Source organism: Kitasatospora sp. NPDC054939 (assembly GCF_053610105.1).
This window is the reverse complement of record NZ_JBSGXP010000052.1, coordinates 1-50,154: the sequence shown is the minus strand read 5'-3', so window position 1 is coordinate 50,154 and position 50,154 is coordinate 1. Positions and strand designations below refer to the sequence as shown.

The following is a 50,154-nucleotide window of genomic DNA, read 5'->3' as shown; positions in this document are numbered from 1 at the left end:
GGGGGCGTGTGGGGGGGGGGCGCGCGGCGGCGAGGCGATGCAGGCGGGGGGGGCGGGCCGGGGTGCCCTCTGGGGGGGGGGGGGGTGGGGGCGCGGGGGCCCGGCGGAGCCCGGGGGGGCGCTGGGCGGGGGCGACGGCGGGTGCGGAGGCGCGCGGGGCGCAGGTGGCGGCGGTCAGGGCGGCGACCGCGGCGGCGGGCGCCGCGGCGAGCGGGCTGTCGGCGGTCGCGGCGGCGGGTACGGCGATGCCGAGCAGCAGCAGTCCGGCGGCCGGGGCCCGGTGCGGCCGGGGCCGTCCGGAGCGGCGGTGGGCGAGGGCGGCGGCGAGGGCCGCCACCGCGCCGAGCGCCACGGCGGTGCACCAGGACCAGTCGGGCGCGGCGCCGTCCGCGGGGGTGAGGCCGGCCCCGAGCACGGCGCCGGCCGCCGCCGCGGCCAGCGCCGTGACCGCCGTGGGGTGCTCCCCCGCGGATGCGCCGGCCCGCTGCCGCGGGTGCCCGCTCACGGCCGGACGGTGGCGCCGGCGGTGGCCGCCTCGGCGAGTTCGGCGAGGCCGGCGAACTCGTCGGTCCGGTCCGGCTCGTCCGCGCCGAGGAACATGTCGGCCTCCTCGGCGAGCACCTCCAGCACGCGGTCCAGGTGGGCGTCGGTGTGGGTGGCCATGAAGCTGAGCCGCAGCCGCGGGGAGGCGGCGGGCGGGACGACCGGGTTGGTGTACACCCCGCGCTCGATCAGCCGGCGCCAGAGCAGCAGGGTCTCCACGACACCGCGGGTGCGCAGCGGGATGACCGGGGTGGCGCTGAGGCCGGGGTCGATGCCGAGGGCGGCGAGGCCGGCCCGGATCCGGTCGGCGTTCTGCTGGGCGCGTTCGGCGCGCCAGGGCTCCTCGCGCAGGATCCGCAGCGCGGCGAGCGCGGAGGCCGCGCTCGCCGGGGTCGCGGAGGCGCTGAAGATCAGGCTGCGGGCGTGGTGCTTGAGGTAGTGGATGACGTCCTCGTCGCCGAGGACGGCGCCGCCGAGGGAGGCGAGCGACTTGCTGAAGGTGACGGTGATCAGGTCGACCTGCCCGGTGAGCCCGAAGTGGGCGCAGGTGCCGCGGCCCTGGGCGAGCACGCCGAGGCCGTGGGCGTCGTCGACGACCAGGCGGGCCTCGTGGCGGCGGCAGACCTCGACGATCTCGGGCAGGGCGCAGAGGTCGCCCTCCATGGAGTAGACGCCGTCGACCACGACCAGCCGGCCGGCCTGGTCGGGGACGGCCGCGAGGGCCCGGTCGAGGGCGCCGGCGTCGTTGTGCCGGAAGCGGCGGAGCCGGGCGGCGCTGAGCCGGCCGCCGTCGACGATGGAGGCGTGCGCGTCGCGGTCGGCGAGGACCACGTCGCCGCGGCCGGCCAGGGCGTCGATCGCGCCGAGGTTGGCCTGGTAGCCGGTGGAGATGACGAGGGCGGCGGGCTTGCCGTAGTAGTCGGCGAGTTCGCGCTCCAGCTCCTCGTGCAGGGCCAGGTTGCCGTTGAGGAAGCGGGAGCCGGTGCAGGAGGTGCCGTACCGGTCGAGGGCGTCGGCCGCGGCCTTCTTGACGCGGGGGTCGGAGGTGAGTCCGAGGTAGTTGTTGGAGCCGCACATGACCAGCTCGCGGTCGCCGAGGGTGACCGTGGTGCCCTCGTTGCCGGTCAGCGGCAGGAAGTACGGGTAGAGCCCGGCCGCCATGGCGTCGCGGGCCGCTCGGTAGGCCGAGATTCTGGAGAATATGTCCACCGGGAATTCCCTCGAATTCAATGGGGCGGTTTCTTCGGCGTACGGCTCCCGGGGTGCCGGGCCGCGCGATTCCGGACGCGGGCACGACAGAATTGCCGAGGAATGCCGGACCGTGGACGGACGGCCGGTTTCGGCGGTGCGACAGGGAGCCCTAGGGCCGGCGGAGCAGCGCGCCGTCGCGCGGCCCGGCCGGACGGCCATGTCTGCGATGCCGGGTGGCGCCGACGGCCGGAGGCTCCGGTCGTGACGGGCACATGCCCGGTGAAAGTCGTGAGTTGACGATGTGTCAGTAGGAGGGACGGGGCTTCCGGCACCCGTCCTGACATCGCCGAATCCGCAGGTCCTGCATGATCCCCCGTAGATGTCGAACAGCGTTCCCCCCGGCCCGGGCAATTCCCGGAGCCGCTCTTTCGATCATCGTGCACTTGAATCTTGCGGCGGTCGTCCGGGGGCTTCCGCGATGCCGTCACCGAATTCGACCGAGGAAACGTAAGCACGGTGGATTCCGAACTGTCAACTGTCTTCAGTTTCCGGCGCGTTGCGATTTCCGGAGCCCTCCGGTGCCTTCCCGGTGGTCTGCTAGGCTGAGTCCGACCGTCTGGACGGTCTGTGACATGGAGAGATGGGGCATGACCGGTGCGTGATCGTCTGCTCGACGCCGTCGAGCGCCTGTTGGTCCGGGACGGCATCGAGGCGGTGCGGCTGGACGCCGTCGCCGTCGAGGCCGGCGTCAGCAAGGGCGGGCTGCTGCATCACTTCCCGAACAAGCAGGCGCTGGTGCGGGGCGTGGTGGAGCGGCTGGCCGACCGGTTCGAGGCGGTCCTGCCCGGGCCCGGCTCGGCGCCCGGGTCGTACGCCCTGGCGTGGCTGGAGGCGAGCATCCCGGAGCAGTCGCCGACCGGTGACACCAGCGGGGCCGACCAGGTGCCGCTGGCGCTGCTCGCCGCCGCCGGCGGGCCCGAGGTGCTGGACGTCCTGCGCAGCCGGTACGACCGCTGGCAGGCGCGGCTGGTCGACGACGGGCTGGACCCGGCCGTCGCCACGCTGGTCCGGATGGCCGTCGACGGCTGGTGGTCGGCCCGGCTGATGGACCTCAGCCCGCCGCACGACGGGCTGCACCGCTCGCTGCGCGCCCTGCTCGTCCAGCTGGTCGAGGACAGAACGTAGTCGGACATCGGTGCGCGGGGGACCGCGCCGTGAACCGGGGGGACCCACGGCATGAGCGCATATCTGCTGGTCGGAGCGGCCATCGTGGCCGAGGTGACGGCGACCCTGGCCCTGCGGGCCTCGCACGGGCTGACCAGGCTCGGGCCCGGCATCGTCGTGGCCGTCGGCTACGCGGCGGCCTTCGTCCTGCTCGCGCAGGCCCTCAAATCGCTGAACGTGGGGCCGGTGTACGCGGTCTGGTCCGGCCTCGGCACGGTCGGGGCGCTGGTCGGCGGGGTGGTCGCGTTCGGCGAGCCGCTCAAGCCGGCCTCGGTGGCCGGGGCGGCCCTGGTGGTGGCGGGGGTCGCCGTGCTCTACCTCGGCGGGGGGATGAACCACGAGTGACCGGGTGCCGCGACGCCCGCGCGCCCGGAGGACGGAGGAGCGAGATGCACACCGTACCCGCCGGGAGCCGGGTCCTGCGGTTCACCAAGGCGTCGATGGTCGTCACCGACATCGGCTTCCTGGTCTACTGGGCCGTCACCCTGCTCGCGCTGGTCCCGGCCCAGTACGCGTACAAGGACTACGACAACCCGGTGCTCAGCGACTGGAACTACTCGTTCGTCCTGCTGGACGTCCTGGCGAGCGTCACCGGGCTGACCGCGCTGCGGCTGCACCGCCGCGGCGGGATCGGCCGGGCCCGCCCGCTGATGCTGGTCTCGCTCGCGCTGACCAGCACCGCGGGGCTGCAGGCGGTGGCGTTCTGGGCGCTGCGCGGGGACTTCTCGCCGAGCTGGTGGCTGCCGAACCTGTTCCTGCTGCTCTTCCCACTGCCCGGGATGGTGCACCTCGCCCGCCGGATGGCCGCCGAGGAGCGGCCCGGCCCGCGGTAGCGGGGGCGCGGGCAGCCGGCCTGGGGATCGGGCGTGGGCAGGCGGCGTGGGGAGCCGGCTACTCCCACTCCCAGCGGATGCCGACGTGCCCAGGCTGCTGGTCCGGCGCGAGGACGTGCGCGCTCGCCGAGGCGCCGATCCACAGCTGCTCGCGGTGGCGGTCGACGTCCTCGCCCGGCGCGCGGTCGTAGCGCTCGCAGTGGACCGGGATCGCCGCCGGGTCGAAGTGCACCTGGAGCACGTACTCGCGCACCGGGATGGCGAAGCGGCGGCTGTACTCCATCGTCTCGGCGCCGCCCGAGGGGATCTCCACCTCGTACTCGAAGACCGTGCTGTCGCCGAGCCCGAGCGGGCGGTCCAGCATGATCTCGCCGACGATCAGCCCGGCCTCCGGGCGGCGGCGGACCCGGGCGAGCCGGCCGTGCCGCACCGAGGTGATCTCGGGGCAGCCGGTGGCCTCCTCGTCGGCCTTGTGCACGACCAGGCAGCGGGTGACGCCGTTCACGGTGGCGCGCACCACCTGGCGCATCCGCAGCAGGTTGCCGCGGCGGTCGGCGTCCACGTAGTAGGCGTCGTGGATGCTGAGCCGCTCCAGCTCGCCGGCGGGCGGGGCGTCGAGTTCGGCGAAGACCTCGGCGATCTCCTGCTCGCCCGGCCAGACGTCCTCCAGCCGCAGGTGGCAGGTGGTGGCGTTGGCGGCCCAGCGGCCCCGCGGGCGGGGCGGGCCCAGCAGCGAGGAGAGCGTGCTGTGGGGCAGGGCGAGGATCTCCTCCAGCAGGTGGACGGCGCGCAGCGAACTGGCCCGCTCCGGCTGGCTGCGGCCCCGGCGCCAGTAACTCAGCGTCGTGACACTGACCCTGACGCCCCGTTGGGCGAGCGCGGCACGGATCCGGTCCAGGCTGAGGCCGCTGGCCTCGATCGCCAGGTGCAGGGTGTCGGCGAAGCCGCCGGTCGGGGAGGGACGGCCGGCGGAGGGGCTGAGCGAGGGTACGGGCATGGGCGGACTCGGGCGCTGATCGGCGGACTGCGCCGTCAGCGGCCTGATCGAGTTGTGGGGAACCCTGTGCACGGTCGAGAGGCTACGTCATCGGTCCTGCGTACGACAGTGGTCACGCGAGGTGATCCTGCGCGTGCGAGATCATGAAACGGTTCGGAAACATATCGTCCGAACCGGGAGGGAAGGGACGGGGGTAAGCTCGGCGGCAGTCGATGGGAGAGCGATGAGCAGCCAGGCAGACCCCCGGGACCCGCGCCCGCTGATCGGCGAACCGCTCGCCCTCGACCTGCTGAACACCCGCTGGGCCGGCACCCCGCTCAACGACCTGCTCGCCGACCCCGGGGGCTACGCCGTCTGGCTGTCCTCGGCCGGCCTCGCGGACCGCTGCCCGGCGGACGCGGCCGGGCTGGCCGCCGTCCGGCAGGCCCGCGAGGCGGTGGCCGCGGCGGTGCGGGAGCTCGCCGAGCAGCCCGGGCCCGGGGAGGCCGTCCGGGCCGGGCTCGACGAGGTGCTGCGGCACGGGCGCATCCGGCGCGAGGCCGGGCCGGCCGGACCGGTGGACCGCGTCGAGGTGGACGGGCCGCCGTGGCTGGCCGCCTGGCTGGCGGTCGACGACTACCTGGACCTGCTCCGGCAGGGCGCGCACCGGATCAAGAAGTGCGCCAACCACGCCTGCATCCTGCACTTCTTCGACACCTCGCAGAACGGCCGCCGCCGCTGGTGCTCGATGGCCACCTGCGGCAACCGGGCCAAGGCGGCCCGGCACTACGCGCGGGCCAGGGCGTAGCCGGGAGCCGTACGGGCCGAACCGCAGGCTCCCGGTCGCACTCACTCCGCGGGGGCGCCCAGCCACTCGGTGAGCGCCGCCCGCAGCTCGCCGCGCCCCGGGTCGACCGCGGCCCAGGCGGCGTGGCCGTCCGGGCGGACCAGCAGCACGGTGTCCCGCAGCTTGCCGTGCGGGTCGGCGGGGGCCGCGGTGACCAGCCGGTCGGCCCAGGGCTCGGCGGCGGCCGGCTCGTCATTGCTGACCAGGACGAACCGCCCGCTGCGCAGCGCCTCGTAGAGCCGCTCGGGGGCGGCCGGCTCGCCCGCGCGGGGCCGCTCCAGGCCGGTGAGCCGCAGGTCGGGCACCCGGCGGCCGACCAGCGGGTGGGCGTCCTTGGGGGCGGGGTAGCGGATGCCGATGCCGGAGAGCGTGCGGGCGCCCCGGGCGGCGACCGGGTCGAGGTGGTCGGCGAGGGCGGTGAGCCCGGAGCGCAGCACCCGGGCCGGCGCGGACTGCGCGAGTGCGAGCCGCACGAGTGCGCCGGAGCTGCGCAGCACGGCCCGGCCGACCGGGTGGCGCTCGGTCTGGTAGGTGTCGAGCAGGGCGTCGCCGGCCCGGCCGCGGAGGGTCGCGGCGAGCTTCCAGGAGAGGTTGGCGGCGTCCTGCAGGCCGGTGTTCATGCCCTGGCCGCCGGCCGGGGAGTGGCAGTGGGCCGCGTCGCCGGCCAGGAAGACCCGGCCGGAGCGGTAGTTGGGGGCCTGGCGCTCGTCGCTGTGGAAGGTGGAGGTCCAGCGGGCGTCGTGCAGGCCGTAGTCCTCGCCGAGGGCGCGGCGGGCGATGTCGGCGATCCGCTCGACGGACGGCGTGCTGCCGTCGGGGGTGCGGCTGTGGCGGTCCCAGGCGATGACCCGGTACCAGTCGTCGCCGAACGGGGCCAGGAAGGCGAAGCCGTCCTCGCCGGCGCCGACGGTGACCGCCTCGTCGGGCGCCCGGGTGAGCCGGACGTCCGCCAGCAGCACCGAGTTGACGACGGACTCGCCGGGGAACGGGATGCCCAGCAGGTCGCGGACGGTGGAGTGGACGCCGTCGGTGCCGACCGCGTACCGGGCGCGGTGGACGGCGGTGCCGCCCTCGCCGCGGGTCTCCACGGTGACGCCCTCGGCGTCCTGGCGCAGCCCGGTCACCTCGGTGCCGCGCAGCAGGGTCGCCCCCGCCTTCAGCGCGCGCTCCTGGAGCAGCCGTTCGGTGTGGTACTGCGGGGTGATCAGGACGAACGGGAAGCGGGTCGGGAGGTGGCCGAGGTCCACCCGCAGGCGGTTGAACAGCCGCAGCGAGGAGAGCGTGCGGCCGGTGGCGATGAGGTCGTCGGCGAGGCCCCGGGCGTCCAGCAGCTCCAGGGTGCGGGCGTGCACGGCGAAGGCCCGGGTGAGGTTCGACTCGCCGCCGCGCTTCTCCAGGACCGTGACCCGGACCCCGGCGGCGGCCAGGTCGCCGGCCAGCAGCAGCCCGGTCGGTCCGGCGCCGACGATCAGGACGTCGGTGCCGTTCTGCTTCGCGGTCATGTGTCATCTCCCGGTGGTCGGACGTTGGTTGGGCGCTGGTGGGAGCCGCCTTCCGGTCTCCATCATCGCCGGACCGCGGGGAGCTGTGAATCTCCGGGCCCCGGCTCGGTCGCAAGTCGGGGCCCGGAGGGGTGCGGGATCAGCTGTGGCGGCGGATCTCCACGGTGCGGAACCGGTTGGCGACGAACGCGCCGTCGCAGTACGCCGCGTTGGCGGCCGGGTTGGCGCCGGTGCCGTGCAGGTCGGAGAAGGCGGCGGTCTGGTTGGCGTACACCCCGCCGGTGAGGTTGAAGGAGAGCGAGACGCCGCTGTCCAGGGCGGCCTGCACCAGCGCCTCCTCGACCTCGGCCGAGGTGGTGTAGGCGGCGGCGGTCATCGCGCCCTGCGCCCGGGTGGTGCTGCGCAGCAGTTCGACGGCGGCCGGGGTGGACTCGACGGCGACCGCGAAGGAGACCGGGCCGAAGCACTCGCTGTTGAAGACCGCCCGGTCGTCCGGCTTGTCGGCGTCCAGCTTGACCAGCGCGGGGGTGCGGATGACCGCGGCCGGGAACTCCGCCGAGGCCACCACCCGCGGGGCCAGGGCCAGTTCGCCGTACTCGCCGTCGGCGGCCTGGGCGCTGCGCTGCAGCACCCCGGGGTTGACCACGGCGCCGAGGACGGCCGCGGCGCGGGTGTCGTCCGCGAGCAGGCCCTCGACGGCGGCGGCGAGGTCGCCGACCACCTGGTCGTAGGACTTGCCGCCCTGGTCGGTGTCGATACCGGTGCGCGGGATCAGCAGGTTCTGCGGGGTGGTGCACATCTGGCCGCTGTAGAGGGAGAGCGAGAAGGCCAGGTTGTTCAGCATGCCCTTGTAGTCGTCGGTGGAGTCGACGACGACGGTGTTCACGCCGGCCTTCTCGGTGTACACCTCGGCCTGGCGGGCGTTCTCCTCCAGCCAGTCGCCGAAGGCGGTCGAGCCGGTGTAGTCGATCAGCTTGATCTCGGGGCGGACGGCCAGCACCTTGGCGACCGCGCCGCCCTCGTGCTCGGCGGCCAGGCAGACGGTGTTCGGGTCGAAGCCGGACTCGGCGAGCACCTCGCGGGCGATCCGGACGGTCAGCGCGAGCGGCAGGACGGCGCGCGGGTGCGGCTTGACGAGCACCGGGTTGCCGGTGGCCAGCGAGGCGAACAGGCCCGGGTAGCCGTTCCAGGTCGGGAAGGTGTTGCAGCCGATGAGCAGGGCCAGGCCGCGCGGGACGACGGTGAACTCCTTGGTCATCACCAGCGGGTCGCGCTTGCCCTGCGGCTTGGTCCAGCCCGCCGACTGCGGCAGCCGGGTCTGCTCGGCGTACGCGTAGGCGACGGCCTCCAGCCCGCGGTCCTGGGCGTGCGGGCCGCCGGCCTGGAAGGCCATGCCGTACGCCTGGCCGGTGGTGTGCATGACGGCGTGCGCGAACTCGTGCGAGCGGGCGTTGATCCGGGCGAGGATCTCCAGGCAGACCGCGGCGCGGACCTGCGGGCCGGCCGCGGCCCAGGCCGGGCGGGCCGCGGCCAGGGCGGCGATCAGGGCGTCCGGCCCGGCGTGCGGGTAGCCGATGCCCAGTTCGAGGCCGTACGGGGAGGTCTCGCCGCCGACCAGGTCGCCGTCGGCGGGGTGGCCGTCGAGGGCGAACGGCTCGTTCAGCAGCGCCTCGAAGGCGGCCTTGCCGTCCGCGGCGCCGCTCTCCCCGTACGCCTTGGGGAACTCGGGGTAGGGCGACCAGTAGTCGCGCTTGGCGGCGGCGTCGAGCGCGGCGTCGAGGGTGGCCTGGTGGCGTTCGACCAGCTCGGCGACGAGGGGGTGGGTGACCGCTGCGGACATGTGTGCGCTCCTCAGAGGGGAGGACGGGACACGTCACAGAGTAACCGAACGATCGGTCGGCTCAAGGGGGCGGCGGCAAACGAATCGGGGCGCGTCCGGATCGGACACGCCCCGTTCGGTCGGCCGGCCCGCCGGCCGCGGGGTCTACGGGATGCCCAGCTCGAAGATCACGTACCCGGCGTACCAGCCGGAGGCGACCGCCCCGAAGCCCAGCACCGCGGCCAGCACCGGCAGGGACAGCTTGCGCATCGCCACCGCGAGTGCGATGAGCAGCGGGAAGGCCGGCAGCAGGTAGCGCGAGGTGTTGCCGAAGATGCCGAGGCTGCCGAGCACCGAGACGATGGTCGCCAGCGTGTACGCGACCAGCACCAGCGGCGGGCGCAGCCGGACCATCAGCACGATCAGCACCGGCAGCGACAGCACGATCAGGGTGGAGAACAGGTCGGCGATCGGGTACGCGAAGGGGTAGTCGGTGCGGCCGAGCAGCACGCCCCGGACGGCGTTCCAGGTGCCCTGGCCCCAGTCGAAGTAGTGCAGCCACGCGTCCCGCTGGAGCCGGAAGTAGCCGCCCCACTCGCCCATCCGCCAGCCCACCCAGCCGACGTAGCCGAGCAGGCCGACCGGGGCCAGGGACATCGCGGCCAGCGGCCGGGCGATCCCGCTCTCCCGCCGGTACAGCTCGACGATCGCGGCCAGGCCGACGGCGCCGATCAGGGCGGCCGCGGTGGGCCGGTTGAGCCCGGCGACCAGGGTGATCGCCCCGGCCGCGACCCACTGCTTGGTCATCACGCAGTAGCAGGCCCAGGAGGCGAGCGCGACGAAGGTGGAGTCCGAGTAGATCGCCCACTCGGCGCCGGAGCCGGGCGCGATGGCCCAGAGCCCGGCCGCGATCACGCCCGCGCGCGGCCCGGCCATCCGCTCGACCACGGCGTAGATGCCGGCCGCGGCGAACAGCGAGCCGACCACCGAGACCAGCATCCCGGCGCCGTACAGGCCGAGGCCGGTGACGTCCGAGACCAGCCGCATCAGGCCGGGGTACAGCGGGAAGAACGCGGCCGAGTTCTGCTCGATGGTGAAGCCGGGCACGCCGTTCGGGACGGGCACCAGCGCCGGGTGGTAGCCGAACTGGGCGACCTGCTGGTACCACCAGCCGTCCCAGCTGGCCAGGACGTCCCACGGCTGCGCCCCGCCGCCGAAGCGCGGGTGCTTCTCCAGGTAGTCGCCGGAGAAGGAGAGCAGCTTCATGAAGACCGTGAAGCCGACGAGCTTCAGCACGGCGTAGCACCAGACCGCGGGGCCGAAGCGCAGCGCCAGCGCCCGGGCGGACTCCTTCCAGCCGCCGACGGCGGTGGTGTCCCGCTCCGTGTCGGTGTGCTGTTCGGAGGCGTTGGAGGCCACGGCCGGTGTTGTGCTCATCAGACTGGACCCCACCCTGCTCCTGCGGACGATCGTCCGGTCGAGTCTAGGCCCTGGGTTCTGGTCCGTACCAAGGGTCGGTTCCGGGGTCCGCCCCGGGGTCGGTCCCGGGTCCGTCCCCGGGTCCGGACGCCGCCGGCGCCGTCCGCTGGGCGGACCCGATCGCGTCCGGCCGGGCCGCGCCGGGGATACTCGGGGGATGGCCGATCACACCACGCGCACCGCCTACACCGTGGAGTCACTGCTCGCGGTGACCGTCGACGTCTTCAACGAGCGCGGCTACGACGGCACCTCCATGGAGGACCTGTCGCGGGCGGCCGGCATCTCCAAGTCGTCCATCTACCACCACGTGCGCGGCAAGGAGGAGCTGCTGCGGCTGGCGGTCGGCCGGGCGCTGGACGGCCTGTTCGGCATCCTCGCCGAGCCCGGTGCGGTGGAGGGCCCGGCGGTGGAGCGGCTCGAGCACGTGGTGCGGCGCACCGCCGAGGTGCTGCTCGCCGAGCTTCCGTACGTCACCCTGCTGCTGCGGGTGCGCGGCAACACGGCCACCGAGCAGTGGGCGCTGGAGCGCCGCCGGGAGTTCGACCACCAGGTGGCCGAGCTGCTGCGGGCCGCCGTCGCGGACGGCTCGCTGCGCGCGGACGTCGAGCCGCGGCTGGCCACCCGGCTGCTCTTCGGCATGATCAACTCGATCGTCGAGTGGTACCGGCCCGGCCTCAAGGCCGCCGACGGCGTCGCGGACGCGGTGGTCCACCTGGCCTTCGACGGCCTGCGGGCGCGCCGGGCCTGACACCCGGACCCGACCGCCGGACGGCTCAGTCCGGCGGCACCTGGTCCATCTCCTCGAACACCAGCATCGTCCGGGTGCCCAGCACGTCCGGGATGGACTGGATGCTGCCCAGCACCAGGTCGCGCAGGGCGTGGTTGTCGGCGGTGTGCACCAGCAGCAGGACGTCGTAGTCGCCGCCCACCAGGGCGATGTGGGCCACCCCGGGCAGCGCCAGCAGACGTTCGCGCACACTCCGCCAGGAGTTCTGGACGATCTTCAACGTGATGTACGCCGAGGCGCCCTGCCCGGCCTTCTCGTGGTCCACGCGGGCGGTGAAGCCGCGGATGACGCCGTCCTCGACCATCCTGGATATCCGGGCGTACGCATTGGCCCGGGACACGTGCACCCGCTCGGCCACCGAGCGGATCGAGGCCCGGCCGTCCTGCTGCAGCAGCCGCAGGATCGACCGGTCGACGCGGTCGAGTCTGGACATCTGTTCAGCCGACATGACCCCCCACCCTCGTTGATTGGACGCACTGACTCCAGCAGACCGCCGACCCGGCCGATTGTCCACCACCTTGTCACGCTTCTGGTCAAGATGAACAGACGACCGAACAATCGGTAGGGAGCCCCCGCCACCCCTGGAGGTGCCCCGAGATGACCGTTCTCGACCACAGACACTCGGCAGCGGTACCGGGCTGGCTGCCCGGCGCCACCGCGCCGCGCAGCGACCCCGCTCCGCTGCTGCCCGACGCCTCCCCCGTGCGCGTCCTCGGCACCCCCGCCCTGGAGAAGTACGACCCCGCGCTGCTGCGCGAGCTGTACCGGCGCCTGGTCGTCGGACGCCGCTACAACCAGCAGGCCACCACCCTCACCAAGCAGGGCCGGCTCGCCGTCTACCCCGCCTCCACCGGCCAGGAGGCCTGCCAGGTCGCCGCCGCGCTGGCGCTCGGCGAGCACGACTGGCTGTTCCCCAGCTACCGCGACACCCTCGCCGTGGTCTCCCGGGGCGTCGACCCCCTGGAGGCGCTGACCCTGCTGCGCGGCAACGCCCACACCGGCTACGACCCGCAGGCCACCCGGACCGCGCCGCTCTGCACCCCGCTGGCCACCCAGGCCCCGCACGCCGTCGGACTGGCCCACGCCGCGCGGCTGGCCGGCGAGCCCGCCGTCGCGCTGGCCATGCTCGGCGACGGCGGCACCAGCGAGGGCGACTTCCACGAGGCGCTGAACTTCGCCGCCGTCCTGCGGGCCCCCGTGGTCTTCCTGGTGCAGAACAACGGCTACGCCATCTCCGTCCCGCTGACCGCGCAGTCCGCCGCGCCCAGCCTCGCCCACAAGGCCGTCGGCTACGGCATGCCCGGCCGGCTGGTCGACGGCAACGACGCCGCCGCCGTGCACGGCGTGCTGACCGAGGCCGTCGAACGGGCCCGCACCGGCGGCGGCCCCACCCTGGTCGAGGCGCTCACCTACCGGATCGAGGCGCACACCAACGCCGACGACGCCACCCGCTACCGCGACGACGACGAGGTCGCCGCCTGGCGCGAGCACGACCCGATCCTGCAGATGGAGCGGGCCCTGCGCGGACTCGGCGTGCTCGACGACGGGCTGGTCCGGGAGGCCGCCGACGAGGCCGAGGCGCTGGCCGCCCGGATGCGCGCCGAGTTCCACGCCGACCCCGAGCTCGACCCGATGGCGCTGTTCGCGCACGTCTACGCCGAGCCCACCCCGCAACTCCGTGAGCAGGCCGCCCAGCTGGCCGCCGAACTGGCCGCCGAGGCCGAGGTGCAGCACTGATGCCCGACACCGCCACCGCCGCCCCCGCGCGCACCGCCTCCATGGCGCAGGCGCTCAACTCCGCGCTGCGCGACGCCATGCGCGAGGACCCGGCCGTGCACGTCCTCGGCGAGGACGTCGGCGCCCTGGGCGGCGTCTTCCGCATCACCGACGGGCTGACCGCCGAGTTCGGCCCCGACCGCTGCCTGGACACCCCGCTGGCCGAGGCCGGCATCCTCGGCACCGCCATCGGCATGGCCATGTACGGGCTGCGCCCGGTGGTCGAGATGCAGTTCGACGCCTTCGCCTACCCGGCGCTGGAGCAACTCTTCTCGCACGTCGCCAAGATGCGCAACCGCACCGCGGGCCGGATGCCGCTGCCGATCACCGTCCGCATCCCGTACGGCGGCGGCATCGGCGGCGTCGAGCACCACAGCGACGCCTCCGAGGCGTACTACGCGAGCACCCCCGGCCTGCACGTGGTCACCCCCGCGACCGTCGGGGACGCCTACGGGCTGCTGCGGGCCTCGATCGCCTCCGACGACCCGGTGGTCTTCCTGGAGCCCAAGCGGCTGTACTGGGGCAAGGCGGGCTTCGACCCGGCCGCCCCGGTCGAGCCGATCGGCCGGGCGGTGCTGCGGCGCACCGGCCGCTCGGCGGTCCTGATCACCTACGGCCCCTCGCTGCCGGTCTGCCTGGAGGCGGCCGAGGCGGCGCAGGCCGAGGGCTGGGACCTCGCCGTGCTGGACCTGCGCAGCCTGGTCCCGTTCGACGACGAGACGGTCTGCTCGGTCGTCCGCTCGCTGGGCCGGGCCGTGGTGGTGCACGAGGCGAGCGGCTTCGGCGGCACCGGTGCGGAGGTCGCCGCCCGGATCACCGAGCGCTGCTTCCACCACCTGGCGGCGCCCGTGCTGCGGGTCACCGGCTTCGACATCCCGTACCCGCCGCCGATGCTGGAGCACCACCACCTGCCCGGGGTGGACCGGATCCTGGACGCGGTCGCCCGGCTGCAGTGGGAGGACTGAGGATGATGCCCGTCGTGCGCGAGTTCACCCTGCCCGACCTCGGTGAAGGACTCACCGGGGCGGAGGTGGTGCGCTGGATGGTCGAGGTCGGCGAAGTGATCGCCGTCGACCAGCCGGTGGTGGAAGTGGAGACCGCCAAGGCCGTGGTGGAGGTGCCCTGCCCGTACGGCGGGGTGGTGACCGCGAGGTTCGGCGAGCCCGGCGAGGAGATCGCGGTCGGCTCGGCGCTGGTCACCGTCGCGGTGGCGGCGGCCGAGGGGGCGGACGGCGGCGTCCTGCCGCAGGGGCCGGTCGAGGTGGAGCGCCCGCTGGTCGGCTACGGGGTCGCCGAGACGGCCCGTGGCGGCCGGCGGCGCCGGGTCGGCGCGCCCGCGGCTGCATCGGCGGCGGCTGCTCCCGCGGTGGCTGCTCCGGTGGTGGCCCCCGCTCCCGTGGCGGCTCGTTCGGCGGTGGCTGCTCCCGCGGTGGTGGCCCCGGCCGTGCTGCCGGTGATCTCGCCGCTAGTGCGGCGCTCGGCCCGGGAGCACGGGATCGACCTTGCGGCGCTGGCCGGCAGCGGCCCGGACGGGCTGATCATGCGGGCGGACGTCGAACGCGCGATCACCGCGAAGGCGGCCCCCGCCCCCGCCGTCGCCGCCCCGGCCGCCGCGGGCGAGGTCGTGCCGCTGCGCGGGCTGCGGAAGGCGGTGGCCGAGAAGCTGAGCCGCAGCCACCGCGAGATCCCCGCAGCGACCTGCTGGGTGGATGCGGACGCCACCGAACTGATGGCGCTGCGACGGCAGTTGAACACCGCACCAGGACCGAAGGTGAGCGTCCTGGCACTGCTGGCGCGGATCTGCACGGTCGCGCTGGCCCGCTTCCCGGAGCTCAACTCCAGTGTCACCGAGGACGGATCGGGCATCCGCCGGCACTCCGCGGTGCACCTGGGCTTCGCCGCCCAGGGCGAGCGCGGCCTGGTCGTCCCGGTCGTACGGGACGCGCAGGCCCTCACCACCGAGCAACTCGGCGAGGAGCTGGCCCGGTTGACCGGGTCGGCCCGGGACGGCTCGCTCTCGCCGGCCGAGCTGACCGGCGGCACCTTCACCCTGAACAACTACGGGGTGTTCGGGGTGGACGGCTCCACGCCGATCCTCAACCACCCGGAGGCGGCGATGCTCGGCGTCGGCCGGATCGTCGCCAAACCCTGGGTCCACCAGGGCGGGTTGGCGGTGCGCGAGGTGACCCAGCTGTCCTTCACCTTCGACCACCGGGTCTGCGACGGCGGTACGGCGGGCGGGTTCCTGCGGTTCGTCGCGGACTGCGTCGAGCAGCCGGGGATGCTGCTGCGGCAGCTCTGAGCCGTCTCGACGGTCGCCTTGGGTGGTGCCTGCGCCACGCAAGGCGACCGGAGGTCGGGCGAGAGTAGCGCGCGGAGGAGGTGGGTGTCCGGTCTTCGCGTGATTCGTCGGATGAGCAGTTCGGGCGTGCCAGGCTTCCGAGGCGTCACCAGAGACATGCCAGGTGGTGGCCGGGCCGACCGGAGGCGAAACGATTCTCTTGGGTACTCGACACGTTGCGGTGAAGTCACGCAGAACGCTTCTGGTCCGTACCGGGCACGGCTCGCCGGGGGTCTCGGCGGTGCCCGGTCCGTCGGACACCCCCGGGCTCCCGGACACCTCCGGACTCCGGCTGGTCACCCCGGAGCAGGCGATCGACCCGGAACCGGCCGCACTGCCGCCGATGCCCCCGGCGCTGCCCGCGGCCCCTCCGTTCGTACCCCCCGTGCCCACCGAGCCCCCCGCGGTCCCGGCGCCGCCGGCCCTCTTCGCGCCCCCGGCCGCCCCGCCGGCGCTGCCCGCCGCGGCTCCGGTCGCACCCGCCCCCGTCGCCCCGGTACCCGTCGCCCCCGTCGAGCCGCTGTTCGTCCGGGCCCCGGGCCTCAACTGGGCGGGCGAGGGAGACCAGTGGAGCCGGGCCTGGGCCCTGCAGACCCTCGCGGAGCAGCCCGCCGTCCCCGGGCCGGAGCCCGAACCCGGCCTCGGGCCCGGTCCCGCCCCGGTGCCCGGCCCCGCCGCGGAGTACGCGCCCGCCCCCGAGTACGCGTCGGCCCCGGAGTTCACCGGACCGCAGGCGGACGCCGAACTGCCGCCCACCGCCCGGGACATCGAGCTGATCCGGGCCAACCTGGCGGTCGTCGAACCGGTCGCCGACCGGGCCACCGCGCACTTCTACGCGCTGATCTTCCTGCACCACCCGGAGGTCCGGGCGCTGTTCCCCGCCGCCATGGACGTCCAGCGCGACCGCCTGTTCCGCTCCCTGCTGACGGCCGCCCGCAGCGCCCACGACCCGGACGGGCTCCGCCGCCACCTGGGCGCGCTCGGCCGCGGCCACCGCCGGTACGGCACCCTGACCGCCCACTACGGCCCGGTCGGCGCGTGCCTGGTGCAGGCGCTGGCCCGGTACTCCGGGACCCGCTGGGACGGCGAGACCGAACTGGCCTGGCGGCGGGTGTACCGGCTGGTCTCGTCGATCATGATCGAGGCCGCCGAGGAGGCCGCCCGCACCTCGCCGGCCTGGTGGCAGGCCGAGGTGGTGGCGCACCGGCTGCACACCCCGGACATCGCGGAGATCACCGTCCGCCCCGACCAGCCCTATCCGTACCGGGCCGGCCAGTACACCGGCGTGGAGACGCCGTGGTGGCCGCGGGTCTGGCGGCACTACTCCTTCGCCGGCGCGCCCCGCCCGGACGGTCTGCTGAGCTTCCAGGTCAAGGCCGTGCAGGCGGGCTGGGTGAGCAACGCGCTGGTGCACCGGGCCGCCCCCGGGGACGTGCTGCGGCTCGGCCCGGCGGCCGGGGCGATGACGGTCGACCACGCGGCCGGGACGGACCTGCTCTGCGTGGGCGGCGGCACCGGGATCGCCCCGATCGCGGCCCTGGTCGAGGAGGTCGCCGAGTACGGCGCGGCCGGCCGCACGGTGGAGGTGTTCTACGGGGCCCGGCAGGCGGCGGAGCTGTACCGGTTGGAGGCGCTGCGCGAACTCGCCCGGCGGCACCCCTGGCTCTCGGTGCGCCCGGTGCTGTCCGCCGAACGGCCGGGCGCGGGTGTGCTGGGCGGCGAACTGCCGGAGGTGCTGGGCCGGTTCGGTCCGTGGCGGGAGCGCGAGGCGTACCTCGGCGGGCCCGCCGCGATGGTCCGGCGCTCGGTGGGCGTGCTGCTGCGCGCCGGGGTGCCGCAGGAGCGCATCCGGCACGACCCGGTCGGCGACCTCGCCGCGGGTTGACGCGGGCCCGCGGGACACCCCGCCCGACGGCCTAGCCCTGGCCGAGGTCCGGGGCGAGCAGGGCGCGGACGCCCTCGATGTTGGCCGCGAGGTACGCCCGCAGGCTCGGCGGGACGACGTTGACCGAGGTGACGCCCTCCCGGGTGAAGGGCAGCCGGACCACCTCGTACTCGCCGTTGGGGTTCTCGATCTCGGGCCCGTGCCGGAGCGAGAGGTCCATGGAGACCAGCCGGCAGGCGAAGAAGTGCTGCACCTTGACCCCGTGCGGGTGCGCCGGGGTGCCGTCGTCGTGGTGGGTGCGGCTGACGGTGTCGACGAAGGCGGGCACCACGTCGGCCACCTTGCCGCCGAGTTCCTCGTCCACCTCGCGGTGGAGCGCCTCGACCACGGTGCGGTCGCCGGGCTCGACGCCGCCGCCGGGGGTCACCCAGTACGGATGGGTGGAGCCGGGGCGGACCCGGCGGATCAGCACGATGGAGGCGGGCTCGTTCGGGCGGTCCGGGTCGAACTCCAGCAGGATCGCGCGCGCGGTGCGTTTGACGACGGGGCGCGGCGGGGTGTTCATGACCACCTCCGGGACTGGAGCGTTGTGCGGGAGTCTCCCGCAGGCCGTTGCGGGTGAAACGCGGCATCGGCCGGGTGCGTCCGTCCGTGGGCAGGGCGCAGGGGCTGTGGATCTTCGATCGCGGCGATGACAGGGAGGTCGATCTTGCAACGATCCGAAGAGATGGTTGTATGCCTTCAAATCGAAGGATTTCCGGCCGTTGCAGCCGTGGGAGTGATTGCAGCCCCGCGCCGCCTGTGCTGCAATGGGCCGCTACCGGGCGATTCGGAGCTCTCCACTCCGTATGGCCGTTCGTGCGAGGACTCGGAGACGGCGCACCCCTGACAGCGAACCCCTGACAGCCGACCGCACGCCCGGGCGTCCCGCCGCCCCACGGCGCACCGGACCGGCAGAACGAGAGGTACTGGCGCAATGCAGCACAGCACGGTGCAGGGCCACCTGGTCATGAACCTCGTGGTGTCGGACGAGCTCTCCTTCCGCATCACGGTCGACGCGGAGTACGACCCCGCCGACCCGTACGCGGTGCGCTTCACCTTCCACCTGCCCGGCGACGCGCCGGTGACCTGGGTGTTCGCCCGGGAGCTGCTGCTCGACGGGATCGGCCGGCCGTCCGGCGAGGGGGACGTGCACATCCACCCGGTCGGCGCGGACCTCACCGAGGTCGCCATCGTGCTGCACTCCCCGGACGGCGACGCCCGGCTGCTCACCCAGGCCCCGCCGCTGGTGGCCTTCCTGGCGCGCACGGACCGGCTGGTGCCGGTGGGCCAGGAGGCCGCGACCGGAGACCTGGAGGCCGAGCTGGCCGTCATCCTCCGCGGCCGTGAGAACGCCGGCTGACGATCCGCGGCCGTGAGAACGCCGGCTGACGACGAAGAAGGGGCCCGGACCCGGTGGACGTACCGGATGCGGGCCCCCGTTCGCCCGGGGCACCGGGCGCGGGCCTCAGTCGTCGTCGCCGAAGGCCAGGTTGAGGCCCCAGGAGACCAGGCTGATGATCAGCGCGCCGAGCAGGGCGGGCCAGAAGCCGTCCACGTGGAAGTCCAGGCCGAGCCTGTCGGACGCCCAGGAGGTCAGCCAGAGCATCAAGGCGTTGATCACGAAGGTGATCAACCCCAGCGTGAGGACGAACAGCGGCAGCGAGAACAGCTTCACCACCGGCTTGATCAGCCAGTTCACCACCCCGAAGACCAGCGCCACGGCGACCACCGTGAGGGTCTTCTGCTTGACGTCGTCACCCGCGAGCGTGATGCCGGTGACGATCCAGGCGGCGACCCAGATGGCCGCCGCATTGCTCAGTGTCTTGATGACGAAACCCTTCATGGGGCCAGCGTCGCAGGCCGGTGGGGGTGGGGGAAGCTCTCGCGTCCGGCATGTTGGTCACGGTGGTGTTGAATGCCCCTGGACCTGACGCAGGAGGGGCGCACCGATGAAGCTGTTCCGGCTGGACGAACTCGACGCCGAACGGGCGGCCAACGACGGCGCGTACCTGCGCTTCCTGCGCGAGCCCCGGATGTCCGCCGGGCTCTACGCGCTCTCCCCCGGCGACACCGACCCGCAGAACACCCATGCCCAGGACGAGATCTACCAGGTGATCAGCGGCCGAGCCGAGCTGACCGTCGGCAACGAGACCGCCACCGTCGGCCGCGGCACCGTGGCGTACGTGCCCGCAGGGGTGCCGCACCGCTTCCACCACATCACCGAGGAGCTGCGGGTGCTGGTGGTCTTCTCCCCGCCGGAGGACTGACCCGCCGGAGGACCGACCGGCCCGCCGGCGCCCGCCGACCGCGGGTCGGACGGCCGGGCCGGTCCGCGCGGGCCGCCGGTTAGGGTCGGGGGCATGAGCCTGACGGAAGAACTCTGGGCCGGGATCGAGCCGGTCTACGCGGCGATCCTCGACCACCCCTTCATCGGCGGCCTCACCGACGGCACTCTGCCGCGCGAGGCCTTCCGCCACTTCGTCGTCCAGGACTCGCACTACCTGCGCGACTACGCCCGCGCACTCGCCGTCTGCGCCGCCAAGGCGCCCGGCGAGGAGGACGTGCGGGCCTTCGCCGACGACGCGGTCGGCGCGCTGGCCGCCGAGCAGGGCATGCACGCCGAGTTCATGACGGCCTTCGGCTCCGACGCCGAACGCGCCGCCGAGGAGCCGGTGCTGCCGACCACCCGCGCGTACACCAGCTACCTGCTGGCCACCGTGTACGGCGGCTCGTTCGCCGAGGCGGTCGGCGCGGTGCTGCCGTGCTACTGGATCTACGCCCGGGTCGGCGAGCAGCTGCTCGCCAAGTCCTCCCCGGACCCGCTGTACGCCAAGTGGATCGCCACCTACGGCGACGAGCCCTTCCAGGCGGTGGTGCGGCGCGTGCTGGCGCTGACCGACCGTCTCGGCGAGGAGATCTCCCCCGCCGAACGCCGCCGGGTCGTCGAGCACTTCACCACCACCTCGCGCTACGAGTGGATGTTCTGGGACGCCGCCTGGCGCGGCGAGACCTGGCCGGTCTGATCCACCCCGCGGCGGTCCCGGGGGTTCTCCCCGGGGTCGTCCCGGACGTCCGGCTCGGGGGTATCTCCGGGTTCTCTCCGGGCCGTTGCCGCTCCTCGGAGTGCCACCGCCGCCGTACGATCGAAGTGTCGAAATCGGACGGGATGCGGCAGCTGGAAGGCGGCAGACCCGAGGGGAGAGAGAAGGAACGGACATGGCCGACCTCTGGAAGTCGCTGCCCTCCTGGGTGCGCAACATCGTCGTCCCGATCGTGGTGCTGATCCTGGCGTGGAACCTGATCGGATTCGTCTTCGGGGTGGTCGGGGCGCTGCTGAGCCTGCTGATCAAGGTCCTGGTGGTGGTCGGCATCGGCGCTGTCGTGGTGATGCTGGTGAAGAAGGCCGCCAGGAACTGACCCGGCGCACCGACACCGGTGCACCGCACGCCGGACGCCCGTACCCCGCCGGGGGAGGTACGGGCGTCCGGCGTTCGTGCCTCAGGCGGCCGGTCGGCGCCGTTCAGTTCTCCGACCGCACCGGTCGGTTCTCCGACAGCACCCGGTCGAGGTCCCACCGGGGCGTCCAGCCCTGGGCGCGGGCCCGGCCGGTGTCCAGCACCATGCCGCGGCACAACTGGTCGACGGCGTACGGGGTGAGCCCGGGGATCCGGCCGCTGCGCGCGGCCAGCCGGGCCAGCGGGGCCGGCAGCCGGCCGACCCGGACCGGGACGCCGTACGCGGCGAGCACCCGGCGGACGGCGTCGTCCCGCTGGTAGGCGTGCGCGTCGGCGATGTTGTACGCGCCGGGCTCCCACGGCCGGTCCGCGGTCGCGCCCACCGCTGCCAGGCAGGCGTCGGCGAGGTTCTGTACCGCCGTGAGGCTCAGCGCGACGTCCCGGCCGGGCAGCAGCAGCACCCCGCCCCGGACCCGCTCGCGCAGCCGGGGGAGCAGGTGCGGATCGCCCGGTCCGTACACGGCGCGCGGGCGCAGGACGACGGCGCCGGCCGCGAGCGCGAGCCGTTCGCCGGCCGCCTTGGTGCGGCCGTACGCGTTGAGGTGCCCGCCCTCGGTGGGGTGGTCCTCGCGGACCGGTGCGCCGCCGACCCGGCGGGGGTCGTAGACGCTGGCGCTGCTGACCTGAACCACCGGCCGGCCGGCGGCGGCGCGCAGCAGGCGTTCGGTGCCGAGCACGTTGACGGCGTGGTGCCCGGCCTCGGCGGGGGAGCCGGGCCGCGGGTCGCCGACCGCCGCGGCGCAGTGCACCACCAGGTCGGCGCCGACGAGGTCGGGCTCGCCGGTGGTGGCGTCCCAGGGGATGTGCCGGCCGACCGGCCCGGGGCGGCGGCCCACGCAGAGCACGTCGAGGCCGAGGGCGTCGGCGGCGCGGGCGACGTGCGAGCCGCAGAAGCCGGCCGCGCCGGTGACGGCTATCCGCATGCCGGCCCGCCCTTCCGTACGGTGAGTTCGCGGTAGCCGGGCAACGCGGCCCTGCGGTCCACCCGGGCCCGGACGACCACCGGCCGGTACGGGGCCAGCGCCAGCAGGAGGTCGGCGAGTTGGGCGCGGGCCAGGGCGGCCCCGGGGCAACTGTGCGGGCCGGCGCCGAAGACGGCCTGGGCGTCGGCCGGGCCGGCCGGCCCGGTGCGGTGGGCGCCGGCGGCGTGCCGGGCCACCAGGATCAGCCGGTCGCCGGCCGCGACCGGGCAGCCGGCCACGGTGGCGTCCGCGGCGGCGGCCCGGGGGAGCAGCGGCGAGGGCGCGGTCAGCCGCAGGAGTTCGGCGGCCAGGGCGGAGGCGCCGGCCTCGTCGGCGGCGGACCAGAGTCCGGCGTCGGCACACCAGGCGGCGGCCCGGGGGAGGGCGGCCACCGTGGTGTTGACGGCGGCGACGGTGAGCATGGCGTCCAGCGGATCGGGGAGCAGTGCGGTGAGTGCGGTCGCGGCGCGGGTGTCGGTGCGGCCGAGCCGGGGGCCGGGGAGGTGGTCGCGGGCCGCGGCGGAGGCGGCGTCCGCGGCGGCCCGGGCGAGGTCGGCCGGGTCGGCCGGGCAGGTGGTCAGCGCGGCGGCCGTGACGCCCGCCAGCTCCCGTGCCAGCGCGACGAGTTCGAGGGTGCCGGTGGCGAGTCGGGGGATCCGTTCGGCGAGCACGGCCTGCCAGAGCGGGCGGAGCCGGGGCAGTGCGGCGGCTCCGAGGTCGGCGGCCAGGGCCCGGCGGGCGGCCCGGTGCTCGCTGCCGTCCTGGTCGAACAGCAGCCCCCCGGCGGTGAGTTCAGCGGCGGCGCCGCCGGTGGTGCCGGGTGCGGTGCGGTCCAGCGGGACCTTGGTGAGCACCTCGCGGTAGGCGTCCGGATCGTGCACCAGGACGGTCCGGCCGAGCCGCAGCACCGGGCGGCGGCGGGTGGCGCAGAGCAGCGCGAACAGCACCGGGTGGCTGCGCAGGTAGACCCGGCGGTCGCGGCGGCGGGCGGCCCGGGAGGCCGCGGCGGCGCTCACCTGGCCGGCTCCCCGGCCGGGACGGCGGGTTCGACCCCGGGCGGGTGCAGCACGGGTTCGTACGGACCGGGGCCGGGGTCTGGGCGGGGGTCGGTGCCGGTGCTCACGACGCCTCCCAGACCATCGTCATCAGGCTGACGCCGCCGCCCAGGCCGACCATCAGCACCTTGTCGCCCGGCTTCAACTCTGCGTGTATACGGTCGAGTTGGACGCCGATCGTGGCGCTGGCGACATTGCCGATCTCCGGCACGGTGAGCACCAGCTTCCCGCTCGGCACCCCGGTCAGCTCCACGAAGCGCTCCAGGTAGGGGACGGTCACCTGGTGCACCAGCACCCGGGCGTAGGCGTCCCATCCGAACCCGGTGCGGGCCGCCACCCGGGTCAGGATGTCGCCGCCGATCTTCTCGAACACCCCGCGCAACTCCTTGCCGCCGCCCCGGAAGTAGCTGTACTCGTCGCCGCGCGGATGGCGCGAGCCGCCGCCGGGTATGCCGCCGACCTCCCAGTGCTCGGAGGCGGTCTCGGTCTCGACGTCCAGGATCCCGCCGCGTTCGACGGCCTCCACCACGACGGCCGCGCCGGCGTCCCCGAAGGTGTACCCGGCGAAGCCGTCCCGGAAGTCCGCCAGGCCGCCCGGATCGCGCCGCATCGCCCGGCTCGGGGTCTCGCCGGTGACCACCAGGGCGCGCCGGGCCCGGCCGGCCAGGATCATCGCGCGGGCCAGGTCGATGCCGTTGAGGAAGCTGTTGCAGGCGTTGCTGACGTCCAACGCGTGCGCGCGGGAGCCGAGTTCGGCCTGGACGAGGTGGGCGGTGGCCGGTTCGCAGACGTCCCGGGTGGCGGAGGCGTACAGCAGCAGGTCGACGTCGAGGGGGCCGATGCCGCGGGCGTCCAGCGCCTTGCGGGCGGCGCAGACCGCCAGCGTGGAGGCGAACTCGCCGTCCGCCGCGAAGTGCCGGGTGACGATGCCGGTGGCCTTCTCGAACATCCGCTCCGGCAGCCGCAGTCCGCTGCCGGCGGTCACCTCCTCCTGGAGCCGGTCGGAGGTCAGGCGCCGGGCGGGCAGGTGGGAGCCGACGGCGGTGATGCCGATCCGGGCGGTGGCTGCAGGGTGCATGGACCCATGGTCGGGCATGGTCCCGGGGCGGCCGGGCCCGGGGCCGCCCGAGTACGGCTGGTCGGACGGGCGTTTGCGCCGTACCCGGCCGGCGGCCCCGCCCCGGACCGTGCCGTGGACCCCCTCTGGACCTGCGGCGATCGGCTCGCTACGGTGTTGGTCGTCATGCGCAGGCAACACCGCCTGCGGACACGGGAGCTCGGAGCACCGGGCTGAGAGGGCGCTGAACGGTACGTCGGTGTACGTACCGGCCGCTGCGTCGACCGCAGGAACCTGGACCGGGTAATGCCGGCGTAGGGAGTGAAGGTCTGATGACCTCTTTTGATGCACAGGACACGTCTGCCCCGAAGCCGGCCGCGGGCGGCTCGGCCGACGCGGTCACCAGCGCCGGCAGCGGCTACCCGACCCCCGCCTGGCGCAAGGCCTACCGCGAGGGCTCCCGCCCCGACCTGCGCGCCCCGTACCGCGAGGTCGTGCTCACCAACGGCCGGACCGTCCCGCTGTACGACACCTCCGGCCCGTACACCGACCCCGCCTACGAGCCCGACGTCCGCCGCGGGCTGCCGGCGCTGCGCGACGCGTGGATCCGCCAGCGCGGCGACGTCGAGGAGTACGACGGCCGCGAGGCCCGCCCCGAGGACGACGGGATCAAGCACACCTCGCCGCGCGGCGGGAACCTCCGCAACCTCGACGCGGTCTTCCCCGGCCGTCCGCGCCGCCCGCTGCGCGGTCGCGGCGGGGCCGCGGTCACCCAGCTCGGCTACGCCAAGCGCGGCATCGTCACGCCGGAGATGGAGTTCGTGGCCCTGCGCGAGGGCCTGGAGCCGGAGTTCGTGCGCAGCGAGGTGGCCCGCGGCCGGGCGGTCATCCCGGTCAACGTGAACCACCCCGAGGTGGAGCCGTCGATCATCGGCACCAACTTCCTGGTGAAGATCAACGCCAACATCGGCAACAGCGCCGTGACCTCCTCGATCGAGGAGGAGGTGGAGAAGATGACCTGGGCGACCCGCTGGGGCGCCGACACCGTCATGGACCTCTCCACCGGCCGCAACATCCACACCACCCGCGAGTGGATCCTGCGCAACTCCCCCGTGCCGATCGGCACCGTGCCGCTCTACCAGGCGCTGGAGAAGGTCGACGGCCGGGCCGAGGAGCTCAGCTGGGACGTCTACCGCGACACGATCATCGAGCAGTGCGAGCAGGGCGTCGACTACATGACCGTGCACGCCGGCGTGCTGCTGCGGTACGTGCCGATGACGGCCCGCCGCAAGACCGGCATCGTCTCGCGCGGCGGCTCGATCATGGCGGCCTGGTGCCTGGCGCACCACCAGGAGAACTTCCTCTACACCAACTTCGAGGAGCTCTGCGACATCCTCGCCGCCTACGACGTCACCTTCTCGCTCGGTGACGGCCTGCGGCCGGGGTCGATCGCGGACGCCAACGACGAGGCGCAGTTCGCCGAGCTGCAGACGCTGGGCGAGCTGGGCCGGATCGCCCGCGAGCGCGACGTCCAGGTGATGATCGAGGGCCCGGGCCACGTCCCGATGAACAAGATCAGGGAGAACATGGATCTCCAGAAGGAGATCTGCGACGAGGCGCCGTTCTACACCCTCGGCCCGTTGACCACCGACGTGGCGCCGGGCTACGACCACATCACCTCGGGCATCGGCGCCGCGATGATCGCCTGGTGGGGCACCGCGATGCTCTGCTACGTCACGCCCAAGGAGCACCTGGGCCTGCCCAACCGGGACGACGTCAAGACCGGCGTGATCACCTACAAGATCGCCGCCCACGCCGCCGACCTGGCCAAGGGCCACCCCGGTGCCCAGGCCTGGGACGACGCGCTCTCCGACGCGCGGTTCGAGTTCCGCTGGGAGGACCAGTTCAACCTGGCCCTCGACCCGGAGACCGCCCGCGACTTCCACGACGAGACGCTCCCGGCCGAGCCCGCCAAGACGGCGCACTTCTGCTCGATGTGCGGGCCGAAGTTCTGCTCGATGAAGATCTCGCAGAAGATCCGCGACGAGCACGGCGACGGTTCCACCGCGGTGGCCACGGCCTTCGACGCCGACGCCGTGGCGGGCATGGCCGAGAAGTCCGCCGAGTTCGCCGCCCAGGGCAACCGGGTCTACCTGCCGCTGGCGGACTGACGCCGGTTCTCGCAGACGGCGCCGCACCGGGAGGCAGGAGGGGGGTCTCCCGGCGCGGCGCTTCGGCGTAAGGGCCTGGCGTCGTGGGGGTTCCGTCGCCCATGAGTTGCTGCATTGTGCAGAAGATGCAGCTAGACTGCAGGTATGACAGCCCTGACCATCCGGGACGTCCCGGACGACCAGATCCAGACCCTGAAGGTTCGCGCGGCCCAGGCCGGCAAGTCGCTCCAGGCGTTCATGCAGGACCTGATTGCCAGGGAAGCGTCCAAGCCCACGATGGCGGAGATGATGGAGCGGCTGAATCGGGAGACGACCGCGAGCGTCAGCACAGCGGATGTTCTCGCTGCCATCGACGAGGGGCGAGCCGGACGTTGATCGTCATTGACTGCTCCGCTCTCGTCCTGGTCCTCACGGCCCAAGGTGCCGACGGAGAGCTCGTCCGCAGCCGGGTGGCCGAGGCGGGGGACGTGTATGCGCCCACCCTCCTGGATTACGAGATCCAGTCGGCCCTCCTCGGCATGCAGCGTGGCGGCAAGCTGACCGAGAAGGAGGTGGAGAGGGCGGTCGCCGCCTATCGGATGCTTCCCGTCGTCAAACGCGAGACGCTGCCCTTCTGGGATCGCGTGAGAAAGCTGCACGCCAACCTCAGCGCCTACGACTCCCAGTACGTCACTCTGGCGGAAGCCCTCGGAGTGCCGCTGATCACGAGCGACGCGAGGATCAAGCGCAGCGGTGCGACGAAGTGCGAGGTCGAAGTCTTTACCGCGAGCCATCCCTGACTGACGCAACTCTTCGCAGTGGTGCTCCTGTTGATGTTCTGCTCGATGTGCGGGCCGAAGTTCTGCTCGATGAAGATCTCGCAGAAGATCCGCGACGAGCACGGCGGCGGTTCCACCGCGGTGGCCACGGCCTTCGACGCCGACGCCGTGGCGGGCATGGCCGAGAAGTCCGCCGAGTTCGCCGCCCAGGGCAACCGGGTCTACCTGCCGCTGGCGGACTGACGCCGGGCTTGTCGATCGTGCTGCTCCGGGAGGAGGAGGGGGCTTCCCGGAGCAGCGCCGGACGGGTTGTGTGATCCGTCTCCGGAGAACCCCGCTGTCGCAGTCCCTGCGCAGCCGGAGGGCCGCCTGTTCCTGCGGTACGGCCGAGCCGGCCAGGACGAGGGCTGCCTGGTCTCCCCCGGTGGAGCAGGTGGCGGCGGCTCAGCTCCGGGCGCTGTCGTGCGGGTCCCGCTGGGGTGGCACCCGCGGCGTCGCGATGTCCTGCTCCTCGCCGGGCCGACGGGCGGGCGGGACCTCGAACCGGGCGCGCAGCGCCTCGGCTTCGGCCAGGGCCCGCGGGGACGGCGGACGCGGCGTGTTGCGTCGGCAGAACGGGGCGGCGGTGGGCGCCGCTGTCGGGCGCCGCTCCAGGACGGGGACGGCGCTGCTGCGCTCGACGATCGTCAGCCCGGCCCCTGCCGGGGCGAGCGGGTAGCGGGCGATGACGGCTCCGGCGGGTGTGGCGATGGACAGGTAGGGCTGGTCGAGACGCCGGCGGATCTCCACCTGGGCGCCGACCAGGTGATCCGGCATGGCGTAGAAGTTGCCGCGGAAGGGCGCCAGGCCCTGGGCGGTGATGGTGCGGCGGGCGCAGACGCGGGCCGGGAAGGGCACGGCGGGCAGTCCCCGGAGCGCTGCGGTGCCCGGGCCGCCGGCCGCCGGGTGCGCGTCGTCGGTGCTCCCGCACGAGGTGTCCAGGCGCGCGGCGAGCCGCGCCAGGCCGTCCTGGGCGTCCTGAAGGGTGGTGTCGTCCGTCACCGCGCGCCACCAGCGACGGAGGGCCTCGTCGAGGGTCCGGCGGGTGTACGAGCGGTGGTCGGTCGGCAGGCGGAACTCGACCCGCACGCCGTAGTGCCTGGCCACCTGCTGGAACGCCGGTGTCACCCGGTCGGTCCTCGGGCACCACACGGTCGGCGTCCGGCCGAACCGCCAGCACCCGGCGCTGCCGCCGAGCCGTCTCAGGACGAGGTCGACGGCTTCCACGAAGTGGGGCAGTTCCTGGTCCTCCGCCAACGCAGCGGACCAGCGGCCGATGCCGCTGCCGGCGCCCGTGCCGGTGAGCGAACCCAGTAGCAGGCACGTCCGGCTTCCGTAGCCCCAGCCCGCCGGCGGCTCGGGAAGCCGCAGCCAGTCGAACTCGACGGCCTCCTCGCTCCGTCGGGCGGTGGATCGGCTGATCGCGGCCGTGGTGGCGTCCTGGCACTGCTCGCAGGGCGGCCGCGCCTGGTGTCTTCGCAGGGCCCGGGTGAAGGTCGAGTAGCCGCCCGGGTAGCCCAGGTCGACGACCTCGCCGAAGAGGACGGTCGCGGCAAGGTGCGGGTCCTCCGCAAGGCGCTGGCGGCAGTACGGGAGGAACTGGAGGAAGCCGTCCTGGGAAGAAATTCGGAGGCCCGGGGTCCGCTCGCCGCGAAGGTAGGATCCCACCGTTTTTCGATCACGCCCGAGGTGTCGGGAGATCTTGATTATCGACCATCCTTGGCGATGAAGCCTGACTGCTTCCACATATTCCTTCCCGCTGAGCAAGAAGCCTCCCGACGTTGAATCCGGATCGACCCGTGTCGATGAATATGCCACGAGCAAGTCGGAAACATAGCACGTGGGGCGGCAGTTCAGGGAGAAGAAACGTTTCTCTTGCAATTGTTTTGCTGGGGATTTTTGGCGAGCAACGCCGGCAGTGAATATGGGATTACCCCCGCTCGACGGCTCCGGATACGTTCTGTAGTCGACGGAAAAAGACCCACCCCCCTGCGCCACCCCGGGTAATTTCATGGAGCGTCTACGGTATCGAATATGGAAGGACACCTGGATGTCGTAAATACGGGGCGCGCCGTTCCTCGTTGATGAACCCGTGACCTCACCATGCCTGCCCTACGCCTCGTCACCCCCCGTGCGGGAGCCGGTCGCCCCGCTCGGGAGGTGGCTCTTCGTCCCCGACCGCCACAACGCCGTGGGCGACGTGTCCACCGGCTACCTGTCGCGCAACGGCGAGCGTGTCGTCCTGTCGTACACCTCGCGCCCGTTGGCCGACTTCGCGCGGAAGATCAGTCAGTTGGAGAGCGACTTCGCCGCGCGGATCGACTCCCTGTTCCTCCCGGTCGAATCGTGAGGCCGCCGGTCGTGCCGAGGCCTCCGGCGCGGGCCCGGGCCGGTATCCGGATCGAGCCGCAGCCGGGCGACCGCGGGGGGAGCGTGCCGTGTACGACCGGGTGACCGAGCTGCTCGGTCCGTACGGGGGCGGCGGCTACGGCGAGCCGAACCACGACGTGTGGGTCACGCCCCGTGACCGTATCCACGAGGCGGTCCGTCCGACGGGCGACTGGTCCGACGACGGCTTCGCCTATGACCTCAGCTGCGGGTACGGCGACGCGCAGGTGTTCGGTCCCACCGTCACATCGGCCGGCGGCTGGGAGGACGGGACGGCGTTCGTTCCGCCTCCGCGTACGCCGGTCGACCCGCCCGGGCCGGCCAGGTCCGGCCGGCCGGACGGCCCGGCGGCCTCCCGGCATCGCCGACGGTCTCCCTTCCGCCCGGCCCGGCCCCAGCTGATCAGCTCGGTCTTCGGCGTACTGACGGCGGTGACGGTCGCCGCGGTCTGCGTGCTGGGCTGGGTGTTCTCCTACGACCCCTTGCGGGAAGCGGCGTTCTCGCACGTGCCGCGCGGGCTGTCGCAGGTGTGGCCGGCGGTCGTCTACGGGCCGTGGCTCGCGGGCTGCCTGTCGGTCCTGCGTGCCGTCCAGCACGGGCGCCAGCCGTTCCAGGCCTGGGTCGTGGTCGTACTGTTCTCCGGCCTCGCGGCCTGGCTGTGCATCGCCGACGCCTCCTGGACGCCGTCCGCCGTCATCGTCGCCGGGCTGCCCCCGCTCACCGGTGTCATCTCACTCCACCAACTGGTGCGCCAACTCACCGCCGCCCGGGGTGCGCGCCAGCGTCCGGACCGCCGGGCCGGGCACAAGTCGCCCCGGTGAAGCCGCGGTCACCGGCCGTGGGCCGGCGGCCGGGGCCGCCGGTGCTCCGGCGGGTTCAGCTCCCGGCGTCCTGCGGGTACCAGCGCAGCTCGACGGTGTTGCCGTCCGGGTCCTGGACGTAGAGCGAGGTGGCACGGCCGCGGGCGCCGAAGCGGGGGCCGGGGCCGTCCAGGACGGTGAAGACGCCGGAGTCGACGACCTCCTGCCAGTCCACCGGCTCGACGGTGAGGCAGATGTGGTCGACGTTGGAGCCGTTCCGCGGGCCGCTGGCGAGGTCGATGATGGTCTCCTCGTTGACCCGCACCGAGGGGAACCCGACCGTGCCGGCCCGCCACTCGTCGACCCGCACCGGGGCCAGCCCGAGCAGTCCGAGGTAGAACTCCAGGGAGCGCTCGACGTCCTCGACGTTCAGGACGAGGTGGTCGAAGGCCTTCACGCGCAGGGTGGTCATCTCGGGTTCCTTCCGTTCCGGGGCGTCGGCCGCCCGTTGGGCACCCCTCTACGATCCGTCGGACGGGAACCGCCATCAAGGCAAGATCGCCATAGGATCGTTGAGGGGTTCTCAACGATGAGGGGCGGCGCGGTGCTGGAACGGTTGGAGACCGAGATCTTCCTGACGCTGGCGGAGGAGCTGCACTTCGGCCGGACGGCCGAGCGGCTCGGCCTCACCACCGGCCGGGTGAGCCAGGTGGTCAAGCAGCTGGAGCGGCGGATCGGCGGCCCGCTGTTCGAGCGGACCAGCCGGACGGTGCGGCTCAGCCCGGTCGGCGCCCGGCTCGCCGAGGAGCTCGCCCCGCTGGTCGCCGGGATGGAGGCAGCCCTGCGCCGGGCGGCGGACGCCAGCCGCGGGGTGACCGGTGAGCTGCGGGTGGCCTTCCTCGGGGAGTGGACGGCGCCGGTGCTGCTGCGGGCGGTGGCGCTGTTCGGCGAGCGGCACCCGGACTGCCGGGTGGACGTCCGGGAGGTGCAGCTCTCCAACTCGCGGGCCAGTCTGGTGGACGGCTCGGTGGACGTCCTGGTGGCGTCCTACCCCTTCGACGGCATGGCCCGCGGGCCGGTGCTGCTGACCGAGAACCGGGTGCTGGCCGTGGCCGCCGGGCATCCGCTGGCCCGTGAGGAGTCGGTCTCGCTGGAGGTGCTCGCCGACCACCCGGTGGTGCAGTACCCGGCGGTGACCTCGGCGGCGTTCAAGCGGGACCGCACGCCCGACCGCACCCCGTCCGGGCGCCCGGTGCCCAAGGGGCCGTCCGGCGGGACGTTCTCCGAGATGCTGACGCTGGTCGCGATGGGCCGCGGCGTCCTGCCGGTCGGCGAGCACTCCCGGCAGTACTACCCGCGGCCGGACGTCGCCTACGTGCCGATCCACGACGCCCCGCCGATCGAGCGCGGGCCGGTCTGGCTGGAGGGCAACACCACGGCCCGGGTGCGCGAGTTCGTCCGGGCGGCGGCGGACGCCGCGCGGGGCTGAGCCGGCGCCGGGGCGGTGCGGGTGCTCCCGCCCGCCCCGGACGCGGCCGGTTCGACGCGGCCGACCGGTTCGACGGCAGCGGCTGTCGGCCGCCGGTCAGTTCACCGGCAGCCGCTGGACGAGCAGGCGCCCCTCCATGGTGACGCCGCCGTCCATGGCGACGGCCAGCTCGTCCGCGTAGACGTACGGGCCGGGGATCTGCGGCGGCGCGCCGTCGTCGTTGTGGACCGCGCCGGTGAGGTACGGGATCGGGCTGTGCCCGTGCACCACGCGCGAGCCGCCGTAGGTGTCGAGCAGCTCGTGGACGGCGGTCGGGCCGGCGTCGCCGCGGAAGGCGAAGCGCTTGGTGAAGCTGCGGAAGCAGTCCCACCACGCGTCCACGCCCTCGTCGGCGAGCAGGCTGTGGACGGCGTCGTTGACCTCGGCGATGGACTCGCCGTACTCCAGGTACGCGGTGGTGTCGGAGTGCAGCAGCAGGTGGCCGTCCTCCAGCGCGAGCGCGGGCAGCCGGGAGAGCCAGCTGACGTGGTGCGCCTCCAGCCGGTCCAGGTCGTGCTGCTGGCCGCCGTTGAGCCGCCAGGCGGCCAGGAAGGAGGCGGTGCCGGCGGTGGACTGGACGGGCTCGTCGCCGTACCGGGAGGCGCCGAGGAAGAGCAGTTCGTGATTGCCCATCAGGGCCCGGCAGTAGCCGCCCGCCGCGGCGGCCTCGGCGGCGAGCTGCATGACCAGGTCGATGACGCCGATGCCGTCCGGGCCGCGGTCGGTGAAGTCGCCGAGGAACCAGATCCGGGAGCGGCCGGCCGACCAGTGTCCTTCGGCGTCGATCAGACCCTGGTGGCGCAGTTCGGTGAGCAGCTCGTCCAGGTAGCCGTGGACGTCGCCGACGACGTACAGCGGGCCGGGCGGCTCGCCGGGGCCGGGCGCCGGGTACGGGAAGGCCGGGGCGGGCTCGGCGAAGGGCGGGGCGAGCTCGATGGTCGGCGGGTCGTCCGTGCGGTGCGCGGGCGAGGGGTGGTCGACCAGGGTCGGCTCGTAGCCGGGGTGGGTCTCGTGCTGGGCGTGCGCCGGGTGCGGGGCGTGGCCCGGATGGGCGTCGTGCGGGTGGAGCCCGTCGTGGCCGGGGTGGTGGCCGCCGAGCGCGTGGTCGGCGGCCGCGTGCTCGCCGTGCGCGTGCCCGGCGTGCGGCCAGTGCTGTTCGAGGTACCGGGCGCCGCCGTAGCCGATGTACGTCTCGGATTCGTACGCCGTGCCGGCGTACCCGGTGGGCTCCGGGTCGTAGTAGGTGCCGTACGGCAGCACATCGAGGTCCGGCTGGTGGCGTGGGCCTGAGTCCGGGTGTTCAGGCCCGGGGAAGCGGTCCTCGGGTGTCATTCGCCCATCATAGGAAGACCACTCTCCCGGCGTCGTCACCTGGTGGGTATCCAATCCTCCGGAGCGTCAGCCGGGCGGCCCCTCAGGTCCGTTTTGCCCCGGCTCGGGATGGTTGGTCGGCCGGGCTGGCGGCCCGGGGCCGGTCGGAGGGCCCCTACACCTCGCCCGGCGGGCGGGGCGGGCTGACCGTGGTGCGCGGGCTGCGCCGCTGCGAGGAGGCGCGGACGATCAGCTCGGTGGGCATCAGGGTGCCGGGCGGCGGGCCCGTCCCGGCGGTGCGGAAGCGGGGCGGGAAGAGCCGGGCGATGTCGACGCCGGTGCCCGAGTCGACTCCCTCGATGGCGTCGATCAGCAGGTTGACGACGGTGGTGCCGATCCGGCGGGGCTTGAGCGACAGCGTGGTGATCGGCGGCTCGGTGCAGGCGTAGACGTCGCTCTCGCTGCAGCAGACCAGCAGCAGGTCGTCGGGCACCCGCAGGCCGTACCGGCGGGCGGCGGCGAGCAGGTCGGTGCCGTTGGGGTCGAACAGGCCGTAGACCGCGTCGGGGCGGTCCGGCCGGGCGAGCAGCCGGTCGGCGGCGACCGCCCCGGCGGCCGGGTCGTGCGCCGGGTACGCCTCGTAGACGGGCTCCTGGCCGACTTTGGTGCACCAGCCGAGGTAGGCGTCGGTGGAGAGCCGGGTGTAGGTGTCGGTGCTGGTGCCGGTGAGCAGGCCGATCCGGCGGGCGCCGGCCTCGGAGAGGTGGTCGAGGATGCCGAGGACGGCCGCCTCGTGGTCGTTGTCGACCCAGGCGGTGACCGGGCAGTTGCCCGGCTTCCCGTCGCTGACCACCGGCACGCCGGACCGGTACAGCTCGCTGACCAGCGGGTCCTGGTCGGGCGGGTCGATCACCACGGTGCCGTCCAGGGCGATGTTGCCCCAGACGTCGTGGCGGGAGGAGGCGGGCAGCACGACGAGCGCGTAGCCGCGGCCGAGTGCGGCGCTGGTGGCGGCGCGGGCCATTTCGGCGAAGTACGCGAACTCGGTGAAGGTGAACGGTTCCTCGCCGTAGGTGGTGACGGTCAGCCCGATCAGGCCGGACCGTCCGGTGCGGAGGGTGCGGGCGGCGGCCGAGGGGCGGTAGCCGAGGCGCTCGGCGACCTCGCGGACCCGGCTTCTGGTCTCGTCGGGCAGGCGGCCCTTCCCGTTCAGCGCGTCCGAGACGGTGGTGATCGACACTCCGGCGGCTGCTGCCACATCCCGGATGCCGGCCCGCTCCAGACGCCGTGAGGTCGTGGGTCGCCGACCGCTCTGGTTGGCTGCTGCTGTCATGGCGGACCGATCGTATGGCTCCTGACAGCTCTCTGTGACCGGCGCATCGGGAGCCCTAGAAGATACGTTTCTCCACGAGTGAGCCCGGGCGCGCCCCTTCGATACCCGTCTGAAATCGGCCGTCTTACCTCTGACATGTGCCAAAGGAACCCGGCAGAATGGCTGATCTGCACCCGTAACCCGACCGGGCATCTCACTCCTACGGGTGAGGCCGGTCGGTATCGTTCGTGCCACCCGACCGGGGTGGTCCGGGGTGCGCCGTGTTCTCGGGGGCGGCGGCGATCCCGTACGTACCGGGAATCAGCATTCACAGAAGGAGCAAGGTCGTGACTGGTACGGCAGCGCAGGGCCCCCGGCTGAGGGCGACCCTGGACGGCATCCCCACCTACAAGCCGGGCAAGCCGGCCGGTGCGGACGCCTACAAGCTCTCCTCCAACGAGAACCCGTACGACCCGCTGCCCGGCGTGCTGGACGCCGCGGTCGCCGCGGCCGGCTCGTTCAACCGCTACCCCGACATGGCCGTCGGCGGGCTCACCGCCGAGCTGGCCGAGCGCTTCGGGGTCCCCGCCGAGCACATCGCCACCGGCACCGGCTCGGTCGGCGTCGCCCAGTCGCTGATCCTCGCCACGGCCGGCCCCGGCGACGAGGTCATCTTCGCCTGGCGCTCCTTCGAGGCGTACCCGATCATCACCCAGGTCGCCGGCGCGACCCCCGTCCCGGTGCCGCTCACCGCGACCGAGGACCACGACCTCGACGCGATGCTCGCAGCGATCACCGAGCGGACCCGGCTGATCTTCGTCTGCAACCCCAACAACCCCACCGGCAACGCCATCCACCGGGCCGAGCTGGAGCGCTTCCTGGACGCCGTGCCGAGCGACATCCTGGTCGTCGTCGACGAGGCGTACATCGAGTTCATCCGCGACGCCGAGGTGCCCAACGGCATCGACCTCTACCGCGACCGCCCCAACGTCTGCGTGCTGCGCACCTTCTCCAAGGCGTACGGCCTGGCGGGCCTGCGGGTCGGCTTCGCGATCGCCCACGAGCCGGTCGCCACCGCGCTGCGCAAGACCGCCGTGCCGTTCGGCGTCAGCCAGCTCGCCCAGGACGCCGCGGTCGCCTCGCTGCGCGCCGAGGACGCCCTGCTGGTCCGCGTCGAGTCGCTGGTCGAGGAGCGCACCCGGGTCCTCGACGGCCTGCGCGCCCAGGGCTGGAACCCCACCGACTCGCAGGCCAACTTCGTCTGGCTGCGCCTGGGCGAGCGCACCGCCGACTTCGCCGCCGCCTGCGCGGAGGCCGGCGTCGTGGTCCGCCCGTTCGCCGGCGAGGGCGTCCGCGTCTCCATCGGCGAGACCGCGGGCAACTCGATCTTCCTCGCGGTGGCCGAGGCCTTCCGCAAGGAGCTGGACGCCTGACCCGCTAGGCCCTGTCCGGCAAGATCGGCCGGACAGGGCCTAACCGCCCGACGGGGCGCGCCCGCCGTGGCGCGCCCCGTCGTGCTGTCCGGGCCCGGTGCCGGACCGGGCGGACCGGGGCGGGCCGGCCGCCGTCCCTTCCGCAGCTCTCGCCCCTCCCGCCACGGGCGTCCCGCCGCGGCGCCGGGTACCGGTCGGTAGCGGCCCGGTCGACAGCTCCCGGCGCGGACCCGGGAGAATGTCCGCACACCATCGGACCGCATGAGGTCGGGCGGGACGGGTGAAAATCCCCCCGATAAGGTGTTAATCCAACATTCATCCATGTGGCATAGCCTCCCCGGGCTAGCCTCGCGTTGAATGCCATCGTCCGACCGGGAGGCGACACCCCCGTGCAAGGCACTGTGACCACAGCAGGCACCGCAGCGGTGGCCGGCGGCCCCGGGGAGGCCTTCCTCCTGGTCGTCGACGACGAGCCGAACATCCGCGAACTGCTCTCCGCCTCGCTGCGCTTCTCCGGCTTCCGGGTCGCCTCCGCGGCGACCGGTGCCGAAGCCCTCGAACTCATCGCCGCCGAGCGCCCCGACCTGGTCGTGCTCGACGTCATGCTCCCCGACCTCGACGGCTTCACCGTCGTCGAACGGCTGCGCGAGGAGACCAGCCGCGGCCGGATCCCCGGCCCCGCCGCCGGCCCCGGCCACGGCAGCCCCGGCGACCACCTGCCGGTGCTCTTCCTCACCGCCAAGGACGGCGTCGGCGACAAGGTGCAGGGCCTCGCCGTCGGCGCGGACGACTACGTCACCAAGCCCTTCTCGCTGGAGGAGCTGATCGCCCGGATCCGCGCCATCCTGCGCCGCTCCGGCGGACCCTCCGAGGACGGCCGGCTGGTCGTCGCCGACCTCACCCTCGACCCGGTCGCCCACGAGGTCACCCGGGCCGGCACGCCCGTCGCGCTCTCCCCCACCGAGTTCAAGCTCCTCCACTACCTGATGGCCAACGTCGGCCGGGTCGTCTCCAAGGCGCAGATCCTCGACCACGTCTGGGCGTACGACTTCGGCGGCGACCTCTCCATCGTCGAGTCGTACATCTCCTACCTGCGCCGCAAGCTCGACTCCGGGCCCGCGCACGGCCCCAAGCTCATCCACACCGTCCGCGGCATCGGCTACGCCCTGCGCCGTCCGCCGCAGTGAGACCGGGACGCGGCCAGGCGGCGTCCGTGCTCAGCCGGCTGTCGCTGCGCGCCCGGCTCCTGGTGCTGGCCCTCGCCCTGGTCGCCACCGGACTCGCCGTCAGCGACGCGGTCGTCCTCGGCACCGTCCGGGTCCAGCTGCTGGAGCGCCTCGACCAGCAGTTGGAGCGCTTCGGCGAGGCGCTGTCGCAGCGCGCCCCCGGCAAGGCCGGCTGGACGTGGGCCGACACCCGCCAGCAGAGCCCCGGCGGCAGCGGCGGCGGCACCAGCGGCGGGACCGGCCCGGGCCTCGGCAGCGGCGGCGGCACCGGGGCCGGCTCCGGCACCCCCGGGCCGGGCGGCGCCACCACGCGGCGCCCCGGCCAGTCCATGGCGGCGCTGCCCAGCCAGTACCTCGTCCAGGTCCTCGCCCTCGACGGCCGGGTCCAGCAGGTCGTCCGCCAGCCGATGAGCGAGAGCGAGCCCGCGCCCCGACTCGCGCCGTACCACCCCGGCAGCCCCGATCCCGGCACCCCGTTCGACCTGCACGACGAACACGGCGACAGCACCTGGCGGGTGCTCGTCCTGCCGATCCAGCAGCGGGCCGGGGCGAGCGGCGGGCCGTACGCCGCACCCCCGCCCGGCTACCTGATGGTCGCCGTCTCCCGGGAGGACATCGACACCACCGTCGCCCGGCTGCGTACCGCCTTCCTCGGCATCGGCGGCGCCGTCCTGCTGCTGATCGCGGCCCTCGGCTTCTTCGCCGTCCGCGCTGGGCTCCGGCCGCTCCAGCGGATCGAGGAGGGCGCCGAACGGATCGCCTCCGGCGAGCTCTCCCACCGGATGCCCGGACTGCCGCCGCACACCGAGGTCGGCCGGCTCTCCGCCGCCCTCAACGGGATGCTCACCCAGATCGAGGCCGCCTTCGAGGCCCGCGCCGAGTCCGAGGCCCGGATGCGGCGGTTCGTCGCCGACGCCTCGCACGAGCTGCGCACCCCGCTCGCCGGGATCCGCGGCTTCGCCGAGCTGTACCGGATGGGCGCACTGCCCACCGAGGCGGACGTCAGCCGCACCATGGGCCGGATCGAGAACGAGGCCGTCCGGATGGGCACCCTGGTCGAGGACCTCCTGGTGCTCGCCCGCGCCGACGAGGAGCGCCCGCTCGACCTCGCGCCGATGGACCTGCGCACCCTCGCGGCGGACGCCCTGCACGACCTCACCGCCCTCGACCCCAGCCGCCCGGTCGCGCTCACCGGCCCGGGCGGTACGGGCGCCCCGGCCGCGGCGCCGGTCCTCGGCGACGAGGCCCGGCTGCGCCAGGTGGTCACCAACCTGGTCGGCAACGCGGTCAAGCACACCCCGCCGGGCACCCCGGTCCGGATCGGCGTCGGCCGGGCGGACGGGCTCTGCCTGCTGGAGGTCGCCGACTCCGGCCCGGGGCTGAACCCCGACCAGGCCTCCCGGGTCTTCCACCGCTTCTACCGGGTGGACGGCTCGCGCAGCCGCCAGGACGGCGGCGGCGCCGGCCTCGGCCTCGCCATCGCCGCCGCGCTGACCCACGCCCACCGCGGCACCCTCACCCTCCGCACCGCCCCCGGCCACGGCGCCACCTTCCGCGTCGAACTCCCCACCCAGCGCCCGGCACCCCCGATCGGGTGAACCCGGCTCCCTTCCGGGGCCGGCTCCGAGGATCTGTGCGACCGCACCGCTGCGGCTTGTGGGGGTCCGAGCGAGCCGACCAGACTGGACGGGAAGGAGAGGTGTCTCAATGTTCGCGCTCGTAGCCGAGGAGACCGTCGTGAACGTGGACCAGGCGCTGTGGCAGGCATGGAAGGCCCTGGACGTCCCCGAGGGGATCCGGGCCGAGATCATTGAGGGGGCCATCGCGATGTCGCCCACCGGCGGGCACCGCCACTTCAGCGTCAACAGGCGCGTGAGTCGAGCACTGAGCAGGTACCTGGAAGGCACCGGGTACGGCCCGGGTCAGGACGGCAACGTGATCGCCGGGCTCAAGGTCATGATCCCGGATGTCTTCGTGGCACCCGACGATTCCGACGAGATCGAACACCCCGACGGCCTGGGCGTCCTGGCCTCCGGGGTCGCGCTGGTCGTCGAGACGGTGTCGCCCGGCAGTGAGAGCCGTCGGCGCGACCTGGTCCAGAAGCACCGCGCCTACGCCGTCGCCGGGATCCCGGTGTACGTGATCATCGACGACTTCGACGACGGCGGAGCGGTCACCGTGCTCACCGGGCCGGACCCGGAGCGGGGGGCCTACGCCCGGTCCGCCCGGACTCCGTACGGCGAGGAGGCGATCGTCCCGGAGGGGCCGGCGAAGGGGTTCGCCATCGGGCCGGAGATCACCGGGCCGCGGGAGGAGCGGGCGTAGCCGTCCTCGGGCGGGGGCGGGATCGGCTCCCGTCCGTCCGCCACCCGTCCGTCCACCACTCGAAAGTCGTCGCGGTCCGACCGTGCGCCCCCGGTGTCCGTGCCCGGGAGGCGGGGGTCGGGCCGTTCGCGTGTTGTCAAGCGCCGGATCGTCCAAGATCATCGACGGGTGCGCCCGGTCGCTCGTTGTGACCGCTGCTTCCCGATCCGCAGACTGTCCGCACAGCCCGCGCACGACGTGGCCGGCGACCCCGGCATCCGTCCTCCCGTGTCAAGCCCACCCCGCCTGCAGTTCCTCCGTAAGGGTGATGGATACTGCTCCTTGTGAACGTGTTCACGTTCACAAGCGGACAAGCTTGCGCGGTTACGCAGCGGTCTACGGCCTTAGGTGAAGTTTGTCCCGAGATGCCCTGGCAGCAGGGTCGGTTGGAGAGAGGGCGACGTGGAACTGGCAATCGCTCACGAGACCATCGCGCGGTGGCAATTCGGTGTCACCACCGTCTACCACTTCCTCTTCGTCCCGCTCACCATCAGCCTGGCCGCCATCGTGGCCGGGCTGGAGACCGCCTGGGTGCGGACGGGCAAGGCGAAGTACTTCCACGCGACCAAGTTCTGGGGGAAGCTCTTCCTGATCAACATCGCGATGGGCGTGGTCACCGGCATCGTCCAGGAGTTCCAGTTCGGGATGAACTGGTCCGACTACTCGCGGTTCGTCGGCGACGTCTTCGGCGCCCCGCTCGCGATGGAGGCGCTGATCGCCTTCTTCTTCGAGTCCACCTTCATCGGCCTGTGGATCTTCGGCTGGGACAAGCTGCCCAAGAAGCTGCACTGCGCCTGCATGTGGATGGTCTCGCTGGGCACCGTGCTCTCCTCGTACTTCATCCTCGCGGCCAACTCCTGGATGCAGCACCCGGTCGGCTACGCGATCGACGAGGCCACCGGCAAGGCCCGGCTCACCGACATCGGGCGCGTCCTCTTCCAGGACACCACCGTCACCGTCGTGCTGCACACCCTGACGGCCGCGTTCCTCACCGGCGCCGCCTTCATGGTCGGCATCGCCTCCTTCCACCTGTGGAAGGCCAAGCGCAAGCCGGCGGGCGCCGATCCCGAGAAGGTCGCGGTGATGCGCACCTCGCTGCGCCTCGGCCTGGTGCTCGCGGTGGTGTTCGGCCTGGGCACCGCGATCAGCGGTGATTCGCTGGCCAAGGTCATGTTCCGTCAGCAGCCGATGAAGATGGCCGCCGCGGAGGCGCTCTGGGACAGTCAGGCGCCCGCCCCGTTCTCGGTGTTCGCGGTCGGCGACGTCTCCGAGGGCCACAACTCGGTCGAGCTGGAGATCCCCGGCATCCTCTCCTTCCTCGCCAACAGCGACTTCAGCTCGTCGGTGCCCGGCATCAACGACACCGCCGCCGCCGAGGCCGCCAAGTACGGCGGCGAGCCGACCGACTACATCCCGAGCATCTTCGTGACCTACTGGGGCTTCCGCCTCATGATCGGCTTCGGGATGACCTCCTTCACGGCCGGCCTGGTCGGGCTCTGGACCACCCGGCGCAAGCTCTTCGTGGCACCGGAGTTCCGCACCGGTCCCACCGAGGTGCCCCGGCTGATGCTGACCCGCAGCCGCGAGCTCGGCCCGTTCCTCACCAGGTGGAGCTGGCGGATCGGCATCCTCACCATGGGCTTCCCGCTGATCGCCAACAGCTTCGGATGGATCTTCACCGAGATGGGCCGCCAGCCCTGGGCCGTCTTCGGGCTGATGACCACCGCGAGCGCGGTCTCCCCGAACGTCGGCATCGGCACCCAGATCGGCGCCCTGGCCACCTTCACCACGCTGTACGCGATCCTCGCCGTGATCGAGGTGAAGCTGCTGGTCACGTACGCCAAGGCGGGCCCGGTGACGTCCGAGCAGCCGCCCACCGAGGACCCGACGCTGCGCGGCCCCTCCTCCGACGAGGACGCGGACAAGCCCCTCGCCTTCGCCTACTGAGGCCGACCGGGACGAAAAGGACCGATACCGCATGCATCTCCACGACGTCTGGTTCATCCTCATCGCCGTCCTCTGGACCGGCTACTTCTTCCTCGAAGGCTTCGACTTCGGCATCGGCGTCCTCACCAAGCCGCTGGCCCGCAACACCGCCGAGCGGCGGGTGCTGATCAACACCATCGGCCCGGTCTGGGACGGCAACGAGGTGTGGCTGCTGACCGCCGGCGGGGCGACCTTCGCGGCCTTCCCCGACTGGTACGCCACCCTGTTCAGCGGCTTCTACATCCCGCTGCTGATCATCCTGGTCTGCCTGATCGTCCGCGGGGTGGCCTTCGAGTACCGGGCGAAGCGGCCCGAGGAGCGCTGGCAGCGCAACTGGGAGCACGCCATCTTCTGGACCTCCCTCATCCCGGCGTTCCTCTGGGGCGTGGCCTTCGCCAACATCGTCCACGGCGTGGACATCGACGCCGAGAAGAACTACGTCGGCGGCTTCTGGGACCTCCTCAACCCGTACGCCCTGCTCGGCGGACTGGTGACGCTCTCGCTGTTCACCTTCCACGGCGCGCTGTTCGCCGCGCTCAAGACGGTCGGCGGGATCCGGGAGCGGGCCCGCGCCCTGGCCTTCCGGCTCGGACTGGTGACCGCCGTCCTGGCCCTGGCCTTCCTGGCCTGGACCCAGGCGGACCGCGGCAACGGCTGGAGCCTGGCCGCCGCGACGGTCGCCGTCCTGGCCCTGGCCGGTGCGCTCGGCGCCAACCGACTGGCGCGCGAGGGCTGGGCGTTCCTGCTGTCGGGGGTGACCGTCGCGGCGGCGGTGGCGATGCTCTTCCTGTCGCTCTTCCCGGACGTCATGCCCTCGACGCTCGACCCGGCCTGGAGCCTGACCGTCACCAACGCGGCCTCCTCGCCGTACACGCTGAAGCTGATGACCGTCGTGGCGGCGGTCTTCACCCCGCTGGTGCTGGGCTACCAGGCGTGGACGTACTGGGTGTTCCGCAGGCGCATCGGCGTCCAGCACATCCCCGGGCACGCCCCGGCCGCCGCCGTCGAACACCACTGACCCGGGCAGCCGGGACGAGCACGCAGAGCACGGAGAGCGAACGATGAAGCCGGTCGACCCCCGCCTCCTCGGGTACGCCCGGGCCACCCGCACCTTCCTGGCCGGCTCGGTCGCCCTCGGGGCGGCCGGCGCCGTGCTGGTGGTGGTCCAGGCGGGCCTGATCGCCGAGATCGTCGTCCGCGGCTTCCAGCAGCGCGCGACCGCCGGCGACCTGGCCGTCCCGCTGGTGCTGCTGGCGCTCACCGCGGCCGGACGGGGGCTGGTCGGCTGGCTCACCGAGCTGACCGCCCACCGCTCGGTCGCCCGGGTGAAGTCCACCCTGCGGCTGCGGCTGCTGGACCACGCCACCGCGCTCGGCCCGTCCTACCTGGCGGGCCGGCGCACCGGTGAGCTCGCCGCCCTCGCCACCCGGGGCGTCGACGCCCTGGACGACTACTTCGCCCGCTACCTCCCGCAGTTGGCCCTCGCCGTGGTCGTCCCGGTGGTGGTGCTGCTGCGGATCGCCGGCGCCGACCCCGCCTCGGCCGCGATCATCGCCGGGACGCTCCCGCTGATCCCGCTCTTCATGGTGCTGATCGGCCGGGCCACCCAGGCGCGGATGGACCGCCAGTGGGAGACCCTGGCCCGGCTCTCGCACCACTTCCTGGACGTCGTCGCCGGACTGCCGACGCTCAAGGTCTTCAACCGGGCCCGTGCCCAGGCCGCCACCATCGCCCGGATCACCGCCGAGTACCGCCGGGCGACGCTGCGGACCCTGCGGATCGCCTTCATCTCCTCCTTCGCCCTGGAGCTGCTCTCCACGCTCTCCGTCGCGCTGGTCGCCGTCGCCATCGGCTTCCGGCTGGTGAACGGCACGCTCGACCTGGAGACCGGGCTGCTGGTCCTGGTCCTCGCCCCCGAGGTGTACTTCCCGATCCGCCAGGTCGGCGCGCTCTACCACTCCAGCGCCGAGGGGCTGACCGCCGCCGACGAGATCTTCACCGTGCTGGAGACCCCGCGACCGGACCGCGGCACGGTGCCCGCGCCCGCCCTGGCCGGGGCGACCGTCCGGATCGAGGGCCTGACCGTCCGGCACCCCGGCCGCGCCGAACCCTCGCTCGACGGAGCCTCGCTGACCCTGCGCCCGGGCGCGACGCTCGCGCTCACCGGGCCCAGCGGCACCGGCAAGTCCACCCTGCTCTCCGTCCTGCTCGGCTTCACCGCACCCGACGCGGGCACGGTCCGGGTCACCGGCGCGGACGGCCGCGAGCACGACCTCGCCGAGCTGGACCCGGAGAGCTGGCGGCGGCAGATCGCCTGGGTGCCGCAGCACCCCCACCTCTTCGCCGGCACCGTCGCCGAGAACCTGCGCCTCTACCGCCCCGGCGCGAGCGACGCCGAGCTGGCCGAGGCGCTGCGGGCCGCGCACGCCCGGGAGTTCACCGACCGCCTGCCCGACGGGCTCGCCACCCGGCTCGGCGAGGACGGCGCCGGGCTCTCGGCGGGCCAGCGGCAGCGGCTCGCCCTCGCCCGGGTGCTGCTCGCCGACGACCGCCCGCTCGTCCTGCTCGACGAGCCGACCGCCAACCTCGACGGCGGCTCCGAGGCCGCCGTGGTGCACGCCGTCCGCGCGCTGGCCGCCGACCCCCGCCGCACGGTGCTGCTGGTCGCCCACCGGCCGGCCCTGCTGGCGGCGGCCGACGGGCTGGTCCGGCTGGAGCCGGTGCCCGGCGCCCGCCCCGCCGCCCCGGGGCCGGCCGCCGCGGCCGTCCACGGCGGTGCGCCGCTGCCTGCCGCGGAACCCGCGGCGGAACCGGCCGCCGAGCGCCCGGTGGGGCCCCGGACGGCGCTCTCGGTGCTGCTCGGCGCCCTCTCCCTGGGCTGCGCGGTCGCCCTGATGGCCACCTCCGGCTACCTGATCTCGAAGGCCTCCGAGATGCCGCCGGTGCTGCACCTGATGATGGCGGTCACCGCCGTCCGGGCGTTCGGCATCGGGCGCAGCGTCTTCCGCTACGCCGAGCGGCTGGTCTCGCACGACGCGGTGCTGCGCACCCTCGGCACCCTGCGCGCCGCGGTGTACCGGCGGCTGACCGTGCTCGCCCCGGCCGGGCTGCCGGCCTTCCGGCGGGGCGACCTGCTGTCGCGGCTGGTCGCCGATGTGGACGCGGTGCAGGACCACCAGCTGCGCGGGCGGCTGCCGGCCATGGTGGCGGCGGTGGTGGGGCTGGCCTCGGCCGTGGCGATGGGGCTGTTCCTGCCGTCCGCGGGACTGGTGCTCGGCACCGGCCTGCTGCTGGCGGGGGCCGTGGTGCCGCTGCTGGCGGTCCGGCTGTCGGCCGGGGCGGAGCGGCGGCAGGCCCCGGCGCGGGGCGGGATGGCGTCGTCGGTGGTCGACGCGCTCACCGGCACCGCCGAGCTGACCGTGGCCGGCGCGCTCCCGGGCCGGTTGGCCGCGGCCCGGGCCGCGGACGCCGAGCTGACCGCGCTGGCCGGCCGGGCGGCGGCCGGTGCGGCGCTGGGCACCGGCCTGATCACGCTGCTGACCGGGCTGACGGTGACCGCGGCGGCGGTGGCCGGGCTCGCCGGGGTGGGCAGCGGGGCGCTGGCGCCGGTCTGCCTGGCCGTGGTGGTGCTGACCCCGCTGGCCGCCTTCGAGGCGGTCACCGGGCTGCCGCTCGCGGCCCAGGCCGCCCGGCGCGGGCGGGCGGCCTCGGCGCGGCTGGCGGAGGTGCTGGACACCCCGGCGCCGGTCGCCGAGCCGGACGCCCCGGCCGCACTGCCCGCGCAGCCGCTGCCGATCGCGGTGCGCGGCCTGACCGTGCGCCACCCGGGCCGGGCCGAGGACGCCCTGCACGGCGTCGACCTGGACCTCGCCCCGGGCCGACGGATCGCGGTGGTCGGCCCGTCCGGCTCCGGCAAGACCACGCTGGCCCAGGCACTGCTGCGGTTCGTCGAGCCGGCCGCGGGTGCGGTCACCTTCGCCGCCGGCCGTCCACAGGCTGTGGACAGCCGGGCGCTCGCCGGGGACGACGTCCGGCGGGTGGTCGGGCTCTGCGCGCAGGACGCACACGTGTTCGACAGCTCGCTGCGGGAGAACCTGCGGCTGGCGCGGCCCGGGGCCGACGAGGAGCAGCTGCGCCGGGCGCTGGCCGCGGCCCGGCTGCTGGAGTGGACGCAGTCCCTGCCGCAGGGCCTGGACACCATGGTCGGCGAGCACGGCGCCCGGCTCTCCGGCGGCCAGCGCCGCCGACTGGCGCTGGCCCGGGCGCTGCTCGCGGACTTCCCGGTGCTGGTGCTGGACGAGCCGGCCGAGCACCTGGACCTGCCGACCGCCGACGCGCTGACCGCCGACCTGCTGGCCGCCACGGCCGGTCGGACCACGCTGCTGATCACCCATCGGCTGGCCGGGCTGGACGACTCCACGGTCGACGAGGTGCTGGTGCTGGACGCCGGCCGGGTGGCCGAGCGGGGCCGCTGGTCGGAGCTGGCGGCGCGGGAGGACGGCCGGCTGCGGGCGATGCTGGAGCGCGAGCGGGAGGCGGACGGGGCGGTCGCCCGGCACGGGCGCGAGGCGGCCCCGGTGGACGGGCGCGAGGCGGCCGCCGTGGGGTGAGCGGGCCGGTCGCGTCCTGCCATCGCCCGAAAACCGCACAAACTACGCTCATAGGCATGGACCCCACGCCAGACCGCCCCGCCGGCCTCCCGGTGCCCGGCACCGTCCCGGCCGCCCCGGCGCGGGAGCCCGCCGCCGACCCGGTCCCGCACCGGGTGCCGGAGATCTCCTCGCTCGGCCTGGACACCCTGGTCACCGAGGTGTCCGAGCGGCTGCAGTCGGCGGCGGCCGTCACCGACCGGATGCAGCGGCTGCTGGAGGCCGTCGTCTCGGTCGGCGCCGGGCTCGACCTGCACGCCACCCTGCACCGGATCGCCACCGGCGCCGCGGAGCTGGTCGACGCCCGGTACGCGGCCCTCGGCGTCATCGCCCCCGGCGGGCAAGGGCTGGCGGACTTCGTGCACGTCGGCGTCGACGACGCGAGCGCGGCCCGGATCGGCGGGCTGCCGCAGGGCCGCGGCCTGCTCGGCGCGCTGATCGACCGGCCCGAGCCGCTGCGGCTGAGCGACCTGGGGCTGGACCCGCGCTCCTCCGGCTTCCCGCCGGACCACCCGGCGATGAAGACCTTCCTGGGCGAGCCGATCCGGATCCGCGACGAGGTCTTCGGCAACCTCTACCTCACCGAGAAGAAGGGCGGCGGCGCCTTCACCCCCGAGGACGAGCAGGTGGTGCACGCGCTCGCCGCGGCGGCCGGCGTCGCCATCGAGAACTCCCGGCTGTACGAGGAGGGCCGCCGCCGGGAGCGCTGGATCGCCGGCGCCGCCGCCGTCACCACCGCGCTGCTCTCCACCGACGAGGCGCAGCTCGCACTGACCGTCGCGGCCGAGCAGGTGCGGGAGCTGGCGGACGCCGCGCTCGGCATGATCCTGCTGCCGACCGGGGACGGGCAGCTGCGGGTCGCGCACGCCTGCGGCGAGGCGGCCGAGTACCTCCAGGGCGAGCTGATGCCGCCGAACAGCGTGGCCGTGAAACTGCTCAAGGGCGAGAGCGTCTATCTGGACGACATGTCCACCGATCCGACCGTGGTGATCCGGCTGGCCCGCAACTTCGGCCCGTCGATGGCGGTGCCGATGGTCGCCGCCGGGCGGGTGCTGGGCGGCCTCTGCGTCTGGCGGGCCAAGGGCGCGCTGCCGTTCACCGACACCGAGAAGCAGCTCGCCGAGACCTTCGCCTCGCAGTCCGCGCTGGCGCTGCGGCTCGCCGAGGGGCAGCGCGACCAGCAGCGGCTGGCGGTCTTCCAGGACCGCGACCGGATCGCCCGCGACCTCCACGACCTGGTGATCCAGCGGCTGTTCGCCACCGGGATGATGCTGGAGAGCGCGGCCCGGCGGGCCGTGGTGCCCGAGGTGAAGGTCGGCATCGGCAACGCGGTCGACGAGCTGGACGCCACCATCCAGGAGGTCCGCACGACCATCTACGCCCTGCAGCACGACAGCCACGGGGACGCGCCGGACACCCTGCGCACCCGGGTGCTGCGCGAGGGCAGCCAGGCCGCGGCGGCGCTCGGCTTCAAGCCGTCCATGACCTTCACCGGACCGGTGGAGAGCCTGGTCGGCGACAAGACCGGCCGCCAACTGCTGGCCGCCCTGCGGGAGATGCTCTCGAACACGGCCCGGCATGCCCGTGCCTCCCGGGTGGGGGTGGACATCGACGCCACCGTGCACCTGGACGACCAGGGCCGTCCGGTGGGCGGCGACCCGCAGTCGCTGGAGCGGGCCGGCCGCCCCGGCGTGCTGCTGACCGTGACGGACGACGGCGTGGGCATCCCGGCCGGCGGGCGGCGCAGCGGACTGAGCAATCTCACCCGGCGCGCGGAGGCCCTGGGCGGCGACGCCTGGCACGAGACCGGTCCGTACGGAAAGGGAACCACGGTCCGCTGGACGGCGCGGCTCTGAGCAGCGGCCGGACGCCGACGGAGCGAGTGTGCGGCATCGAACGGGCTGTGCCCGGGAAGGGGAGGCCGCGTTCCGTCCGTGTGTGCTTGGTGAAAGTTTAACGAGGGAGAACTTCCCGGCCAACGGAGCAAGTTGTGGATTTCGCTCCCTTCCGGGGGGCTTGTGTGCACACATAGCTTTACTCCCGTCTCGGAGGGGAACCGGACTGGGGGAGCAGTGGACGCGTCGGGCCGCGGTCACACCGCAGCAGGGGCAGGTCGAGGGGGGTTCCGGGCCGAACGGGCACCGGACGGGCGCTACCGCTGGCAGCTGAAGGCGCCCAACGGCCGTGTGGTCGCGGTGACTTCGGCCGGGTACGCGACGGCTGGCGAGGCCGAGCGGGGCTTCGAGGGCCTGCGGGCCGGCGCCGCCGACCTGGTCGCGCGGATCACCCACGTCCGGGACGGCATCGGGTGGATCTGGGTGATCCCCGGTTCCCGGACGCTGCCCGAGGTGCGCTCCAGCCGCGCGTACGAGCGGTACGCGACCTGCCAGAACGCCTTCCGGCGGTTCGTGGTGCTGCTGGCCAAGCAGCCCGCGCCCCCGAACCCGCCCGCCGGGCGGGGCGGACCGGTCGGCGCCGAGCGGAGGCTGAGACCCACCGATGCCCGCTGAGGCGCGTGGGCCCAAGCTGCTGACCGTCCGTTCGAACGGCTGCGTCGGCTGGGCGCTGCGGGCCGCCAACGGGCGGCAGCTGGGCGTCGGCGTGCGGAGCTACCGCGACGACCGGGAACTCGCCGACGCGGTAAGGGAACTGCTGATCGAGCGCGCGGCGCTGCGGTGCACCCTGGGGCAGGGCGAGGGCCGGCTGTGGATCTGGACGGCCTACCTGCCGGTCCGCAGCACCCGGCCGGGCGGGGCCGAGCCGGTCGCCCGCAGCGCGCGCGGCTACCTCCGGCGGGACCAGTGCCGGGCCGGGGTGGAGAGCTTCCTCGCGGGGCTGCGCTGGGTCGGCGAGGAGTCACGGAAGGGCCGCCGGCCGCTCGCGCTCTGACCCCGGCCCCCGGCCCGTCGCCCCGCCCCGCGGCCTCCGCCCTCCGCGCACCGCCTCACTCGCACCGCCCTTCCCGACACCTGCCGTCCCGGTGAAGCGCAGGTTTCCGGCAACACCCCGAACCGCCACCGGGAGAAGAACGTCGACCGGCCCCCACCTGCGGGTTCGTCCCCCTCCGAGGCCGTCCTGACCAGTGCCTAAACCTCTCCGAACCGATGAGTCGACAATTGCCGGCGCGGCTCGACCGCCCTTCCGGCGCAACCGCCGCGGCGGACAGGATCTGGTCCTGCCGGACGGGCCGCCGCGGAAGCGGACGCCGGCCCCGGAACCCCGACCAGGGCCCGGGCACAGCGATGCACGTCTCTCCCACCGGAGGAACAGGATCATGCGCAAGACCGCTGCCAAGCTGCTCGCCGTTGCCGCCATCGCCACCTCGGTCGCCACCATCGCGAGCGGTACCGCGCTGGCCGACCCGACCGTCACCCCGGCCGCCCAGGACATCGTGGGCACCGGTTCCGACACCACCCAGACGGTGCTGAACGACCTGTCGAGCGGCTACAACGCCTACCTGACCGGCATCGGCAACACCACCTCGCCGCGCCTCTACAGCTGGGACTCGACCGGCACCTCGCCGATCACCCCCAAGACCGGTGCCGCCACCATCACCCGGCCGAACGGCTCCGGCGCCGGCATCACCGCGCTGAACGCCAACACCAACGCGACGGTGGACTTCGCCCGCTCCTCCCGCGGCCCGCAGACCGGCGACCCGGTCACCGACATCTTCGTCGCCTTCGCCAAGGACGCGGTCTCCTGGGCGGGCAAGACCGGCGGCAACGCCCCGGCCAACCTCACCACCGCCCAGCTCAAGGGCATCTACGAGTGCACCACCACCAACTGGACACAGATCAACGCCGCGCTGCCGAACGCGACCATCAAGCCGCACCTGCCGCAGGTCAACTCCGGCACCCGCTCCTTCTTCCTGAAGGCGATCGGCGTCACCACCCCGGGCTCCTGCGTCACCACCGGCACCCAGGAGAACCAGGGCACCGACCCGGTCCTCAACGACCCGAACACCGTGGTCCCGTACTCCGTCGCCCACTACATCGGCCAGGTCTACTTCGGCCACGCCTCCGGCAGCGACGCCCCCGGCGCGCTGGACATCCGCTCCATCAACGGCATCGCCCCGGTCAACACGGTCGCCAAGACCATCAACAGCAGCTTCGCCTCCACCTCCTACGGCCGCGTGGTCTACAACGTGGTCCGCGAGGCCGACTGGACCGCCACCACCACCCAGGGCACCGCGCTGCGCGCGATCTTCGGCACCACCGGCTGGATCTGCACCAGCGGCGGCCCGACCATCAAGAGCCACGGCTTCCTGCAGCTCCCGGGTGCCGCCTGCGGCTCCACCACCCACATCTGATCCACCTCCACCGCACCACCCGGCGGCCACGGGCTCCCCGCCCGTG

At 73.8% G+C, this 50,154-nt stretch carries 45 protein-coding genes and 2 pseudogenes; 31 read left to right on the top strand and 16 right to left on the bottom strand.

Annotation, left to right across the window (positions count from 1 at the left end):
* Both ACWGB8_RS17185 and ACWGB8_RS17180 read right to left on the bottom strand, forming a co-directional pair.
* Positions 1-505 (bottom strand): annotated as a pseudogene (locus tag ACWGB8_RS17185) (hypothetical protein); the annotation flags it as partial.
* Positions 502-1,752 carry an aminotransferase class I/II-fold pyridoxal phosphate-dependent enzyme gene (locus ACWGB8_RS17180; protein WP_452214310.1) on the bottom strand — a complete coding sequence of 417 codons (1,251 nt, stop codon included), beginning with the start codon at positions 1,750-1,752 and terminating at the stop codon, positions 502-504. The gene ACWGB8_RS17180 and the pseudogene ACWGB8_RS17185, both read right to left, overlap by 4 nt.
* 636 nt (positions 1,753-2,388) lie before the next feature.
* Here ACWGB8_RS17180 and ACWGB8_RS17175 point away from each other — a divergent pair.
* Genes ACWGB8_RS17175 through ACWGB8_RS17165 form a run of 3 tightly spaced genes read left to right on the top strand, consistent with a single transcriptional unit; the run spans position 2,389 to position 3,791 of the window.
* Positions 2,389-2,919 carry a TetR/AcrR family transcriptional regulator gene (locus ACWGB8_RS17175; protein WP_452214309.1) on the top strand — a complete coding sequence of 177 codons (531 nt, stop codon included), beginning with the start codon at positions 2,389-2,391 and terminating at the stop codon, positions 2,917-2,919.
* A 51-nt stretch (positions 2,920-2,970) separates the two neighbouring features.
* Complete coding sequence (locus ACWGB8_RS17170; protein ID WP_452214308.1) at positions 2,971-3,303, top strand: DMT family transporter; 333 nt, start codon at positions 2,971-2,973, stop codon at positions 3,301-3,303.
* 44 nt (positions 3,304-3,347) lie between these two features.
* On the top strand, positions 3,348-3,791 hold the full coding sequence (locus ACWGB8_RS17165) for a DUF5360 family protein (protein WP_452214307.1): 444 nt from the start codon (positions 3,348-3,350) through the stop codon (positions 3,789-3,791).
* 58 nt (positions 3,792-3,849) lie between these two features.
* Here the strand turns inward: ACWGB8_RS17165 and ACWGB8_RS17160 are convergent, their stop codons facing one another.
* The gene (locus tag ACWGB8_RS17160) at positions 3,850-4,788 is read right to left on the bottom strand and encodes a hypothetical protein (RefSeq protein WP_452214306.1); all 939 of its coding nucleotides are present in this window, start codon (positions 4,786-4,788) and stop codon (positions 3,850-3,852) included.
* Between the two features lie 223 nt (positions 4,789-5,011).
* Here ACWGB8_RS17160 and ACWGB8_RS17155 point away from each other — a divergent pair, with 223 nt between their 5' ends.
* Complete coding sequence (locus tag ACWGB8_RS17155; protein WP_452214305.1) at positions 5,012-5,575, top strand: CGNR zinc finger domain-containing protein; 564 nt, start codon at positions 5,012-5,014, stop codon at positions 5,573-5,575.
* Between the two features lie 41 nt (positions 5,576-5,616).
* On the opposite strand, the gene ACWGB8_RS17150 is transcribed toward ACWGB8_RS17155, so the two are convergent.
* The 3 genes from ACWGB8_RS17150 to ACWGB8_RS17140 all read right to left on the bottom strand — a co-directional run bounded on the left by ACWGB8_RS17150 (position 5,617) and on the right by ACWGB8_RS17140 (position 10,372).
* Entirely contained in the window at positions 5,617-7,116 is a 1,500-nt protein-coding gene (locus tag ACWGB8_RS17150; RefSeq protein WP_452214304.1) for an FAD-dependent monooxygenase, read from the bottom strand.
* A gap of 139 nt (positions 7,117-7,255) precedes the next feature.
* Complete coding sequence (paaN, locus tag ACWGB8_RS17145) at positions 7,256-8,956, bottom strand: phenylacetic acid degradation protein PaaN (protein ID WP_452214303.1); 1,701 nt, start codon at positions 8,954-8,956, stop codon at positions 7,256-7,258.
* Between the two features lie 144 nt (positions 8,957-9,100).
* A complete protein-coding gene (locus ACWGB8_RS17140; protein ID WP_452214302.1) occupies positions 9,101-10,372 on the bottom strand; it encodes a hypothetical protein in 1,272 nt (423 codons plus the stop codon).
* Between the two features lie 199 nt (positions 10,373-10,571).
* Between ACWGB8_RS17140 and ACWGB8_RS17135 the strand changes: the two genes are divergently transcribed.
* Complete coding sequence (locus ACWGB8_RS17135) at positions 10,572-11,162, top strand: TetR/AcrR family transcriptional regulator (RefSeq protein WP_452214301.1); 591 nt, start codon at positions 10,572-10,574, stop codon at positions 11,160-11,162.
* 25 nt (positions 11,163-11,187) lie between these two features.
* Here the strand turns inward: ACWGB8_RS17135 and ACWGB8_RS17130 are convergent, their stop codons facing one another.
* Positions 11,188-11,634 carry an Lrp/AsnC family transcriptional regulator gene (locus tag ACWGB8_RS17130; RefSeq protein ID WP_452214300.1) on the bottom strand — a complete coding sequence of 149 codons (447 nt, stop codon included), beginning with the start codon at positions 11,632-11,634 and terminating at the stop codon, positions 11,188-11,190.
* A 164-nt stretch (positions 11,635-11,798) separates the two neighbouring features.
* Here ACWGB8_RS17130 and pdhA point away from each other — a divergent pair, with 164 nt between their 5' ends.
* The 4 genes from pdhA (at position 11,799) to ACWGB8_RS17110 (ending at position 17,203) form a co-directional block, all read left to right on the top strand.
* Positions 11,799-12,938 carry a pyruvate dehydrogenase (acetyl-transferring) E1 component subunit alpha gene (gene pdhA / locus ACWGB8_RS17125; RefSeq protein ID WP_452214299.1) on the top strand — a complete coding sequence of 380 codons (1,140 nt, stop codon included), beginning with the start codon at positions 11,799-11,801 and terminating at the stop codon, positions 12,936-12,938.
* Positions 12,938-13,942 carry an alpha-ketoacid dehydrogenase subunit beta gene (locus ACWGB8_RS17120; protein ID WP_452214298.1) on the top strand — a complete coding sequence of 335 codons (1,005 nt, stop codon included), beginning with the start codon at positions 12,938-12,940 and terminating at the stop codon, positions 13,940-13,942. Before pdhA ends, ACWGB8_RS17120 begins: the two co-directional genes overlap by 1 nt.
* 5 nt (positions 13,943-13,947) lie before the next feature.
* Positions 13,948-15,279, top strand: a complete 1,332-nt coding sequence (locus ACWGB8_RS17115) for a dihydrolipoamide acetyltransferase family protein (protein ID WP_452214313.1) — start codon at positions 13,948-13,950, stop codon at positions 15,277-15,279.
* Between the two features lie 220 nt (positions 15,280-15,499).
* Positions 15,500-17,203: a globin domain-containing protein gene (locus ACWGB8_RS17110; protein WP_452214297.1), complete on the top strand. Its 1,704-nt coding sequence runs from the start codon at positions 15,500-15,502 to the stop codon at positions 17,201-17,203.
* A 31-nt stretch (positions 17,204-17,234) separates the two neighbouring features.
* Here the strand turns inward: ACWGB8_RS17110 and ACWGB8_RS17105 are convergent, their stop codons facing one another.
* Positions 17,235-17,768, bottom strand: coding sequence for an NUDIX domain-containing protein (locus tag ACWGB8_RS17105; RefSeq protein WP_452214296.1), 534 nt, complete (start codon positions 17,766-17,768; stop codon positions 17,235-17,237).
* A gap of 411 nt (positions 17,769-18,179) precedes the next feature.
* Here ACWGB8_RS17105 and ACWGB8_RS17100 point away from each other — a divergent pair, with 411 nt between their 5' ends.
* Positions 18,180-18,605, top strand: a complete 426-nt coding sequence (locus ACWGB8_RS17100; RefSeq protein WP_452214295.1) for an SsgA family sporulation/cell division regulator — start codon at positions 18,180-18,182, stop codon at positions 18,603-18,605.
* A gap of 105 nt (positions 18,606-18,710) precedes the next feature.
* On the opposite strand, the gene ACWGB8_RS17095 is transcribed toward ACWGB8_RS17100, so the two are convergent.
* On the bottom strand, positions 18,711-19,088 hold the full coding sequence (locus tag ACWGB8_RS17095; RefSeq protein WP_452214294.1) for a phage holin family protein: 378 nt from the start codon (positions 19,086-19,088) through the stop codon (positions 18,711-18,713).
* 106 nt (positions 19,089-19,194) lie between these two features.
* Between ACWGB8_RS17095 and ACWGB8_RS17090 the strand changes: the two genes are divergently transcribed.
* The 3 genes from ACWGB8_RS17090 to ACWGB8_RS17080 all read left to right on the top strand — a co-directional run bounded on the left by ACWGB8_RS17090 (position 19,195) and on the right by ACWGB8_RS17080 (position 20,662).
* Positions 19,195-19,512: a cupin domain-containing protein gene (locus ACWGB8_RS17090; RefSeq protein ID WP_452214293.1), complete on the top strand. Its 318-nt coding sequence runs from the start codon at positions 19,195-19,197 to the stop codon at positions 19,510-19,512.
* 93 nt (positions 19,513-19,605) lie between these two features.
* Complete coding sequence (tenA, locus tag ACWGB8_RS17085; RefSeq protein ID WP_452214292.1) at positions 19,606-20,268, top strand: thiaminase II; 663 nt, start codon at positions 19,606-19,608, stop codon at positions 20,266-20,268.
* A gap of 193 nt (positions 20,269-20,461) precedes the next feature.
* Positions 20,462-20,662: a DUF5326 family protein gene (locus ACWGB8_RS17080; RefSeq protein WP_452214291.1), complete on the top strand. Its 201-nt coding sequence runs from the start codon at positions 20,462-20,464 to the stop codon at positions 20,660-20,662.
* Positions 20,663-20,765: 103 nt separating this feature from the next.
* Here ACWGB8_RS17080 and ACWGB8_RS17075 read toward each other — a convergent pair whose 3' ends face one another.
* From ACWGB8_RS17075 to ACWGB8_RS17065, 3 genes are all read right to left on the bottom strand, one after another.
* A complete protein-coding gene (locus tag ACWGB8_RS17075) occupies positions 20,766-21,683 on the bottom strand; it encodes an NAD-dependent epimerase/dehydratase family protein (RefSeq protein ID WP_452214290.1) in 918 nt (305 codons plus the stop codon).
* Entirely contained in the window at positions 21,674-22,738 is a 1,065-nt protein-coding gene (locus tag ACWGB8_RS17070; protein ID WP_452214289.1) for a cytochrome P450, read from the bottom strand. The genes ACWGB8_RS17075 and ACWGB8_RS17070 overlap by 10 nt, the downstream gene beginning before the upstream one ends.
* Before the next feature lie 103 nt (positions 22,739-22,841).
* Complete coding sequence (locus ACWGB8_RS17065; RefSeq protein WP_452214288.1) at positions 22,842-23,855, bottom strand: 3-oxoacyl-ACP synthase III family protein; 1,014 nt, start codon at positions 23,853-23,855, stop codon at positions 22,842-22,844.
* Positions 23,856-24,166: 311 nt separating this feature from the next.
* On the opposite strand from ACWGB8_RS17065, the gene thiC reads away from it, so the two are divergent.
* From thiC to ACWGB8_RS17045, 4 genes and pseudogenes are all read left to right on the top strand, one after another.
* Positions 24,167-26,005, top strand: coding sequence for a phosphomethylpyrimidine synthase ThiC (thiC, locus tag ACWGB8_RS17060; protein WP_452214287.1), 1,839 nt, complete (start codon positions 24,167-24,169; stop codon positions 26,003-26,005).
* A gap of 144 nt (positions 26,006-26,149) precedes the next feature.
* Positions 26,150-26,380, top strand: coding sequence for a FitA-like ribbon-helix-helix domain-containing protein (locus ACWGB8_RS17055; RefSeq protein ID WP_452214286.1), 231 nt, complete (start codon positions 26,150-26,152; stop codon positions 26,378-26,380).
* Complete coding sequence (locus ACWGB8_RS17050; protein ID WP_452214285.1) at positions 26,377-26,784, top strand: type II toxin-antitoxin system VapC family toxin; 408 nt, start codon at positions 26,377-26,379, stop codon at positions 26,782-26,784. Before ACWGB8_RS17055 ends, ACWGB8_RS17050 begins: the two co-directional genes overlap by 4 nt.
* A 36-nt stretch (positions 26,785-26,820) precedes the next feature.
* Positions 26,821-27,006 (top strand): annotated as a pseudogene (locus tag ACWGB8_RS17045) (phosphomethylpyrimidine synthase ThiC); the annotation flags it as partial.
* Positions 27,007-27,207: 201 nt separating this feature from the next.
* On the opposite strand, the gene ACWGB8_RS17040 reads toward ACWGB8_RS17045, so the two are convergent.
* A complete protein-coding gene (locus ACWGB8_RS17040) occupies positions 27,208-28,470 on the bottom strand; it encodes an IS21 family transposase (RefSeq protein ID WP_452214284.1) in 1,263 nt (420 codons plus the stop codon).
* A 424-nt stretch (positions 28,471-28,894) separates the two neighbouring features.
* Here ACWGB8_RS17040 and ACWGB8_RS17035 point away from each other — a divergent pair, with 424 nt between their 5' ends.
* Positions 28,895-29,152, top strand: coding sequence for a hypothetical protein (locus ACWGB8_RS17035; RefSeq protein ID WP_452214283.1), 258 nt, complete (start codon positions 28,895-28,897; stop codon positions 29,150-29,152).
* Positions 29,153-29,240: 88 nt separating this feature from the next.
* On the top strand, positions 29,241-30,011 hold the full coding sequence (locus tag ACWGB8_RS17030) for a DUF2637 domain-containing protein (protein WP_452214282.1): 771 nt from the start codon (positions 29,241-29,243) through the stop codon (positions 30,009-30,011).
* A 55-nt stretch (positions 30,012-30,066) separates the two neighbouring features.
* Here the strand turns inward: ACWGB8_RS17030 and ACWGB8_RS17025 are convergent, their stop codons facing one another.
* Positions 30,067-30,462, bottom strand: coding sequence for a VOC family protein (locus tag ACWGB8_RS17025; RefSeq protein ID WP_452214281.1), 396 nt, complete (start codon positions 30,460-30,462; stop codon positions 30,067-30,069).
* A 117-nt stretch (positions 30,463-30,579) separates the two neighbouring features.
* Between ACWGB8_RS17025 and ACWGB8_RS17020 the strand changes: the two genes are divergently transcribed.
* Positions 30,580-31,479: a LysR family transcriptional regulator gene (locus tag ACWGB8_RS17020; RefSeq protein ID WP_452214280.1), complete on the top strand. Its 900-nt coding sequence runs from the start codon at positions 30,580-30,582 to the stop codon at positions 31,477-31,479.
* Positions 31,480-31,575: 96 nt separating this feature from the next.
* On the opposite strand, the gene ACWGB8_RS17015 is transcribed toward ACWGB8_RS17020, so the two are convergent.
* The gene (locus ACWGB8_RS17015; RefSeq protein ID WP_452214279.1) at positions 31,576-32,850 is read right to left on the bottom strand and encodes a metallophosphoesterase; all 1,275 of its coding nucleotides are present in this window, start codon (positions 32,848-32,850) and stop codon (positions 31,576-31,578) included.
* 154 nt (positions 32,851-33,004) lie between these two features.
* A complete protein-coding gene (locus ACWGB8_RS17010; RefSeq protein WP_452214278.1) occupies positions 33,005-34,162 on the bottom strand; it encodes a LacI family DNA-binding transcriptional regulator in 1,158 nt (385 codons plus the stop codon).
* A gap of 326 nt (positions 34,163-34,488) precedes the next feature.
* On the opposite strand from ACWGB8_RS17010, the gene hisC reads away from it, so the two are divergent.
* The 11 genes from hisC to ACWGB8_RS16955 all read left to right on the top strand — a co-directional run bounded on the left by hisC (position 34,489) and on the right by ACWGB8_RS16955 (position 50,108).
* Positions 34,489-35,574 carry a histidinol-phosphate transaminase gene (hisC, locus tag ACWGB8_RS17005; protein WP_452214277.1) on the top strand — a complete coding sequence of 362 codons (1,086 nt, stop codon included), beginning with the start codon at positions 34,489-34,491 and terminating at the stop codon, positions 35,572-35,574.
* A 401-nt stretch (positions 35,575-35,975) separates the two neighbouring features.
* The gene (locus ACWGB8_RS17000; protein ID WP_452214276.1) at positions 35,976-36,761 is read left to right on the top strand and encodes a response regulator transcription factor; all 786 of its coding nucleotides are present in this window, start codon (positions 35,976-35,978) and stop codon (positions 36,759-36,761) included.
* A gap of 26 nt (positions 36,762-36,787) precedes the next feature.
* Positions 36,788-38,398: a sensor histidine kinase gene (locus tag ACWGB8_RS16995; RefSeq protein WP_452214275.1), complete on the top strand. Its 1,611-nt coding sequence runs from the start codon at positions 36,788-36,790 to the stop codon at positions 38,396-38,398.
* Between the two features lie 109 nt (positions 38,399-38,507).
* Entirely contained in the window at positions 38,508-39,125 is a 618-nt protein-coding gene (locus ACWGB8_RS16990; RefSeq protein WP_452214274.1) for a Uma2 family endonuclease, read from the top strand.
* Positions 39,126-39,566: 441 nt separating this feature from the next.
* Positions 39,567-41,111, top strand: a complete 1,545-nt coding sequence (locus tag ACWGB8_RS16985) for a cytochrome ubiquinol oxidase subunit I (RefSeq protein ID WP_452214273.1) — start codon at positions 39,567-39,569, stop codon at positions 41,109-41,111.
* Positions 41,112-41,142: 31 nt separating this feature from the next.
* Positions 41,143-42,168 (top strand): cytochrome d ubiquinol oxidase subunit II, encoded by a 1,026-nt coding sequence (cydB, locus tag ACWGB8_RS16980; RefSeq protein ID WP_452214272.1) that lies wholly within the window; start codon positions 41,143-41,145, stop codon positions 42,166-42,168.
* A 43-nt stretch (positions 42,169-42,211) separates the two neighbouring features.
* A complete protein-coding gene (gene cydD, locus ACWGB8_RS16975; protein WP_452214271.1) occupies positions 42,212-45,760 on the top strand; it encodes a thiol reductant ABC exporter subunit CydD in 3,549 nt (1,182 codons plus the stop codon).
* A 242-nt stretch (positions 45,761-46,002) separates the two neighbouring features.
* A complete protein-coding gene (locus tag ACWGB8_RS16970) occupies positions 46,003-47,655 on the top strand; it encodes a GAF domain-containing protein (RefSeq protein WP_452214312.1) in 1,653 nt (550 codons plus the stop codon).
* A gap of 162 nt (positions 47,656-47,817) precedes the next feature.
* Complete coding sequence (locus ACWGB8_RS16965; RefSeq protein ID WP_452214311.1) at positions 47,818-48,309, top strand: YegP family protein; 492 nt, start codon at positions 47,818-47,820, stop codon at positions 48,307-48,309.
* Positions 48,299-48,688 carry a hypothetical protein gene (locus ACWGB8_RS16960; RefSeq protein WP_452214270.1) on the top strand — a complete coding sequence of 130 codons (390 nt, stop codon included), beginning with the start codon at positions 48,299-48,301 and terminating at the stop codon, positions 48,686-48,688. The genes ACWGB8_RS16965 and ACWGB8_RS16960 overlap by 11 nt, the downstream gene beginning before the upstream one ends.
* Before the next feature lie 385 nt (positions 48,689-49,073).
* Positions 49,074-50,108 (top strand): PstS family phosphate ABC transporter substrate-binding protein, encoded by a 1,035-nt coding sequence (locus ACWGB8_RS16955; RefSeq protein ID WP_452214269.1) that lies wholly within the window; start codon positions 49,074-49,076, stop codon positions 50,106-50,108.
* Positions 50,109-50,154: the final 46 nt, after the last annotated feature.

Bases quoted from the DNA above. Each gene is read 5' to 3' on its own strand.
- ACWGB8_RS17160 (WP_452214306.1), bottom strand. From the start codon at position 4,788: ATGCCCGTACCCTCGCTCAGCCCCTCCGCCGGCCGTCCCTCCCCGACC.
- thiC (WP_452214287.1), top strand. From the start codon at position 24,167: ATGACCTCTTTTGATGCACAGGACACGTCTGCCCCGAAGCCGGCCGCG.
- pdhA (WP_452214299.1), top strand. From the start codon at position 11,799: ATGACCGTTCTCGACCACAGACACTCGGCAGCGGTACCGGGCTGGCTG.
- ACWGB8_RS17025 (WP_452214281.1), bottom strand. From the start codon at position 30,462: ATGACCACCCTGCGCGTGAAGGCCTTCGACCACCTCGTCCTGAACGTC.
- ACWGB8_RS17080 (WP_452214291.1), top strand. From the start codon at position 20,462: ATGGCCGACCTCTGGAAGTCGCTGCCCTCCTGGGTGCGCAACATCGTC.
- ACWGB8_RS16970 (WP_452214312.1), top strand. From the start codon at position 46,003: ATGCAGCGGCTGCTGGAGGCCGTCGTCTCGGTCGGCGCCGGGCTCGAC.
- ACWGB8_RS17135 (WP_452214301.1), top strand. From the start codon at position 10,572: ATGGCCGATCACACCACGCGCACCGCCTACACCGTGGAGTCACTGCTC.
- ACWGB8_RS17015 (WP_452214279.1), bottom strand. From the start codon at position 32,850: ATGACACCCGAGGACCGCTTCCCCGGGCCTGAACACCCGGACTCAGGC.
- paaN (WP_452214303.1), bottom strand. From the start codon at position 8,956: ATGTCCGCAGCGGTCACCCACCCCCTCGTCGCCGAGCTGGTCGAACGC.
- ACWGB8_RS17105 (WP_452214296.1), bottom strand. From the start codon at position 17,768: ATGAACACCCCGCCGCGCCCCGTCGTCAAACGCACCGCGCGCGCGATC.
- ACWGB8_RS17120 (WP_452214298.1), top strand. From the start codon at position 12,938: ATGCCCGACACCGCCACCGCCGCCCCCGCGCGCACCGCCTCCATGGCG.
- ACWGB8_RS17010 (WP_452214278.1), bottom strand. From the start codon at position 34,162: ATGACAGCAGCAGCCAACCAGAGCGGTCGGCGACCCACGACCTCACGG.
- tenA (WP_452214292.1), top strand. From the start codon at position 19,606: ATGAGCCTGACGGAAGAACTCTGGGCCGGGATCGAGCCGGTCTACGCG.
- ACWGB8_RS16955 (WP_452214269.1), top strand. From the start codon at position 49,074: ATGCGCAAGACCGCTGCCAAGCTGCTCGCCGTTGCCGCCATCGCCACC.
- ACWGB8_RS16960 (WP_452214270.1), top strand. From the start codon at position 48,299: ATGCCCGCTGAGGCGCGTGGGCCCAAGCTGCTGACCGTCCGTTCGAAC.
- ACWGB8_RS17155 (WP_452214305.1), top strand. From the start codon at position 5,012: ATGAGCAGCCAGGCAGACCCCCGGGACCCGCGCCCGCTGATCGGCGAA.
- ACWGB8_RS17115 (WP_452214313.1), top strand. From the start codon at position 13,948: ATGCCCGTCGTGCGCGAGTTCACCCTGCCCGACCTCGGTGAAGGACTC.
- ACWGB8_RS17140 (WP_452214302.1), bottom strand. From the start codon at position 10,372: ATGAGCACAACACCGGCCGTGGCCTCCAACGCCTCCGAACAGCACACC.
- ACWGB8_RS17075 (WP_452214290.1), bottom strand. From the start codon at position 21,683: ATGCGGATAGCCGTCACCGGCGCGGCCGGCTTCTGCGGCTCGCACGTC.
- ACWGB8_RS17020 (WP_452214280.1), top strand. From the start codon at position 30,580: ATGAGGGGCGGCGCGGTGCTGGAACGGTTGGAGACCGAGATCTTCCTG.
- ACWGB8_RS17065 (WP_452214288.1), bottom strand. From the start codon at position 23,855: ATGCACCCTGCAGCCACCGCCCGGATCGGCATCACCGCCGTCGGCTCC.
- ACWGB8_RS16990 (WP_452214274.1), top strand. From the start codon at position 38,508: ATGTTCGCGCTCGTAGCCGAGGAGACCGTCGTGAACGTGGACCAGGCG.
- ACWGB8_RS17095 (WP_452214294.1), bottom strand. From the start codon at position 19,088: ATGAAGGGTTTCGTCATCAAGACACTGAGCAATGCGGCGGCCATCTGG.
- ACWGB8_RS17055 (WP_452214286.1), top strand. From the start codon at position 26,150: ATGACAGCCCTGACCATCCGGGACGTCCCGGACGACCAGATCCAGACC.
- ACWGB8_RS17150 (WP_452214304.1), bottom strand. From the start codon at position 7,116: ATGACCGCGAAGCAGAACGGCACCGACGTCCTGATCGTCGGCGCCGGA.
- ACWGB8_RS17170 (WP_452214308.1), top strand. From the start codon at position 2,971: ATGAGCGCATATCTGCTGGTCGGAGCGGCCATCGTGGCCGAGGTGACG.
- cydB (WP_452214272.1), top strand. From the start codon at position 41,143: ATGCATCTCCACGACGTCTGGTTCATCCTCATCGCCGTCCTCTGGACC.
- ACWGB8_RS17100 (WP_452214295.1), top strand. From the start codon at position 18,180: ATGCAGCACAGCACGGTGCAGGGCCACCTGGTCATGAACCTCGTGGTG.
- ACWGB8_RS17130 (WP_452214300.1), bottom strand. From the start codon at position 11,634: ATGTCCAGACTCGACCGCGTCGACCGGTCGATCCTGCGGCTGCTGCAG.
- ACWGB8_RS17090 (WP_452214293.1), top strand. From the start codon at position 19,195: ATGAAGCTGTTCCGGCTGGACGAACTCGACGCCGAACGGGCGGCCAAC.
- ACWGB8_RS17165 (WP_452214307.1), top strand. From the start codon at position 3,348: ATGCACACCGTACCCGCCGGGAGCCGGGTCCTGCGGTTCACCAAGGCG.
- cydD (WP_452214271.1), top strand. From the start codon at position 42,212: ATGAAGCCGGTCGACCCCCGCCTCCTCGGGTACGCCCGGGCCACCCGC.